Annotated in this window: 53 protein-coding genes; 11 read left to right on the top strand and 42 right to left on the bottom strand. The window is 30.4% G+C overall.

All coding sequences use genetic code 11. From position 1 onward, the window contains the following. Positions 1–343, bottom strand: a 343-nt coding sequence (locus tag HMPREF1984_RS09250; RefSeq protein ID WP_021767720.1) for an adhesion protein FadA, incomplete at its 3' end; no start/stop codon positions are given. 332 nt (positions 344–675) lie between these two features. Between HMPREF1984_RS09250 and HMPREF1984_RS09255 the strand changes: the two genes are divergently transcribed. Next, on the top strand, positions 676–2,103 hold the full coding sequence (locus tag HMPREF1984_RS09255) for a phospholipase D-like domain-containing protein (RefSeq protein ID WP_021767721.1): 1,428 nt from the start codon (positions 676–678) through the stop codon (positions 2,101–2,103). Between the two features lie 155 nt (positions 2,104–2,258). Here HMPREF1984_RS09255 and HMPREF1984_RS09260 read toward each other — a convergent pair whose 3' ends face one another. Further along, entirely contained in the window at positions 2,259–3,779 is a 1,521-nt protein-coding gene (locus HMPREF1984_RS09260) for a tetratricopeptide repeat protein (protein ID WP_021767722.1), read from the bottom strand. Positions 3,780–3,969: 190 nt separating this feature from the next. On the opposite strand from HMPREF1984_RS09260, the gene thrC reads away from it, so the two are divergent. The 4 genes from thrC (at position 3,970) to HMPREF1984_RS09280 (ending at position 6,372) form a co-directional block, all read left to right on the top strand. Next, positions 3,970–5,460 (top strand): threonine synthase, encoded by a 1,491-nt coding sequence (thrC, locus tag HMPREF1984_RS09265; RefSeq protein WP_036100483.1) that lies wholly within the window; start codon positions 3,970–3,972, stop codon positions 5,458–5,460. A gap of 61 nt (positions 5,461–5,521) precedes the next feature. After that, positions 5,522–5,767 (top strand): hypothetical protein, encoded by a 246-nt coding sequence (locus HMPREF1984_RS09270; protein ID WP_021767724.1) that lies wholly within the window; start codon positions 5,522–5,524, stop codon positions 5,765–5,767. A gap of 132 nt (positions 5,768–5,899) precedes the next feature. After that, positions 5,900–6,115, top strand: a complete 216-nt coding sequence (relB, locus tag HMPREF1984_RS09275) for a type II toxin-antitoxin system RelB family antitoxin (RefSeq protein ID WP_021767725.1) — start codon at positions 5,900–5,902, stop codon at positions 6,113–6,115. Continuing rightward, positions 6,115–6,372 carry a type II toxin-antitoxin system RelE/ParE family toxin gene (locus tag HMPREF1984_RS09280; RefSeq protein ID WP_021767726.1) on the top strand — a complete coding sequence of 86 codons (258 nt, stop codon included), beginning with the start codon at positions 6,115–6,117 and terminating at the stop codon, positions 6,370–6,372. The genes relB and HMPREF1984_RS09280 overlap by 1 nt, the downstream gene beginning before the upstream one ends. Positions 6,373–6,458: 86 nt before the next feature. Here the strand turns inward: HMPREF1984_RS09280 and HMPREF1984_RS09285 are convergent, their stop codons facing one another. The 10 genes from HMPREF1984_RS09285 to ligA all read right to left on the bottom strand — a co-directional run bounded on the left by HMPREF1984_RS09285 (position 6,459) and on the right by ligA (position 19,441). Then, the gene (locus HMPREF1984_RS09285; protein ID WP_021767727.1) at positions 6,459–8,162 is read right to left on the bottom strand and encodes an ABC-ATPase domain-containing protein; all 1,704 of its coding nucleotides are present in this window, start codon (positions 8,160–8,162) and stop codon (positions 6,459–6,461) included. A 41-nt stretch (positions 8,163–8,203) separates the two neighbouring features. Beyond that, positions 8,204–9,598, bottom strand: a complete 1,395-nt coding sequence (locus HMPREF1984_RS11015) for a prolipoprotein diacylglyceryl transferase family protein (protein WP_021767728.1) — start codon at positions 9,596–9,598, stop codon at positions 8,204–8,206. Next, a complete protein-coding gene (locus HMPREF1984_RS09295; RefSeq protein WP_021767729.1) occupies positions 9,589–10,359 on the bottom strand; it encodes a hypothetical protein in 771 nt (256 codons plus the stop codon). The genes HMPREF1984_RS11015 and HMPREF1984_RS09295 overlap by 10 nt, the downstream gene beginning before the upstream one ends. A 156-nt stretch (positions 10,360–10,515) precedes the next feature. Next, entirely contained in the window at positions 10,516–12,018 is a 1,503-nt protein-coding gene (gltX, locus tag HMPREF1984_RS09300) for a glutamate--tRNA ligase (RefSeq protein WP_036100486.1), read from the bottom strand. Positions 12,019–12,175: 157 nt separating this feature from the next. After that, positions 12,176–13,271, bottom strand: a protein-coding gene (gene prfB, locus HMPREF1984_RS09305) for a peptide chain release factor 2 (protein ID WP_198011778.1) whose coding sequence is annotated in 2 segments (ribosomal slippage) — positions 12,176–13,207 and positions 13,209–13,271 — 1,095 coding nt in all. Because the reading frame shifts where the segments join, the coding sequence is not laid out codon by codon here. A 74-nt stretch (positions 13,272–13,345) separates the two neighbouring features. Further along, complete coding sequence (locus HMPREF1984_RS09310) at positions 13,346–14,386, bottom strand: 2-hydroxyacid dehydrogenase (protein WP_021767732.1); 1,041 nt, start codon at positions 14,384–14,386, stop codon at positions 13,346–13,348. A 252-nt stretch (positions 14,387–14,638) separates the two neighbouring features. Continuing rightward, complete coding sequence (locus tag HMPREF1984_RS09315) at positions 14,639–15,274, bottom strand: superoxide dismutase (protein WP_021767733.1); 636 nt, start codon at positions 15,272–15,274, stop codon at positions 14,639–14,641. Positions 15,275–15,377: 103 nt separating this feature from the next. Continuing rightward, entirely contained in the window at positions 15,378–16,055 is a 678-nt protein-coding gene (locus HMPREF1984_RS09320; RefSeq protein WP_036100488.1) for a response regulator transcription factor, read from the bottom strand. 75 nt (positions 16,056–16,130) lie between these two features. Continuing rightward, complete coding sequence (locus HMPREF1984_RS09325) at positions 16,131–16,925, bottom strand: Mrp/NBP35 family ATP-binding protein (RefSeq protein ID WP_021767735.1); 795 nt, start codon at positions 16,923–16,925, stop codon at positions 16,131–16,133. A 461-nt stretch (positions 16,926–17,386) separates the two neighbouring features. Continuing rightward, on the bottom strand, positions 17,387–19,441 hold the full coding sequence (gene ligA, locus HMPREF1984_RS09330) for an NAD-dependent DNA ligase LigA (protein ID WP_232219705.1): 2,055 nt from the start codon (positions 19,439–19,441) through the stop codon (positions 17,387–17,389). 259 nt (positions 19,442–19,700) lie between these two features. On the opposite strand from ligA, the gene rlmN reads away from it, so the two are divergent. After that, positions 19,701–20,780 (top strand): 23S rRNA (adenine(2503)-C(2))-methyltransferase RlmN, encoded by a 1,080-nt coding sequence (rlmN, locus tag HMPREF1984_RS09335; protein ID WP_021767737.1) that lies wholly within the window; start codon positions 19,701–19,703, stop codon positions 20,778–20,780. Further along, complete coding sequence (locus HMPREF1984_RS09340) at positions 20,767–22,830, top strand: transglycosylase domain-containing protein (RefSeq protein ID WP_021767738.1); 2,064 nt, start codon at positions 20,767–20,769, stop codon at positions 22,828–22,830. The genes rlmN and HMPREF1984_RS09340 overlap by 14 nt, the downstream gene beginning before the upstream one ends. A gap of 174 nt (positions 22,831–23,004) precedes the next feature. Here HMPREF1984_RS09340 and dnaN read toward each other — a convergent pair whose 3' ends face one another. From dnaN to HMPREF1984_RS09395, 11 genes are all read right to left on the bottom strand, one after another. Next, positions 23,005–24,129: a DNA polymerase III subunit beta gene (gene dnaN / locus HMPREF1984_RS09345; protein WP_021767739.1), complete on the bottom strand. Its 1,125-nt coding sequence runs from the start codon at positions 24,127–24,129 to the stop codon at positions 23,005–23,007. Between the two features lie 31 nt (positions 24,130–24,160). Continuing rightward, the gene (locus tag HMPREF1984_RS09350; protein ID WP_021767740.1) at positions 24,161–24,982 is read right to left on the bottom strand and encodes an RNA polymerase sigma factor RpoD/SigA; all 822 of its coding nucleotides are present in this window, start codon (positions 24,980–24,982) and stop codon (positions 24,161–24,163) included. A gap of 82 nt (positions 24,983–25,064) precedes the next feature. Further along, entirely contained in the window at positions 25,065–26,084 is a 1,020-nt protein-coding gene (locus HMPREF1984_RS09355; protein WP_021767741.1) for an NAD(P)H-dependent glycerol-3-phosphate dehydrogenase, read from the bottom strand. 15 nt (positions 26,085–26,099) lie between these two features. Then, positions 26,100–26,720, bottom strand: coding sequence for a glycerol-3-phosphate 1-O-acyltransferase PlsY (gene plsY, locus HMPREF1984_RS09360; RefSeq protein WP_021767742.1), 621 nt, complete (start codon positions 26,718–26,720; stop codon positions 26,100–26,102). Positions 26,721–26,741: 21 nt separating this feature from the next. Then, positions 26,742–28,160 carry an MATE family efflux transporter gene (locus HMPREF1984_RS09365; protein WP_036100534.1) on the bottom strand — a complete coding sequence of 473 codons (1,419 nt, stop codon included), beginning with the start codon at positions 28,158–28,160 and terminating at the stop codon, positions 26,742–26,744. 10 nt (positions 28,161–28,170) lie between these two features. Continuing rightward, positions 28,171–29,280, bottom strand: coding sequence for a lipid-A-disaccharide synthase (gene lpxB / locus HMPREF1984_RS09370; protein ID WP_021767744.1), 1,110 nt, complete (start codon positions 29,278–29,280; stop codon positions 28,171–28,173). Positions 29,281–29,309: 29 nt separating this feature from the next. Further along, positions 29,310–30,119 carry an LpxI family protein gene (locus tag HMPREF1984_RS09375; protein ID WP_021767745.1) on the bottom strand — a complete coding sequence of 270 codons (810 nt, stop codon included), beginning with the start codon at positions 30,117–30,119 and terminating at the stop codon, positions 29,310–29,312. Continuing rightward, entirely contained in the window at positions 30,120–30,899 is a 780-nt protein-coding gene (gene lpxA / locus HMPREF1984_RS09380) for an acyl-ACP--UDP-N-acetylglucosamine O-acyltransferase (RefSeq protein WP_036100491.1), read from the bottom strand. Positions 30,900–30,932: 33 nt separating this feature from the next. After that, positions 30,933–31,358, bottom strand: coding sequence for a 3-hydroxyacyl-ACP dehydratase FabZ (gene fabZ, locus HMPREF1984_RS09385; protein WP_021767747.1), 426 nt, complete (start codon positions 31,356–31,358; stop codon positions 30,933–30,935). A 202-nt stretch (positions 31,359–31,560) separates the two neighbouring features. Beyond that, a complete protein-coding gene (lpxC, locus tag HMPREF1984_RS09390; RefSeq protein WP_021767748.1) occupies positions 31,561–32,418 on the bottom strand; it encodes a UDP-3-O-acyl-N-acetylglucosamine deacetylase in 858 nt (285 codons plus the stop codon). 74 nt (positions 32,419–32,492) lie between these two features. Then, on the bottom strand, positions 32,493–34,691 hold the full coding sequence (locus tag HMPREF1984_RS09395) for an ATP-dependent helicase (RefSeq protein WP_021767749.1): 2,199 nt from the start codon (positions 34,689–34,691) through the stop codon (positions 32,493–32,495). 248 nt (positions 34,692–34,939) lie between these two features. On the opposite strand from HMPREF1984_RS09395, the gene HMPREF1984_RS09400 reads away from it, so the two are divergent. After that, the gene (locus HMPREF1984_RS09400) at positions 34,940–36,082 is read left to right on the top strand and encodes a CapA family protein (RefSeq protein WP_021767750.1); all 1,143 of its coding nucleotides are present in this window, start codon (positions 34,940–34,942) and stop codon (positions 36,080–36,082) included. Positions 36,083–36,159: 77 nt separating this feature from the next. Here HMPREF1984_RS09400 and HMPREF1984_RS09405 read toward each other — a convergent pair whose 3' ends face one another. The 12 genes from HMPREF1984_RS09405 to HMPREF1984_RS09455 form a co-directional block, all read right to left on the bottom strand. Continuing rightward, a complete protein-coding gene (locus tag HMPREF1984_RS09405) occupies positions 36,160–36,876 on the bottom strand; it encodes a YaaA family protein (protein WP_021767751.1) in 717 nt (238 codons plus the stop codon). A 16-nt stretch (positions 36,877–36,892) separates the two neighbouring features. Next, positions 36,893–37,900, bottom strand: coding sequence for a DUF3829 domain-containing protein (locus tag HMPREF1984_RS09410; protein WP_021767752.1), 1,008 nt, complete (start codon positions 37,898–37,900; stop codon positions 36,893–36,895). 121 nt (positions 37,901–38,021) lie between these two features. Next, the gene (locus HMPREF1984_RS09415; RefSeq protein WP_021767753.1) at positions 38,022–38,990 is read right to left on the bottom strand and encodes a DUF3829 domain-containing protein; all 969 of its coding nucleotides are present in this window, start codon (positions 38,988–38,990) and stop codon (positions 38,022–38,024) included. Positions 38,991–39,095: 105 nt separating this feature from the next. Continuing rightward, on the bottom strand, positions 39,096–40,877 hold the full coding sequence (locus HMPREF1984_RS09420; RefSeq protein ID WP_051314505.1) for an AAA family ATPase: 1,782 nt from the start codon (positions 40,875–40,877) through the stop codon (positions 39,096–39,098). Between the two features lie 194 nt (positions 40,878–41,071). Beyond that, complete coding sequence (gene nrdF, locus HMPREF1984_RS09425) at positions 41,072–42,076, bottom strand: class 1b ribonucleoside-diphosphate reductase subunit beta (RefSeq protein ID WP_021767755.1); 1,005 nt, start codon at positions 42,074–42,076, stop codon at positions 41,072–41,074. A 15-nt stretch (positions 42,077–42,091) separates the two neighbouring features. Then, positions 42,092–42,304 carry a type II toxin-antitoxin system mRNA interferase toxin, RelE/StbE family gene (locus tag HMPREF1984_RS11230; protein WP_084408469.1) on the bottom strand — a complete coding sequence of 71 codons (213 nt, stop codon included), beginning with the start codon at positions 42,302–42,304 and terminating at the stop codon, positions 42,092–42,094. Continuing rightward, positions 42,222–42,491 (bottom strand): type II toxin-antitoxin system RelB/DinJ family antitoxin, encoded by a 270-nt coding sequence (locus tag HMPREF1984_RS09430; protein WP_021767756.1) that lies wholly within the window; start codon positions 42,489–42,491, stop codon positions 42,222–42,224. Before HMPREF1984_RS09430 ends, HMPREF1984_RS11230 begins: the two co-directional genes overlap by 83 nt. 75 nt (positions 42,492–42,566) lie before the next feature. After that, on the bottom strand, positions 42,567–43,409 hold the full coding sequence (locus HMPREF1984_RS09435; RefSeq protein WP_021767757.1) for a Fic family protein: 843 nt from the start codon (positions 43,407–43,409) through the stop codon (positions 42,567–42,569). A gap of 233 nt (positions 43,410–43,642) precedes the next feature. After that, positions 43,643–44,329 (bottom strand): hypothetical protein, encoded by a 687-nt coding sequence (locus HMPREF1984_RS09440; RefSeq protein ID WP_021767758.1) that lies wholly within the window; start codon positions 44,327–44,329, stop codon positions 43,643–43,645. A 390-nt stretch (positions 44,330–44,719) separates the two neighbouring features. Continuing rightward, a complete protein-coding gene (nrdE, locus tag HMPREF1984_RS09445) occupies positions 44,720–46,813 on the bottom strand; it encodes a class 1b ribonucleoside-diphosphate reductase subunit alpha (RefSeq protein ID WP_021767759.1) in 2,094 nt (697 codons plus the stop codon). Between the two features lie 34 nt (positions 46,814–46,847). Next, on the bottom strand, positions 46,848–47,219 hold the full coding sequence (gene nrdI, locus HMPREF1984_RS09450; RefSeq protein ID WP_021767760.1) for a class Ib ribonucleoside-diphosphate reductase assembly flavoprotein NrdI: 372 nt from the start codon (positions 47,217–47,219) through the stop codon (positions 46,848–46,850). Between the two features lie 463 nt (positions 47,220–47,682). Further along, complete coding sequence (locus tag HMPREF1984_RS09455; protein ID WP_036100494.1) at positions 47,683–47,922, bottom strand: co-chaperone YbbN; 240 nt, start codon at positions 47,920–47,922, stop codon at positions 47,683–47,685. Positions 47,923–48,363: 441 nt separating this feature from the next. On the opposite strand from HMPREF1984_RS09455, the gene metH reads away from it, so the two are divergent. The 3 genes from metH to HMPREF1984_RS09470 all read left to right on the top strand — a co-directional run bounded on the left by metH (position 48,364) and on the right by HMPREF1984_RS09470 (position 54,180). Beyond that, a complete protein-coding gene (metH, locus tag HMPREF1984_RS09460) occupies positions 48,364–51,879 on the top strand; it encodes a methionine synthase (protein ID WP_021767762.1) in 3,516 nt (1,171 codons plus the stop codon). A gap of 225 nt (positions 51,880–52,104) precedes the next feature. Continuing rightward, positions 52,105–53,592, top strand: a complete 1,488-nt coding sequence (locus HMPREF1984_RS09465; RefSeq protein WP_021767763.1) for an autotransporter outer membrane beta-barrel domain-containing protein — start codon at positions 52,105–52,107, stop codon at positions 53,590–53,592. Positions 53,593–53,736: 144 nt separating this feature from the next. Then, the gene (locus tag HMPREF1984_RS09470) at positions 53,737–54,180 is read left to right on the top strand and encodes an MliC family protein (RefSeq protein WP_021767764.1); all 444 of its coding nucleotides are present in this window, start codon (positions 53,737–53,739) and stop codon (positions 54,178–54,180) included. A 164-nt stretch (positions 54,181–54,344) separates the two neighbouring features. Here HMPREF1984_RS09470 and HMPREF1984_RS09475 read toward each other — a convergent pair whose 3' ends face one another. From HMPREF1984_RS09475 to HMPREF1984_RS11440, 7 genes are all read right to left on the bottom strand, one after another. Continuing rightward, positions 54,345–55,496 (bottom strand): RNA-splicing ligase RtcB, encoded by a 1,152-nt coding sequence (locus tag HMPREF1984_RS09475; RefSeq protein ID WP_021767765.1) that lies wholly within the window; start codon positions 55,494–55,496, stop codon positions 54,345–54,347. Positions 55,497–55,571: 75 nt separating this feature from the next. Next, positions 55,572–55,754, bottom strand: a complete 183-nt coding sequence (locus HMPREF1984_RS09480; RefSeq protein ID WP_021767766.1) for a hypothetical protein — start codon at positions 55,752–55,754, stop codon at positions 55,572–55,574. Beyond that, positions 55,747–56,313, bottom strand: a complete 567-nt coding sequence (locus tag HMPREF1984_RS09485; RefSeq protein ID WP_021767767.1) for a hypothetical protein — start codon at positions 56,311–56,313, stop codon at positions 55,747–55,749. The genes HMPREF1984_RS09480 and HMPREF1984_RS09485 overlap by 8 nt, the downstream gene beginning before the upstream one ends. Before the next feature lie 8 nt (positions 56,314–56,321). Further along, complete coding sequence (locus tag HMPREF1984_RS09490; protein ID WP_021767768.1) at positions 56,322–56,849, bottom strand: isoprenylcysteine carboxylmethyltransferase family protein; 528 nt, start codon at positions 56,847–56,849, stop codon at positions 56,322–56,324. A gap of 60 nt (positions 56,850–56,909) precedes the next feature. Further along, positions 56,910–57,107, bottom strand: coding sequence for a hypothetical protein (locus HMPREF1984_RS09495; protein ID WP_021767769.1), 198 nt, complete (start codon positions 57,105–57,107; stop codon positions 56,910–56,912). Positions 57,108–57,209: 102 nt separating this feature from the next. Then, positions 57,210–57,365 carry a hypothetical protein gene (locus tag HMPREF1984_RS11435; RefSeq protein ID WP_021767770.1) on the bottom strand — a complete coding sequence of 52 codons (156 nt, stop codon included), beginning with the start codon at positions 57,363–57,365 and terminating at the stop codon, positions 57,210–57,212. A 59-nt stretch (positions 57,366–57,424) separates the two neighbouring features. Further along, a complete protein-coding gene (locus tag HMPREF1984_RS11440) occupies positions 57,425–57,574 on the bottom strand; it encodes a hypothetical protein (RefSeq protein ID WP_021767771.1) in 150 nt (49 codons plus the stop codon). Between the last annotated feature and the right edge of the window lie 97 nt (positions 57,575–57,671).

Consider the following 57,671-nt stretch of genomic DNA (forward strand, 5'->3'; position numbering starts at 1 on the left):
GTTCTTTTTCCTTTATCAGCTTAGCTAAATTTTTGTAATAAGTATCATAGTTATTCAAAACTTGCTTATACTTGTCTCTGTACCATCTAACTTCAGAGTCTTTCTTTAATTTTTCAAAAAGTTTTTCCTTTCCTTCTTCTTTTGCTTTAAGGTCTGCAACTTCAGATTCCAGTTGAGCTTTTTGTGCTTCAAATTCTCTTTTCTTCTGTGCTTCCTTTTCAAGCAGGTCGTTAAACTTATTTTCTATAGAGTTTAAACTTGCTTCCAGACTTTGTTTTTCTGCAGAAAAACTTAATGCTGAAATTGTTAATATTCCTAACAGTAAAAATACTTTCTTTCTCATATTTTTATTCCTTTCTATTTCAATTATAAAATTTATTTCTAAAAATAAAGCATTAGCCAGATAATTTCTATTTGAGTTTTTGTCTGAAATTCCATTAAATTACCTTGATTTAACTTTTATTTTGCTTTATTCACTAAGATAATACCAAAAATTTTGAAAAATTACAACAAAAGTTTTTAAAAAAATAAAATTTTTTATTTTGAAATTTATTATACTATTACTTTTTTCTATGCTTCAAATATTCAAAAATATGATATAATATGCTAAAATATCATTAAAATTTATTTTTTAATTTCAATTATCTATATGACAAAAAAGGAGCAATAATTAAGATGAGATATAATAAACTTATTTTTTTTCTACTTTGTGCAATACTTTTAATTTCTTCATGCACTTCCCTTCCAGAAGGACTGGCTACAAAAACTGAAGTATATAATGCAGACAATGTGGATTTTTATTATGATTTAAACTATGAAACAGCTGACGGCGAAAGAAAATTCGATAGGCAGATATGGGATGAAGCTTATAAAATTTTAGATGAAGCCCAGGATTTTTTCCTTATGGATATTTTCGTATTTAATGATTATCTTGGTAAAGGAGTCAGGGAAAAGTTACAGCCAATAGATATTGCTACTGAATTTGCTGAAAAAATTCTGGAAAAGAAAAAGAAAAATCCTAATGTTGAAATTTATCTGATACTGGATGAAAGTAATACTTTCTATGGAGCATTTGATAATCCTACACACAAAAAACTTGAAGAAGCCGGAGTAAAAATAGGGTATGTAGATTTAGCCAAATTGAGAGATCCTTTACCTCTTTACTCAAAACCATGGCGTTTATTTGTACAACCTTTTGGAAATCCTAAAAATGTCGGAAAAAGAAAAAATCCAGTTTACGAAGGAACTGACAAAGTTACTATAAGAAGTATATTAAGAGCTTTAAATGCAAAAGCTGACCATCGTAAACTTATTATGAATGAATCTACTGCAATGCTTACTTCTGCCAATCCGCATGCAGAAGGTTCCAAGCATTCAAATGTGGCTTTCAAGTTTTCTTCACCTATTATTAAGGATATTTACAATGCGGAAAAGCCTGTTGCCAAAATAACAAAACCTGACGGAAGTTTGCAGCAGAAACTTCCTGATAAAGATTTTAGCAGTATTCCTTTTTCTCAAAACAATAGCCTAAAATTACAATATTTTACCGAAGGACAGACTGTCATTGATATTACAAGGGAAATTGAAAATACATCAAGTGAAGATAAAATAATAATTGCCCAATTTTTCCTTTCTGACAGGGGAATTATAAATAGTATAAGAAAAGCTGCTAAAAGGGGAGTGGAATTTCAAATTATTTTAAATAATTCCAATGCAGGACTTCCAAATAAAGCTTCTGCAGGAGAACTTATGAAATATGCAAGAAAACATAATTATAAAATAAATGTTAAATTCTACAATAAAGCTGAAGAAATGTACCATGTTAAAATGCTTTCCATACTAAAGAAAGATTATATGATTACTTATGCAGGATCAACAAATTTTACAAGAAGAAATATGAGAAACTACAATCTTGAAAATGAAATAAAAATTATTTCCACATATGACCAGAAAATTTCTGAAAGTCTTTTAAACTACTATGACACATTATGGAATAACAAAAACGGTATTTTTACTCTTCCATATGACGAACATAAAAATGAAAAGATATTAAATGATTTATTATTCAGATTTATAGAAATTAATGGTTTAGGTATATTCTAATAGTATAAGGGTATTTACTTTCTATAATTATATTATATAATTTAACTATAATCAAAAAAACGATATCTATCTGTCTTTTTAGATTCTGAAATCTAAATTAGACTTATAAATATCGTTTTATTTTATTTTTTTGAATATCGTTATTTAATTTCTATTTATTTCCCATATATTACATCATTTACTAGGGAAAGCATTTCACCACTCAGATTTAAGAGTCCCTTCTCTGTAAATATTTTTTTTGCCCATTCCATACCTTTTTCTTGATCTTCTTTATCATAAAAATAATAGTACATCAGCTTAAACATTGCCCTTGCCTCCTTCTGGGCAGCAGCTTTTTCAAACCACTTAGCAGCTTCATCCTTTTTATCATTTTTATTTAACATTTCACCGTAATCCAACTGACAACTTACTTTTCCTTTTTCTGCACACATTTTTAGTAATTTTTCTTCTTCGCTTTTATTTCCTCTTTGTCTTTCCATTATGACTAAGGAGTATGTTGCATCCAGAGATCCTTCAGCATGTCCTTTTTTGTAGAATTCCATTGCCTTATCTTTATTTTTATAACTGCGATAGTACATAGTTCCCAAATCATTGTATGCCCTCTTATTATATTTTATTGCTTCAGTGTACAGTTTTTCTGCTTGTTTATATTTGCCTTGTTTTTCTAAATTTTCTGCCTCCAGTGTAATTTTCAAATACTTTCTGTCATTTTCACTTCCGGTAGCATAAAGCACTATATCCCTTGCATCCTCTGATAAACCTTTTCTTTGAGGTTTATTAAAAAGTCTTTCCTTCCATTTCTGAATTTCAGCTTCCTTATCTGTTTCAAAATATAGAAGAATCAGCAGATATATCGAACTTGTATCCTCTTTCTGTGCTCCTTTAAGAAGTAAGTTTTCTGCATCAGACCACTTATTTTCTTTTTCATATAATATTGCCATTGAATTTTGTGAATATAAATCGCCCTTTTCAATTCCTTTCGTATACCATTCCTTCGCCTTATTAATATTTCCTTTTTCTTCCTCTGATTCTCCAAGCATTCCGGCTGCTGAATAAGCCCCCTTCTCATAAGCTTCCTTCAATTTTTCTATTCCCTTTTCCTTATCTATATTATCATAGTACATTTGGCCTATAACCATGTATATTTCTTTGTTATACTGGGCTGCTTTCAAGTAGTATTCCTCAGCTTTTTCATATTCCCCATTTTCTTCATATTTTTCAGCCGTATCTAGCCATTCTTTATACAAATCCTCTATACTCTGATTTTTTACCTGATTCTGAAAAGCCTCAGATGGTTGCAGTTTATTATCCGGACCGTCACAAAAACGGATAATAGCAATAATTATACCTATCACTATCCACCATGGTGATTTTCTCCATTTTATAATTGGGTTATCTGTTATAATTTTTTCAAATTTACCTGTTTTCTCCTTTTCAGTTTCATATTTTGGTTTTTCTTCAGTTAAATTAATATTTTCCTTATATTTTAAATCTTTTTCACTGTAGTCTTTTTCATTATTTTCTCTACCAAAAAGCTCTTTTTCCTTTTTTCTTTCACTTTCCAATGAAAAGTCATCAAAATCTTCCTTTTCCTTTTTATTTTTAAAAAATACCATCAATCCCCCTATTATAATCCCCAGTACAAAAATCCATACCAAAATAGATAATCCCGACATTTTCTTCCTCCTTCATACAATTGTAATAATACAATTTTACAATTTATTCCATATATTTTCAATAATTTTTTAGAAAATAACATTCGATTTTTGAAACTTTATTACTATATTTATATAATTTAAAAGTTGTAAAATCCCCTGATATATGGTATTATTTACAATATTAATTTCAACTGAAAGAGGTATTTATATGAATTATAAAAGTACAAGAAGTAACGATTTAAAGTCATCTACATTTGCCACTCTGCATGGACTTGCAAATGACGGAGGTCTTTACATTCCGGAAAATCTTCCAGATGTAAAGCTATCTTATGAAGAACTTAAAAACCTTTCATATCAGGAATTATCTGAAAAAATTATAAAATTATTTTTTAAAGAATTTTCTGATGAAGAAATAAAAACTGCCGTAAACAGTGCTTATAACAGTACTACATTTACAGATGAAAGTATCGTACCTTTACATAAATTAAATGATAAAGTGAGTTTTGGTGAACTTTTCCATGGGAGAACATTGGCATTCAAGGATCTTGCCCTTTCCCTGTTCCCATATTTACTGCTTTTAAGCAAGAAAAAACAGAATGAAAATAAAAAAGTTCTGATTCTTGCCGCAACTTCAGGTGACACAGGAAAAGCTGCATTAGAAGGATTTAAGGATATCGAAGGTATAAATATTGTAGTATTTTATCCTAAAAATGGTGTCAGCCCTATGCAGGAAGAACAAATGAGAAAACAGAAGGGAAATAACGTTGACATTGTTGCAATAAACGGAAACTTTGATGATGCTCAAAGTGCCATAAAAGTTATTTTTTCCAGCGAAGAGTTTAAACATTATGCAAGTGAACATGACATAATGTTTTCAAGTGCAAATTCAATAAATATCGGAAGACTCTTCCCACAAGTTATTTACTATGTTTCTACTTATGTGAATCTTGTAAATTCTGGAACTATAAAAGAAGGAGAAGAATTTAACATTGTTGTTCCTACAGGAAATTTTGGAAACATACTTGCAGGTTATATTGCCAAAAAGCTTGGAATACCTGTAAGAAAATTTATTTCAGCTTCAAATAAGAATAAAGTTCTTGCTGATTTCTTTAAATCAGGAACTTATGATAAAAATAGGGATTTCTACACTACAAATTCTCCATCTATGGATATTCTTCTTTCATCAAATTTTGAAAGATATCTTTATTATGCCACAGGAGAAAATTCTGTAAGAACAAAGGAATTAATCGATTCTCTGCTTACAACAGGTGTACTGTCAGTTTCTCCTGAAGAACTTGAAAAAATCCAGAAGGAATTCTATGGAGAGTTTGCTGACAGCGAAGAAACTGTAGAAGCTATTAAAAAAGTGTATGATGAATATAAATATTTAATGGATCCTCATACTGCAGTTGCATATTCTGTATATGAAAAGCTTTCAGATGACAAGCTTGATAAAAATATTCATACAGTAATTATGTCTACTGCTCACCCATTTAAGTTCCCTGAGCCAGTTGCAAAAGCTCTTGGTCTTGAATTAAATGAAAATCCATACGTTACTCTGGATAAAGTAAGTGAAATCACAGGAGTTAAATTTCCTGAAAAGCTTGCTGAAGTGAGAAATTCTGATATCAGATTCTCTAATGTAATTGAAAAAAGTGAAATTGCAGATTATGTAAAAAAATACATTGAAAAAATTTAACAGAATAAAACTTTGTACTTAAAAAAATACTATTAATATAAAAATTTTAGGAGGAAAATCTATGCACGATGGTTGTTCAGGAAGTTTTAATGATGGAATAGAAGTTGTAGAAAAATTAAGAATGATGGGATTCAGCAATCAGCCTATGCCTGTCCCTGCTGTTTTCACATGTAAGGAATGTAACACAGAAATAGTGATGGATACATTTGAATATGAATGTCCTCATTGTGGAATGGTTTATGCTGTTACACCTTGCCACGCATTTGATGTTGCAAACATATTAAGTGCCGGAAAATTGAATAAGTAAAAAATAAATGATTTAAACTGTTTCTTTTGATTATTATTCTTAGGAAACAGTTTTTTAATATCCTAAAATATATTGACTTTTTTTAATTAAGGTATTACAATAGTATTACCAAAATAAAAGAGGTGGTATTATATGGCAGTAATTACTTTGAAAATATCAGAAGAGGAAAAACTTTTTTTACAAAGTATGGCAAAATTTGAGGGAAAATCATTATCTGAATTAATAAGGGAAAGAACATTAGCATCATTGGAAGATGAATATGATGCTAAAATAGCTGACATGAAACTGGAAGAATATGAAAAATATCTGGCTTCTGGAGGGGAAGTTTTAAATTGGGATGAGTTGTAATGTATAATTTAATTCCTACCCCTCATTTTGCAAGACAATTTAAAAAACTGGATAAATTCACCCAGAAAAAAATCAAATCTTATCTTGAAAATATATTAGATAATCCTAGAAGCAGGGGAAAAATGCTGCAAGCCAATCGAAGTGGCCAATGGAGGTATAGGATAGGAGATTATAGAGTTATTGTCAATATCCAAGATGAAAGATTGATTATACTGGCTCTTGAAATAGGTCATAGAAGAGAAATTTATAAAGCATGAAAAATGAGTTTTTTAAACAGAAACTTAAAAAACTATATTTATTAGAATTTGAAACAATTATTCTTTAAATATAGTTTTTTTTATTTCTATTTTATCTTCAACTTTCTATATCTGTTCAAGGCTGCACAGAATTCCTGTTTTCGTGGTAAAGCCAAGTTTCCTGGATGCCCTGTATATGGTGAAATTGAATCTAATCCAGATTTTGCAATATGCTCATAAATCCTATCAGCAGCTTCTGAAATTGTTAATTTTTCATCGAGAACTTTCTTTCTGAAATAATCCATCATAACAGCTATACCATTGGTCTGACTGTCATCAACAAGCTGTTCCAGTCCAGAAATATCAATCATTTCCCTTCCATAAAAAATACTATATTTTCCTTTAGCCTTTATTCTATCTTCTTTCCCTGATAATGAAAAACTTCTTTTTAATGGAATACGCTGTGTAATTCCTTTAAAACTCTCATTTGAAGAAAATTCTCTTCTATTTTCGTCATTTTTTGCAATATTTTTAGCTTTTTCCGTTACATCTAAAGGAATATATTCATCCATCATTATAACTCTGTCGGCCACATCAAAGTAATCTCCTGAACCACCTACAATCAATATTGTAGAAATCCCAAAAATATCATAAAGTTCCTTTACCCTGTCTATAAACGGAGTTATAGGTTCTTTTTCCTTAGCAACCAGTTTCTGCATCCTTCCGTCACGTATCATAAAATTCGTAGCAGAAGTATCTTCATCTATTAATAATAACGAAGTTCCATATTCTATTGCTTCTGACACATTTGCAGCCTGTGAAGTACTTCCACTTGCGTTTTCCGTAGAAAATGCCAAAGTATCTTTTTTTCCCGGGAGATTATTTATAAATCCGCTTATATTTACCCTTTCTACGTTTCTTCCATCTTCAGAACGTATTTTCACTGCATCTGCTTCAGATATTATCATTTCCCTTCCGTCACCTGCTATATGATTGTACACTCCTCTTTCAAGTGCCTTCAGCAAGGTTGACTTTCCATGATAACCTCCTCCTACAATAAGAGTAATTCCTTTTGAAATACCCATTCCAGTCACCTTTTTTCCACTTGGCAGACTTAATGTTACTTCATATTCTTTAGGACTTTTAAATCTGACTCCGTTTTTCATTGGTTTATCAGATACTCCATTTTCACGAGGTAATATAGAATCATTGCCTACAAATGCAACAAGTCCTTTTTCTTTCAAAACCTTTCTTATATGCTGCTGATCAAGCATAAGAATTACCTGTTCTTTAAGGAGTATTTCATCAATATTCTTATAAACAATGGCTTTTTCTGCTATTTCAGGAAGTACTTCCATAAAAATATTTTTTGCGGCTTTTCCCATTATCCTTCTTCCGGCTGCAGGAAGTCCCAGCTCAAACCTTACTTCGATTTTATCTTTTTTTATTAATACCGATGTTCTTTCCAGTATTTCCTGACCACATCTGTCAATGGATATTCTTCCGCTTCCACCTGTTCCAGTGCTTCCTTTTTCTCTTTTTCTTACTTCCTTATAAAAATTTCTTGTAAGAAAATCAGAAACTGCAATTTCCTTATCCTTAGTATCAGTCAGTTCTTCAGGAATTCCTGAAACCTTCCTTGGCATTACTATTCTCATTTTTGAAGGTGGAGCATACGGGTCAGACTGAACATGATCTATGGAAAGAATATAATTATCATGTTTATACTCACCTTTTAAGGATTTATATGCCGAATAGCTTTTCTTTTCCAGCGAAATCAGCATTTTTTCAAGTTCTCTATAATTTTTCATTTTTTAATCTCCTATATTCCTATCATTATTTTAAAATCCTGTTATCCTGATAATCTGCTATATCTACGAGTTGAATCAGGAAAATCCATGCTCATTGCAAACGAGGAAATCAGGAAAAATATTACTCCTGTCATAAAAGCAGTTCCATAATCTAAAGTTTCAGGAATTGAAGTAATTCCAGATGGAAAAAGCATCACAATAAGCCCAAAAAAGTACATTCCTACACTGAACCACTGATATATTCTTAAATTCCTTATTATTTTTGTCAGAGGTTCACCCCTATATGCTTCCTCAATAAATCTTGTTATTCCAGCCCCAATTAAATATAAACCTATTACTATCGTATATTTTACTCCTCTAATCCAGTAAAATAAAAGTATAATTTCCAGTATCACATTCCCAATGATTGAATATAAAGGGGTCGGATATATTGGAACACCACATTTATGTGACAGTGCGCAAACTCTTGAATGAGGATTATTTACAACTATTCCGTGTCCTTCCTCTGTATTATCTCCATGACAGCACCCCTGTATCAGGCATCTTATCCTTCCTATAGCCTGCGCAACTGGTGATGCAATTGCAAAAGCTCCAAGAACTTTGAATATTTCAGGATAAAAAATGAAAATTATAAGTCCGGCTGCTGATACTCCAAATAATGAACCAAAATATCCGAAAGGTCTGCTGAGTTTATTTGTTGAGCCAACCGGTATCTGTCCTATAATTGCCGCTCCAATTAAGCCAATGAACATTAAAATTACAATATATAGAGAGTATTTTCTTCCTAAAACAAGTGTAATAATGCCAGAACCTATTCCACCTGCAAGTCCTGAATACAGAAAGTGATTTATTATCCTAAGTTTTCCAAGCCTCCATGATTTCCAGCTGTTCGCCCTGTTTTCAGCCCATTTTAATAAAATATTCCATAATTTATTTAATCTGAAAATCTTGGTAAATGGCTTTGAAATATTGGAAATCCCTAAAAGAGGATGCGGAACTTTTCCAAATTTTTTTTTGAGATATAAATTTTCATATCCTAACACGAGTGCCATGCATCCCCCTATTATAACAGGAGTAACTAGATAAAGTCCTGCCACTGATTTATAAAATATAGAAATTCCAATACACATAATACAGAAACCAAAATATATTGGATGAGGAAAAACACCATATATTCCGTCCTCTACAAGCTCTTCAGGGGGAAAAGCATTCATTGGAAGCCCCTTTCCTTTTACCTTCAGTTCGTACATTCCTCTTATCATTATCACTAACCCTATTATAGCTATAACTGAACCGCCATAACCTAATTTTGGAACTTCAAAAGGCAAAGAAAGACTATTTGCCAGAAAAATGAAGTATAATGGCAATACGAATATGAAAAAAGTTCCATATAGCATCTTCTGTAACCTTATTTTCTGCGATTTTATCATTTCCATATAACCTCCTCATAAAGTATTTTTCCTTTTTTACCATCCATTATTCCTTCTGAAAAATACTTCTTTTCATCAATATTTCTTAGTTTCTTAGGCAATAAAAATGAAAAAATATCTTTCCTTCCCAAGATACTTCTGCTTACTATTTCATCCCTTATACTTTTTTTATTCCTGATTTCAATTTTTCTATTACCAAGTCTAATTTCATCATCAGTATAAATGATCTCACTATTCTCAGTATAATTTTCTCCCCAGATTCTGCTTATATTTTCATTTTTTATACCGGACCAGCTAATCCATGTAACAGCTTCATTATCTGTATCACTTATCCATCTTCCCCATTTTAGCTCAGTAAAAGGCAGTTTCCACAAAGGCAGTGTAACATCAACATATTCGGCATATCCTTTTCCTGAATACTCTTTTCCATTCCAGTTTATCTTCACATCTGCACCATTATTAGTGCAGTGCCATTTTATATATCCGTTCTTTGAGAAAAACAGTTCCTGAGCTCCTGTATCTGTACCACCTTCCCAGGTTCCTTCAAACGACAGTTTACTGTTTTCCCATAAGATACTCCTCTTCCCTTCTGTCATATTTCCTCTAAATAGAGACTGTTTCTGAAACAGAGGTTCTGACTTCTTCTTATATATGATACATGAATATGGAATAGTAATAATTCCTAATTTTAAACTCGCTGAATAGCCAATAATTACCGCTTCTCCATCTTCAACATGACAATCAAAATAATATTTTAAAAGTCTCAAAATTTCACCTTCCTGTAAACAGTATACTTAATAATACAAAAAACAATATTTACAAAATTTTCAAAATTCCCAATTTAATAATTATAATTTTTCTTAATAAATAACTATTTTAGAAGTAATTCTTAAATTTATAAATATTGTTTCCTGCTTATCCTATTATTTTATTATATTATGTATTCTCTTTAATGTTCTCTCTTTTCCAATAACTGCTATTACAGTATACAGATCAGCACCTCTCGCTTTTCCTGTAATTACTGCTCTTAAAGGCATAATTACAGCTGCAGGTCCTTCTCCAAGTTCATCCTGTAATTCATGTAAAAGAGTTTTCGCTTCTTCTTCTGTAATTTCTTCTCCAAATTTATTTAATTTTTCAATAAATAATTCTATTGATTTTTTACCAATCTCTGTTTCAAGTGAAGAACGGAGTTTTTCTACTGATTTTCTCTCTTTTTTATTCATTCCTTCTTCAACAACAGGCAATTCAAACTCATCTTCAAAATATATAGAAGCAATTTCAGGAATCTCTTTTAATGTGTGAGCTCCTTCTCTTGAAATTTCAACTATTCTTTTTAATTTTGCATATTCTTTTTCTGATAAATTTTCATCTTTGTAATATCCTGCCTTCACAAAATAAGGAAGTGCAAGTTTTGTAAGCTCATCAAGGTCTTTCAGTCTCATATGCTGATTATTTACCCATCCTAATTTAACTAGGTCAAATACCGGACCTCCAAGCGAAATCTTATCAAACGAGAAATTTTCTACCATTTCTTCAATTGTAAATATTTCCTTATCTCCACCAAAGCTCCATCCCATTAAGGCAAGGAAATTAAGCAGTCCTTCCTTCAGATATCCTTCTTCAACATAATAATTCATTGATACAGGATTTTTTCTCTTTGATATCTTTGTCTTATCAGCATTTCTAAGCAATGGCATATGATACCATTTTGGCTCATCCCATCCAAATGCTCTATATAACTGAACATGTTTAGGTGTAGAAGCTATCCATTCTTCTGCCCTTATTACATGAGTTATTCCCATTAAATGGTCATCCACTATATTTGCCAGATGATATGTAGGGAATCCATCTGATTTTAACAGAACCTGATCATCAATCTTACTGTTTTCAAATACTATATCCCCTCTAAGTTCATCGTGAACTATAGTTTCCCCTTCATATGGCATTTTAAGTCTTATTACATAAGGTTCTCCTGCAGCCAGTTTAGCTTCAACTTCTTCTTTTGAAAGATTTCTGCAATGACCGTCATATCCAGGTGCCTGTTTCATTGCAACCTGTCTTTCCCTTAATTTCTGTAATCTTTCAGGAGTACAGAAACAATAATATGCTTCTCCTTTTTCTACTAATTTTTCAGCATATTCCTTATATATTGAAAATCTTTCAGACTGTCTATATGGACCTTTGTCTCCTCCTATATCCGGACCTTCGTCATAATTAATTCCCAGCCATCTCATCATATCAAATATCTGCTGTTCCGAAGTTTCGGAAAATCTTGTCCTGTCAGTATCTTCTATTCTTAACAGGAAATCTCCATTATTGTGTTTTGCAAATACATAGTTAAATAGCCCTATATAAGCTGTTCCTACGTGAGGATCTCCTGTAGGTGAAGGTGCTATTCTAACTCTAACTCTTTTTTCAGACATAATTTCTTTCTTCTCCATTCATTTATTACTTTTATTTATATATTATATAACACTTTTTACAATCTCGCAACTGTCTTTAATATTTTTCATAATTTTTCATATATATTTTATATATTCTAAACTAGAAATATAGTTCTATGTGACAAAAATATGCCTATTATCCCTTATAAAATTTCAAATATTCATTTATAAAGTTATTTATATCTCCGTCCATTACTTTATCTACATTTCCTTCTTCAGCCTTAGTTCTATGATCCTTTACCATTTTATACGGATGAAATACATAAGATCTTATCTGGCTTCCCCATTCAATCTTACTGTCAGTTCCTTTTAAATCTTCCATTTCCTTTTCCCTTTTTTCAAGTTCCATTTCAAATAATTTTGATTTCAGGATTTTCATGGCAGTTTCCCTATTTTTTATCTGGGATCTTTCCTTTTGACACGTAACTACTGTATTTGTAGGAATATGAGTAATCCTAACTGCAGAATCTGTAGTATTTATATGCTGTCCTCCTGCTCCACTTGCCCTGTATGTATCAATTTTTAAATCTTCTGTTTTAATCTCGATTGAAACATCATCATCAATTTCAGGAACAACGTTTACAGCGGCAAAAGATGTATGCCTTTTTCCATTTGAATCAAAAGGCGATATACGTACAAGTCTGTGGACTCCCTTTTCTCCCTTTAAATATCCGTAGGCATAATTTCCTTTTATATTTAAAGTTATACTCTTAATTCCTGTCTCTTCTCCCGATGTACTATCTAAAATTTCAACTTTAAATCCATTATGATAAGACCATCTGTCATACATTCTGTAAAGCATTTCTGCCCAGTCACATGCTTCAGTCCCACCTGCTCCTGAATTTATAGTCAAAATCACATCATTCATATCATATTTTTCATCAAGTAACAGTTTAATTTTAAAACCTTGTATTTCATTTTCAGTTTCTACTATTTTTTCTTCTAATTCATTAGTGTAAGAAGTATCTCCCATTTCAACAAACTCAATAAGCATAATAACATCTTCATTCATGGAATTTATTTTCTCATATTCTTCCAGTATTTTTTTTCTGCTATTCAGTTCCTTTAAAATATCCTTACTCCTGTCATTATTCCAAAAATTCTGATCAAAAGTTTTTCTCTCTAAATCTGAAATTTTCTTCTTTAGAAAATCCAGGTCAAAGGTGCCTCCTGATTTCCTCAATTTCAGCATTGTTCTGTTCATTTTTCTTCTTGATTTCAAATATATCCATATTCATCTCTTTTCCTATAAAAAAATTATACCCGAAGATATAATTTTTTCATTATAAATTTATTTCCTAAATTATTATTTTTTTGGTCTTAATCCCTCCACTATTTTCTTAGTTTCAGTATCATACCATACTTCGTTTACTAAATCTTCTTTTTTTGCAAATGTCAATATATTGTTTAATGTAGTTTCAACTATGTTATTTAATGCTTCTTCTGTAAGGAAAGCCTGATGCGAAGTAACAATTACATTGTTAAATGTAAGAAGTCTTGCCAGAACATCGTCTTCCATAACCTTTCCAGATTCATCTTCAAAGAAGTAATGTCTTTCATTTTCATAAACATCAAGACCTGCTCCACCAATTTTTCTACTTTTCAGTCCTTCAATTAGTGCTTCCGTATCTATCAGTCCACCTCTTCCGGTATTTATAATTATAACTCCATCCTTCATTTTAGCTATAGTTTCTGAATTTATCATATGCTTTGTATCCGGGAATAAAGGACAGTGTAATGAAATAACATCAGACTGTTCATACAGTTCTTCCAGTGAAACATATTTAAAATTCTCTTCTTTTGCAGCCTGTTCATTTGGGAATTTATCATAAGCTATAACATTCATTCCTAAACCGTTTAAAGCTTTTATAAATATTCTTGCTATCTTTCCTGTTCCAACTATTCCTGCAGTCTTTCCATTTAATACTATTCCTGTAAGTCCTACTAAGCTGAAATTCCCTTCCCTAGTTCTGTTGTATGCCTTATGAATTTTTCTGTTTACCCCCATCAGTAACGCAAGCGAATGTTCAGCAACTGAATATGGAGAATATGCAGGTACTCTAAATACCCTAACTCTGTTATGGTATGCCGCCCTAATGTCCACATTGTTATATCCTGCCGCTCTTATTGCTATTGCTCTTACCCCATTTTTTGAAAGAATGTTTATAACCTTCTCATTCAAATCATCATTTACGAATGTGCAAACTACATCCTGATATTTTGTTAACATGACGTTATTTAACGTAAGTTTTTCTTTGAAATATGTTATTTTCGCCCCGTATTTTTTGTTCCATTTTTCAAAAAACTCGATATCATAAGGTTTTGCATCAAAAACCACTATTCTCATCTAGACTTCCTCCTACACTTTATTATTATTAATTATAGCAAAAAAACTGAGAATAAGCAATTTTTTTTCACGAAATTTACTTTTTTCTTTATCATGAAATAATTTTTAAAATAACAAAAAACTACATCAAAAAAATAAGATTAATAAAAAACTATATCTATAAATTTTAACAAATTAGCTAGATATAGTTTTCATATATTTTAATTTTTTTATTTTGAGGTAGCTTTTTCTCAGATTATTTTAAAAATTAAACTATTTTGCTTTTGAATATCTTTCAGCAACAGCATCCCAGTTAATTACATTAAAGAAAGCAGTTATGTAATCAGGTCTTCTGTTCTGGTAATTTAAATAATATGCATGTTCCCATACATCTATTCCTAAAATAGGTGTACCTTCTGAACATGAGCAGCAAGTAGCTCCTGGCATTAAAGGATTATCCTGGTTAGCAGTTGAAGTAACTCTTAATTCTCCTTTTTTATTAACAACAAGCCAAGCCCATCCTGATCCAAATCTTGTTGCCGCCGCTTTTGAAAATTCTACTTTAAATTCTTCAAAGCTTCCAAATTTTTCATTAATTTTTTCAGCTAATTCTCCTGTTGGTTCTCCACCTGCATTTGGTCCCATTACTGTGAAGTAAAGGTTATGATTGTAGAATCCTCCACCATTATTTCTTACTGCACCTCTTATTGCTTCAGGCAATGCATCTAAATTTGAAAGAATTTCTTCAATTGGTTTTTCTAAAAATTCAGGTGCATTATTTTTTAATGCGTCATTTAAGTTGTTTGTGTATGCTGCATGGTGCTTTCCATAATGGATTTCCATTGTTTTTGTGTCAATATTTGGTTCTAATGCATCAAATGCGTAAGGTAATTTTACTTGTTCAAACATTGTTATCACTCCTCATTTTTTTATTTATATAATTTATTTTAACATACAAATTATATAAAATCAAGAGCAAAATTATTTTGCTCCTGATTTTTCAATTTAAAATTTATTCTTTTACAATGTATCCCACGCTTCTCACTGTTTTTATAATTTTTTGATCATATCCCTTATCTATTTTTGCTCTAAGGAAGTTTATGTAAACATCTACTATATTACTTTCAGTTATAAAGTCGATGTCCCATATTTTTTCAGAAATCATCGTTCTTGTAAGTACTCTATTTTTATTTCTTAGGAAATATTCCAGTAATAAAAATTCCTTATTTGTCAGTTCAATTTCCTTTCCTGCTCTTTTTACTTCCCTGTTAATAGGATTTAATGTTAAATCATACGCTGATAACAGTTCTGAATTATCATTGTTTAATTTTTTAGTTAATACTCTTACAATAGCTTTTATTTTTGCTGAAAGCTCTTCAAGTCTGAAGTCATTGTAAATATAATCATCTATTCCTTTTAACAGTGCTTCTGTCTTAGAATATCTGTCATCATTCTGAATAGACAGTAACACATAGCTATCTTTTTTATACTTTAGCACATCACTGATCACATCAGCAAAATTATCAAAAGAATTTACATCAAGTATAACTAAATCAATAGATTCTGTCTTTAGTTCTTCAAATAATTTTTCTTCTGAGTCAGCCAATATTACGCTAAAACTTAATTCTTTTAATAATTGTCCCACCACTAATCTTGACTTTTCATTCTCATTATAAACTAATATTTTCATTTCTTTTCCTTTCTCCAAAATTTTGAAATATATTTTCAGCCGAAATATCCTCTATGCATAAGATATTTCCATACTCTATAGCTGTTCTAATAAATTTGTTATAATTGAATTCATTTTTCTTGCAGCCATAGAATCTGTTCCGACATAAGGTATTCCTGTATCTCCAGCTTCAACGATACTTACATCCATCGGAATGGAACCTAGGAAATTGGATTTTGTTTCTTCAGCCATTTTTTCGGCACCACCCTTTTTGAATATATTCACTTCCTTTCCACAATCAGGACATACAAATCCACTCATATTTTCCACTATACCTAATAATTTTAGATTTAGCAGTCTTGCAAACTTCACTGTACGTCTTGAATCAAGAAGTGAAACATCCTGAGGTGTAGTAACAACTACAGCCTTTGCATCAGGTCCTATATTTTGTGCAATACTTAAAGTTTCGTCTCCTGTTCCCGGTGGCAAATCTACAACTAAAAAGTCTATTTCTCCCCATTCAATTCCTTCCAGCATTTCAGAGATTGCTCCCATTTTCTGAGGTCCTCTCCAAATTATCGGATCATTATCCGGAATAAAAAAGCTTAATGAAGATATTGCCAGATTGTCTGTAACTGGTAAAGGCATTGATATTGAAGGAAGTTTTATTCCTTCTTTCCCCAGCATCAGCGGCACATTCGGTCCATGAAGATCTGCATCAAGTATTCCTACTTTATACCCTCTTAATGATAATCCGTATGCAAGATTAACTGAAACTGTAGATTTTCCAACTCCACCTTTTCCGCTCATTACTGCAATTCTATGTTTAATTTTAGACATTTTTTCCGTTATTCTTTTTTTTCTTTCATCTAAATTTGGATTTCCGTGCATTAAATTCCTCCTGATTAATTTACTATACATATAATTAAAACATATACTGAAACAAAAAACAAGTTATTTTTAATCATATTTTTTCTATTTTATGGTATAATGCAATTCCTACCTCAAAGAAAGTGAAATAGATTTTCTTTTGAGTAACTCATTACATAACCAAAAACTTCAAACACAGTATTTTACGTAGACAGCCAGGGGGGAATAGATTAATACTTTTTAAATAAAATTTTCCAAACATATAAGTTTTTCACAAAACGAAAATTATTCTATGTCACATTCAAATTATTCAAATTAACAATTTTATAATTTATTAATTTTCACTACTTTTAATTATACCCCCAGTAATGTCATTTGTCAACTGGATTATTTTAATTTGGCCTTGTATCTACAAGTCTTTCAGCTCATTCTTATTTTTATTTATCATATTTTTTTTATTACATTTTATAAGTCGTTTATTTTTATAAAAATTCTTTTTCAAACTCTACTTCACTTAAAATTCTCACTCCTAATTTTTCAGCCTTTTCCAATTTACTTCCTGCCTTTTCACCTGCAATAAGAAAATCAAGATTTTTTGATACACCGGAAAGATAATTTCCACCTTTTGCCAGTATAATATCCTTTATTTCTTCCCTTTTATATTTCTCCAGTTTACCAGTTGCAAGGAAATTTTTACCTTTTATAGGATTGTCTTCAATTTCTTTTTCTTCAACTGAGTCATATTCAAATTTTAAACCTATTTCCTTTAATTTCAATATTTTTTTCCAGTTATTTTCATTTTTTAGATATTCATGTACTGCAACAGAAGCTTTTTCTCCTATTCCTTTAATTTGTGTTAATTCCTCAACAGATTTTTCCTTCAGAATATCAATACTTCTAAAGTTTTTTGTTAGAAGATTTGCATTAAATTTTCCAACAAAAGGTATTCCCAAAGCATATAAAACTTTATTATACTCTCTATTTTTACTTTCTTCGATGCTGTTCAATAAATTTTCTACACTCTTTTTACCCATTTTTTCAAGACCTTCAAGCTCTTCTTTATAATTTTTTAGTGAATAAATATCTACAACTGTTTCTATTTTTTTCAGTTCAATGAACTTTTCAACTATCTTTTCACCAAGTCCTGTTATGTTCATGGCATCCCTTGAGACAAAATATTCTATTTCCCTTTTTACTTTTTCAGGACAAAGGGGATTTGGACATTTTAGTGCAACCTGGCCTTCCTCTTTTATAAGTTTTGTATCACATACAGGGCATTCTACCGGAATTTCTATATTCTTCTCACTTCCATTCCTGTCATCAAATACCACATTTACAACCTGCGGAATTATTTCTGCAGCTTTTTCTATTATTACATTATCTCCTATTTTTATATCTTTTCTTCTTATTTCATCAAAATTGTGAAGACTTGCACGTTTCACTACTGATCCTGAAAGATTTACCGCTTCAAGCTCTGCAACTGGTGTTATCACCCCTGTTCTTCCCACCTGCAAAGTTATGTCATAAAGTTTTGTTTTTACCTGTTCAGCAGGAAATTTATATGCAATAGCCCATCTAGGACTTTTTGTTGTGTATCCCAGTTCATTATAATAGGAAAAATCATTTACCTTTATTACAAGACCGTCTGTTTCATAATCAAGTTTTTCCCTTTCTGTATGCCATTTATCTATTGCCAGTTCCAGCTTTTTAAAATCACTGTATTTTTCAAATACTTTAGTTGTTTTAAATCCAAGACTTTCTATATAATCTATACTTTCCTCATGAGTTTTCACTCCAAAGTCTTCAGGACTTACCAAATAATATAAATAACAGTCTAGTCCCCTTTCTTTCACAATACTGCTGTCAAGCTGTCTTATTGTTCCAGCTGCGGCATTTCTCGGATTGGCAAATACATCTTCCCCGGCTTCTTCCCTTTCCTGATTAACTTTATTGAAATTCGAAATAGGAAGCACAACTTCTCCCCTTACTTCTATATTTACAGGTTGTTTCAACCTTTTTGGGATTGACTTTATTTCCCTTATATTTTCAGTAACATCTTCTCCTACTTGGCCGTCTCCCCTTGTAATTCCCTGCTTCAATACACCCTTTTCATATATCAGGCTTATACTCAGTCCATCCAGTTTTAATTCAAGTATATATTCCAGCTTTTTATCCAGTCCTATTATCTTTCTTGCCCTCTGATCAAAATCTTCTATTTCTGAAATATTGTATGTGTTTGATAAACTCAGCATTGGAACCTTATGAGTTACTTTTGAAAACTTTTCACTTACAGTTCCACCTATTTTTTCTGTAGGAGTTACAGCATCTTCTGAAGCACTTTCCCTACTGTATATTTCCTTAAGTTCAGGATTCCCCTCTTCAAGATCTTTCAGCTCCCTGATTAATTTATCATATTCTGCATCAGAAATAAGTGGAGCATCTTCATCATAATAGGCTTTATTGTGTTTTTCTATTTCATTTCTCAATTTACGGTATTTTTCATATGCATCTTCATTGTTTTCTGATTTATTTTCTATATTTTTATTTTCAGCATCAAATAATTTTTTATCTTCTAAAATTTCTTCATCTTCATTTTTCTTTAATGTATCAAATAAATTCACACTTCCACCTCTATCTCAATTCAATTATATTTAGTATTATACTACATCTTTTCTAATCTGTATATTTGAAATTTTATATCTGTATTATTTTTCCAAAATATGCTATTATATAAGGGTAACAAATCTAATAAGGAGGTTTTTAATTATACCTGATATTTAGGTATAATCATGAAAAATGTCAAATAATATTACAAATGATAAAATTGATATATTAAGCTTAAATCTTGAAAAATTGCAGGAAGTTTTTGTCATTACAGGCTTGAAAAAATTTAATGCAACACAGGTTTTTGACTGGCTTCACAACAAACTTGTTTTTGATTTTGACGGATTTACTAATATTTCAAAAAATGACAGGGAAATATTGAAAAAACGATTTTATCTGCCTAAACTTGAATATCGGACTCATCAGATTTCTGATGATAAAAATACAGAAAAATTTCTTTTTGAATTAAGGGATAAAAGGCTTATAGAAAGTGTTCTTATTTCCCATAAAAATAGGCATACACTTTGTGTTTCTTCACAGATAGGATGTCTTCTTGGATGTGATTTCTGTGCCACTGCAACTATGAACTACGAAAGAAATCTCGATATTTCAGAAATTCTTTTACAGTTCTACTATGTGCAAAGTTATTTGTCTAAAAGAGGAGAAAAACTTGGAAATGTTGTATTTATGGGGATGGGAGAACCTTTTCTAAATTATGACAATGTTATTGGAGCAATTAACATACTAAATTCTGAAAAAGGCCAAAATTTTTCCAAGAGAAACTTTACTATTTCCACAAGTGGAATAGTACCAGGAATTAAAAGATTTACAAATGATGAACCTCAAATTAATCTGGCGATTTCCCTCCATTCTGTAAGAGATGATGTCAGAACGGAAATTATGCCTATAAATAAAAAATGGAATATAAAAGAACTCAAGGATACTCTTCTGGAATATCAGAAAAAATCAAAAAATAGGATTACATTTGAGTATATTCTTATTGATGATATGAACTGTGAAACAAAAGATGCCTTTGAACTAATAAATTTCTTACGTTCTTTTTCCTGCCTTGTAAATCTTATTCCTTACAATCCCGTAGCAGGAAAAATTTATAAGACTCCACCAAAAAAGAAACAGAAGGAATTTTATAATTTGCTTAAGGAAAAAAATATTAATGTTACACTGCGTGAAACAAAAGGTCAGGATATTGCAGCGGCTTGCGGGCAGTTAAAAGCAAAAAAGGAGATGAGCAGTATAAATGAAAAACAATAAAGACACTAATATACAGGAGAAAAAAGTTCTTGTAAAAAAAAGAAGAAAGAGAAGAAGTATTCTTTCCTTTTTCATTAAACTTTTTGTATTTTTCATAATAGTCGGTGCAGGAGTTGTTTCATATATGATTTATAGTATCAAGAAGGAAACTCCTACGGAACTGATTGAAAGTTACAGTCCTATTTCACCTTCGGTTATATACGATATAAATGGAAATCAGCTGGATACAATAATTGTTGAAAATCGTTCTCCTATTAGTATAAACGATATTCCAAGACATGTTCAGGATGCTTTTCTGGCAATAGAAGACAGAAAATTTAGAACACACCATGGATTTGACTTTGTACGTACAGGAAGAGCAATGTTCCTTACACTTACAGGACGTCGTCGTGAAGGTGGAAGTACTCTTACCCAGCAGCTTGCTAAAAATGCCTTTCTGACTCCTGAACGTACATGGATAAGAAAAGCAAAGGAAGCTATTCTGGCGATTGAAATTGAAAGAAAATATACAAAAGATGAGATATTGGAAAATTATTTAAATACAATCTATTTTGGACAGGGAGCATATGGAATTAAAAATGCTTCCATAAGATACTTTAACAGGGAGCCTAAAGACCTTACAATAGCACAGGCCGCTGTACTGGCAAGTTTACCAAAGTCTCCTACAAAGTATTCAAAAATAGAAAATGCTGTTGAAAGGGAGCAACTTGTCCTTCTACAAATGAGAAATTTTGGATTTATTACAGAACAGCAGTATGAAGAAGCTAAAGCTGAAAAAATTCAGTTTGTAAATGGGAATATTAAAAATAAAAATGAAGAGGAACAAATTTCAACTTCAAATATTGCTCCTGAATTTACTACAATTGTATTAAGTGAAGTAAAAAAGATTCTTAAGGTTGCAGATGATGATCAGAAGTTTATATTTGACGGATATAAAATATATGCCACAGTTGATTTAAACATGCAGAATGCCGCTTATAAAGCCTTCAACAGTAATTACAACATGAGAAGACGTGAAAAATTAAATGGTGCTTTATTTTCAATTGATCCAAGTAACGGTTTCGTAAAAGCCATGGTTGGAGGAAAAAATTATAAAAAAGGTGAATTTAACAGGGCTTTAAGTGCAATGAGACAGCCCGGTTCATCATTTAAACCATTAATTTATCTTGCCGCCCTTCAGAAAAATATGAATATGAGCAATGTAATGGAAGATTCACCACTTACTACTCCAGGATGGTCTCCAAAAAACTATGACGGAAAATTTAGGGATAGTATGACTCTTGCTAAAGCATTAGAAATTTCAAACAACGTAATTCCTGTAAAACTTCTTCAATTTGTAGGTATTGATGCAGTTGAAAAAATATGGCGTGATTCAGGAGTTGTAGGTGGAAATTTCCCTAAAGATTTAACACTTGCACTAGGTTCCATAACAACAAAACCAATTGACATGGCTTTATTTTATGCAGCCCTTGCAAATGGTGGTTTCCAGGTAACTCCTCAATATATATACAAAATTGAAAATAAATTTGGTGAAATTATTTATGAGGCAAAACCTCAGAAGAAGAAAATATTTGAACCTGAAGATGTAGCAATACTTACATATATGCTTCAAAATGCAGTTAATTACGGTACAGGACAAAGTGCAAAAGTATTTAAAAATGGAAAACTTATTCCAATGGCTGGAAAAACAGGAACTACCAGTGATTATGTTTCTGCATGGTTTACAGGTTATACTCCTACCCTTGCTACAGTAGTTTATGTAGGAAATGATGATAATAAATCCATGGGTGGAGGAATGACTGGGGGAGCCGCAGCAGGTCCTATATGGAAAAACTACATGCAGTCAGTAGTAAATATTGAAAACTACAATGTCGGTTTCTTTGAGTTTATTGATGATTATATTAAAAGAAAAGACTTAACTTTAAGAGAAATTGATTTAAAAATAGGTCTTCTGGATACAGACGGTGTAGATAGGAGAACTGCTTTATTTAAAGCTGGAACTGAACCTATTGAATATGAAGGTAAATTTAAAGGCGGAATAACATATTAATTGATTGAGGGAGCTATCTCAAAAAAATAGCTCCTTCTTTTTTTATATCTAAGTAATAAAAAAATTATATTTATATTATTTACAATTTCACAATATAAATATGTTATCTATAAGCGAAATTATAATAAATAAATATAATTTTTATTTTCTATTTACATTTTTTGGATTAATTTCTTACTCTCTCAATGCTAATGGCATAGTGAAATACACAGACTTATCATCAGCTTCATCTTTTACCACTACTGAACTCTTTGAATTCAGTAATTTCAGTTCTGTCACTTTACCACCAATAATTGAAATATAATCTACCAGGAATTTAACATTTAATGAAATTTTTAAATTTTCACCTTCCTGTATTGTTGAAAGTTCTTCTTTTATCTTGGCATTTTCACTTATACCTGTAAGTATAAGTTTATTATTTTCAAAACTGAAAATACCACCATTTTTTGAATCCTTATTATCTCTAACGAATATTAATGTTCTTTTCAATACTGACAGAAAATCTTTTGTATTTAAAAGAATTTTCTTATCATGCTGGGCACTTTTCAATATTGATTTGTAATCTGGAAACTGTAATTCTATTACTCTTGTTAAAATTTCTACATTTGAAAATTTAAAAAATACTCTTGTTCCGTCAGATTTAAAGCTTATAGTTTCTTCATCTATAAGTTTCATTATTTTTATTAATCCGTCGATTGTTTTTAAAGGAATACTTACACTTAATCCTTCCTTATTCTTCTGATTTTCTTCCAGTTCCTCTTCAATGTAAGTAAGTCTGTAAGTATCAGAAGAAACAAGCTTAAGCTTATTATCTTCTATTTCAAGTCTTATACAGTTTACCGCAAGATTTTCTGCATCTGTTGAAGCTGAAATTTTTACATTTTCTATATTTGCGAGAAGTTTACTTTTTTCAAAAGTATATTCTACTCCCATTTCAAATCTTGAAGGTGTAGGATAATTTTCCGCATCATAAAGGGAAAATTCAGTATTTGTACTGTCTGTTCTTATTATAAGCTTTCCTTGTTCTTCAATTAATTCTATTTTCTCATCAGTTATCTGTTTTAAAAATTCTTCAATCAGCTTATGTTTTATTACTATTTTCCCCTCGGAATTTATCTCACCTGAGATTTCAGTATTAATTGATAATTCAAGATCTGTTCCCTTCAATATTATACAATTTTCTTTGGCCTCTATATAAATACCTGAAAGTACTTCCCTTATTTTATTTTCTGTTACTGAATTTTCAACTATCTGAATAGCTTTTAAAATTTCTTTTCTATCAACTTTAACATTAAGCATGCATAATCTCCTCCCTTTTAGTTTTATTTCGTTACAGTATTTCTTTATACTCTTTAAAATGATTTTTCAATTTTATAATTGCCTTTTTCTCTATTTGTCTTACTCTTTCCCTTGTAATGTTTAAAATAGAACCTATTTCTTTTAGAGTGTGTATTTTATTATTATAAAGACCATATCTCAGTTCGAGTATCTCCTTTTCCCTTTCTGTAAGGGTATTGTCAAGCAGATCTCTCATTTCTGATAACTGATCTTCCTTAATAATTTTTTCTTCAACATCATCATTTTTCCCAATGATATCTTCCAGATAAATATTATCTCCTATTGTTTCATTTAGGGATATTACATCCTGAAATTCATTTAAAAGAAGGATTACCTTACTTTCCTTCAATTCCACTTCCTTTGCAATGTATGAAGTTGACGGGGATTCCCCATGTAGTGCTACATAATCTGTAATTACTTTATTTACTTTGGCAAGCTGTTCGTATTTATAGGAAGGTATTCTTATATCTCTTCCTGTATTAATTATCGCTTTCTTTATAGACTGTTTAATCCACCATACTGCGTATGTGCTAAATCTATGTCCCTTAGTGTAGTCAAATTTATTTATTGCCTTTATTAATCCTATATTTCCCTCACTAATCAGGTCAATTAGCGGAAGACCGTTACCAAGTGACTTTTTTGCAGTACTTATAACCAGCCTTAAATTTGATAAAATTAATAACTGTCTCGCCTGCTCATCATTTTCTTCTCTAATTTTCTTTAAAAGTTCATATTCCTCTTCTTTTGACAGCAAATGAAATTTCTGAATATCACTCAAATAGAGAGAAATCAAATTTAAATTATTCTCTTCCATATATCAGCTCCGTTGTTATTATCTTGTTAGTTTAATATACTTATTCTTATGCTAATCATCACAATATTTCATCGCAGTAATTTTAAACAAATTCTGATTTGAGGTTTCTACTCATGAATAATGAAACTAATTCATTTACAGGTTTTCCTTTATAAATCACTTCATATAAAGCAGAAAAAATAGGTGCATTTATATTCTGTTCCTTTATAATTGCATATAGAGCCTTTATAGTTTCTGCACCTTCAGAAACCATATTCATATTTGCAGTTATATCTTCTATTTTTTCACCTTTTCCAAGTTTTTCTCCTACATATCTGTTTCTACTGTGGTTACTTGTACATGTTACGATTATATCACCAAGACCCGAAAGTCCCATAAAAGTTTTTGGATTTACATCATAATACTTACTTATTTCAAATATTTCGTTTATTCCTCTAGTAATCAAAGCAGCCTTAGAGTTATCTCCAAAACCTAATCCGTCAGATATTCCTGCAGCAATTGCCAGACAGTTTTTTAACGCTCCGCCCAGTTCTGCTCCAGTAAGATCTGTTCCGGTATAAACTCTGAAATATTGGTTACTGAATATTTTCTGAACCTGTATTGCCGAATTTTCATCCCTAGACACTGCCAAAATTGCTGACGGAAGTTTCATCGCCACTTCTTCAGCATGAGTCGGTCCGGCAAGCAGGACATAACTGTATTCTTTATCTCCGAGTTCTTCTGCCACTACTTCAGAAATTCTTTTCTTACTTGAAATTTCAATTCCTTTCGCGACATTAACTAATATTATATTATATATCAGACAATTTTTCAACCTTTTTAAAACTGCCCGTAAAAATTGTGTAGGTGTAGCTAATAAAATAACATCAATTCTGCCATATTTTTCTTCATCAGAAAGAACTTCACAATAATTATCTACTATTTTCAGCTCATCTGGTAGTTTAAATTCAAATGAAAAAATAGGATTTTTTCTTTCTGTTTTCATTATTTCCCTATTTTTTTCGTTATGTTCCCACAGATAGACATTACTGCCATTTTCCACCAGCAATTTAGCCAGACAACTTCCCCAGCTTCCTCCACCTATTACTAACACATTTTTCATTAAATACACCTGCCCTTATTTTTTATTTATTGTAAATTTTGATTCTGTACCGTTTAATAAACGTTGAATATTACTTTTATGTTTAACAATTATCAGTACTGCAATTATTCCTCCAAAAATAGTGTAAGGAATATCTCCATACAGGAAGAAAATAAATATTGGCAATGATGTTGCGGCTATTATCGAAGAAATCGAAACATATCTTGTCAGTGCAAATATTACAAAAAATACCACCGCTGCAAGTAACAGAGCTTTCGGTACCAGAACAGTAAATACTCCAACCGTTGTTGCAACTGCTTTTCCTCCCTTAAATTTCATGAAAACTGAAAAACTGTGGCCTATAATTGCAAATATTCCAATCATTATAGAATCTAAATTTGATATTCCTGTCATATTTCCGAGTAAATCTGCCTTCATAAAAAACGACAATGCAACCAGAATTGCTCCTTTGGAAATATCAAGTATCAATGTAAGTATTCCCAGTTTTGCTCCAAGAACTCTTGCGGCATTCGTAGAACCTGTATTTTTACTACCGTGTTCCCTTACATCTATTCCCTTGAAAACTTTTCCTATCCAAAGAGCATTAGGAATACTCCCTAGAATATAAGCAAATGCCATCAATACAATTGTATTCATAAACTTATACCATCCATTCTTTTATTTATCTAATTTTTTTAATTTTTCTTCTTCTTTTCTTTTTAATTTTCTTAGTTCTCTATACAGAAAAAGTAGTAATACTATTGCAAACAGCAAATCTGTAAATGGCTGTGCATACCATACTCCATCCAATTTCCATATTCTTGAAAAGATTACCATAACAAGAAGAAATATTACAACTTGACGTAATAAGTTCAATATTACTGCATATCTTGGTCTTCCTGTAGACTGATAGTAGTTTGGTATTATTATTCCCAATGATGCAGGAATTACCAATGAAAAATAAATTCTCAAGGCTTTTATACCTTCGTAAAGACCTTCCACCGTACTTTTTTCATTGAAAAATAGTATAAGTTCCCTAGGTATTAGCATCACTACAATCCAAAATATGGCAGCTGAAAAAAGTCCCATAGCAACTGCTATAAGAAGAGCTTTTCTTACCCTCCTGTAATTTTCCGCTCCATAATTAAATCCAATTATAGGCTGTATTGCCTGTGCCACCGAATAGACAGTCATTGTCATTATCGGCAGGTAGGAATTTATAATTGTCATTACAGCTACTCCATAAGTTCCTCCATTTGTTTCAACTATTTTATTTGTTACAAGTCCCACAAGTGAACTTGCCATCTGTAAAAGAAACGGAGACATACCGATTGACAATATATCCTTTACCACTGGACACGACAATTTCATATTTCTTAATTTAAGCTTCAAAGAACTTGTCTCCTCCAGCTTATATCCAAAAAGATTAATTTTAATTGGAAATTTTCCTGCTATTATAAAATACATTACAAAAATTGCAGAAAGGATATTTCCTATTAAAGTGGCATAAGCTGTACCTTCTATACCCGTATGCAGAATCACTACTGCAACATAATCAAGTATAATGTTAGTTATTGCACCGACCATCATTGAAAACATTGCAACTCTTGGAGTTCCTGCAGCATTTAAAACATTTGTAAGACCATAAGAGAAAAATAATGGGAGTATTGCATACATTATTATCTCAAGGTAGGTTTTTGCATAAGGCAATGTTTCTGCATTTGCTCCTGAATAAAGAAGAATAGTGTCAAGATTTATCATCATCAGTATATAAAGAACTATACCAAGTATTGCAAATATTGTTATTGTGTTTCCCAATATTTTTTCAGCTTCTTCACCCTTTTTCTGACCAAGCCTTATAGATACCACTGCTCCTGATCCTACTCCTACAAGCATTGCAAATGCTATAAAAATCATGACTATATAAAAGGCTACTCCTGCTCCTGCAAGAGCTTTTTCACTTATTTTTCCAACAAAAAATCTGTCTACAATATTATAGAGCACTACTACAACCGAACCAATAAATGTCGGTATAAAATATTTTATGCAAAGCTTAAAAATCGAATCATCATTTAATTCATTATGCTTTTTATCCATATCTATTCCTCTAATTTTCATTTATTATCTTTATTAAATATTCTGCTACTTTTGGAAGCACTCCGCTATTTCCAAGTTTTTCCCTTTCCTTTTCCAGTATTGCAACTGTTTTTTCCTTATTTTCTTCCATTTTTTTACATTCTGAAAGCAACCTGGCCACAGTAAAATCCTCCTGCAGCAGTTCTGAAAACACTTCTTCCTTTGCATTTAAATTAGTCAATGAAATATATTTTATTTTCAATATTTTTCTTGCAATAAAGGCATTTATAAAAGATGTTTTATAAACTACTATTACAGGCAATCCTGTCAGCGAAACTTCAAATGTCACTGTACCTGAAGTTGCTATTGCATATTTACATCTATCGCGTAATTCAGAAATTGAATCAAAACTTATTTCTAAATTTTCAATTTTAGACAGATCAGTATCCTCAATATATTTCAAATGTGACTTATCAGCAAATTTTACTATAAACTTTTCATTTTTCATTTCTTCTGATTTTACCAGTTTTATAATTTCAGGAAAAAACTTTGTAATTTCCTGTTTTCTGCTTCCTGGTAACAGAAGTATATCATTTCCTAGCTTATTTGAAAATACATATTTATCAACTAGAGGATTTCCAAAATACTTTACATCCATTCCAGTTTCTTTCTGTTTGCTGTCAAAATATTCCTTTTCAAAAGGAAAAATAACAATCACATCATCAAATTTCATAAGCTTCTTTATACGCTTTTTCCCCCATGCCCATACTTTTGGCGGTATATAGTATATTGTCCTTACATCTGGAAGATTTTTCTTTATAAGTTCAAAAAATCTCAGGTTAAATCCTCCAAAGTCCACAAAAATAACAGTTTTAATATCATTTTCCCTAATATAATCCAGATATTCTTCTGCTTTCTGTTTAAAATATTTATATTTTTTCAGAGCTTCCACAAATCCCATAATGTCATTATCCTTTATGTGATTTATTTTTATTGCACCTGCATTTATTGAATTATCTCCAACTACTCCACAAAATTCAAGATTTGGATCCTGTTTTCTCATTTCTTCAATAATATATGATAAATGAAGGTCTCCAGACATTTCTCCGCATGAAACAAATATTTTCTTTTTATTTTTCATTTATATTCCTTTATTTTCTCACAATTTTATTAATCGTTTATTTTTATTCCCTTTATGAATATTTTGTTTTTGTTTGCAAATTCTATAACTTCCTTCTGATCTATGAAAAGCATTTTTTCAGCTTCGGCAATTATACCTCTTCCATTAATTTCCACTACTTTTTTTACAGTTTCTAGTCCAATAGTCGGAATATCTATCCTGTAGTCCTGCTTTCTTCTGGCTGTTTTTACAACGATACAGTTTTTCCCTGCAAGTTCCCCTCCACGTAAAATAGCCTTGTCAGTTCCTTCTATTCCTTCAAGTGCAACAACTGATTCATCTTTTACGACAACAGTCTGTCCTGCATCAATATCTGTAAGCATTCTTGCAGCCTCTATTCCTATTTCAATCGTTTTTTCCTCATTTTTTGACGGACTGTTTTTTGTGTAGTTTTCATTTTTCACCATATATTCATCAAACAGATAGTTCTGAGGTAAAACTGTTATTCCTTCACCTTCAATATAATCAATTATTGCTTTTAATATATTCTTATCTTTTTTATTTCTGGCTGAGAACAGTATTTTTGTAGCAGTAAAATCAAATTTTAAGTTGGAAAAAATAAGATCCTTTTCAACTTTTCCAAGCATAACAAGACGGGAAATGTTATTTTTCTTAAAATAAGAAATTATCTTTCCCGGTTGTGCTATACTATATTTTGCCGAATTAACATGTTTTTTGACAGATTCTTCAACACTGTCAAATAAATAGACGGAAACAGGTTCTATACCCTGCCGAATACATTGTTCTATAAACATTTCAGGTAATTTACCGTTTCCTGCTATAAGTCCAATTCTATCCATTTATCTCGTTATACCTCTTTTACTTTTTCTTATAAATTCTACAACCTTCATTGCTTCATCAAAATGGCTATAATCTCTTTCAAGTATTTGTAATGCTTCTTCCAGCTTCAATTTTTTCTTAAAAATTATTTTATATACTTCCCTTAAAGTTTTTATCTGTTCTTCAGAAAAACCTCTTCTTTGAAGACCAACAATATTTATATATACTGCCCTTGCCTTATTTCCTTCAGAAAGCATGTACGGAACAACATCCTGAGTTACTGCGGAACATCCTCCTATCATTGCGTGTCTTCCCACTCTTGTAAACTGGTGAACTGCAGTAAGTCCTCCAACAACAGCATAATCTTCAACTTCAACATGGCCTGCAAAAGTCGCCGCATTTGCAAGAACGCAGTTGTCACCAATAATACAGTCATGTGCTATATGGACATATGCCATTATTAGACAGTTGTTACCAATTCTAGTTTCGTATTTGTCATCAGTTCCCCTATGAATTGTAACAAATTCTCTTATTTTATTGTTATTTCCTATTACTGTCCTTGTTTTTTCACCTTTAAATTTTAAATCCTGAGGGACTTTTCCTATAGATGCAAAAGAAAATATATAGTTATTTTCTCCTATTATTGTTTCCCCTTCTATTACTACGTGAGATTCCACAGTAGTTCCATTTCCTATTACAACTTCCGGTCCTATTATTGAATAAGGTCCTACTGTTATATTTTCCCCGAGTTTAGCTTCTTCAGCTATTATTGCAGTTGGGTGAATGTTATTCCTACTCATTGTCATACCTCTTTATATTTTTTATTGTATTAATTATAATTCCTGTATCGCAAATTTCAAATCTGCTTCACATGCAACCGCACCATCAACGGTACATTTCCCTTTTGCAACTATAACATTTCTCTTTACTTTTATTTTTTCAACTTCTATTCTAAGCTGATCCCCTGGAACAACACCTCTTCTAAATTTACAATTATCTATCGACATAAATAAAGGTATTTTTCCTGGTTCTAACATCAATAATCCTACCGCCTGGGCCATAGCTTCTACTTGTAAAACTCCTGGCATAACAGGTTTTCCTGGAAAATGTCCGTTAAAAAATTCTTCATTCATAGTTACATTTTTTATTGCGACTAAAGAGTCTGTTCCATTTTTTTCTATTACTCTATCCACTAATAAAAAAGGGTATCTGTGTGGTAATATTTTCATTATATCTTCTATTGTCATAACTGGTTCCATACTTATTTTTCCTCCTAAAATTTTATATATAAATCGTTATTATCGTATTATAAACTTTATCCCCTATAAAAGTCAATAACCTATTTGTTATCTTTTATTACAACTTTTTTACTTAATAACGTTTTATTTCCCAACTTTCCATAGTTTTTATCATTATTCATAAACAACTAGTGTTATTATAAAAAACAAATTTGAAATAAAATTATTTTAAATATTTTTCAGCAATAAGTGCTGTAAGTTTTGCATTTACAAAATGACCTGCCTTTATGGCTATTACATGTGCCTTTAACGGTCTTCCCAAAACATAAAGATCTCCTATTATATCAAGTATTTTATGTCTTACAAATTCATCCGGATATCTAAGCCCTTCAGGATTTAAAGGACCGTCTTTTCCAACAACTATTGCATTTTCAAGGCTTCCACCAAGAGCCAGATTGTTTTTTTTCAGAAAATCTATTTCATAATCAAATGCAAATGTTCTGCATCTTGAAATTTTTTCAATATATTCTTCAGGAGTTACATTTATTTCAAAATACTGTGATTTTAAGAAACTGTGATTAAAATCTATTGTATATGATATTTTAAATCCGTCATAAGGCAGAGCCAAAACATGCTTCCCATCTTTTTCCTGAGTAAATATTATTGGTTCTGTTATTACCACAGGTTCTATTTCACTTTCCAATTCTTTTATTCCGGCTTCTTTAAGCTTTTCCATAAATTGTATCGAGCTTCCGTCAAGTATTGGAAGTTCATTTCCATTTATTTCTACTAAAATATCAGTAATTCCTGAAACTGAAAGCGAAGACATAAAATGCTCTATTGTGTGTACTTTCACATCTGCTTCATTTTTTATATTTGTTCCTCTTTCCAGATCAAATAAATTTCTATAATCAACTTTTATAATATTGTCTTTATCTGTAATGTCTACTCTTTTAAAAATTATCCCTCTTCCTGCTTCACTGTCATCTCCATTAGGCTTTAAAGTAAGCTTTATATTTTCTCCTTTATGAAGACCTATTCCGGATAGGGAAACTTCTTTTTCTATTGTTCTTCGCTTCATAGACTTTCCTCCATTTCTTTTTGCTTCCTGAAATCAATCCAATTTCAATATTTATCTTTCATAAACATTGAAAATTATCCCTTCAGAAGTTTTTCTGCAAGTATTAATGCTATTTTCTTTTCTCCTGTCATAAAATCAATCAGCAGACTTTTTTCATCTACTTTTTTTATTTTTCCTTTTCCAAACTTAATATGATTTACAACATCTCCAACTTTATATTTGGATTTTTCCTTATTTTTCAGTTCTGAAGTTCTCACTGATTTCAATGAAAAAGGATTAAAATTCTCTATTTTTCTTTTTCCTTCCTGATTAAAGAGAATTGTTGTTCCATTTTTTTTGCTTAACTTATTATTTTTTTCTGATAAATAATCAAGATTTCCCTGTTTCATTTCACTAATAAATCTTGAAGGTCTTATCATATAGTTCATTTGTCCCCATACCATTCTTTCTGAAACGTGGGAAAGATAAAGTTCTTTTTTTGCCCTTGTTATAGCAACATAACAAAGTCTTCTTTCTTCTTCAATTTCATCTTCAGAAGTATCAAAGTTACATGAAGGGAAAAGTCCGTCCTCCATTCCGGCAATAAACACATAATCAAATTCAAGTCCTTTTGAACTGTGAATTGTCATCAGTTTTATAAAATTCTCATCCTCTTCAATGGAATCAGAGGAAGAAGTAAGTGAAACCATATCCAGATATTCACTTAAAGACATTCCAGGATTCTGTTTTTCAGATTCTGTTATACTGTTTAACAGTTCTTCAATATTTTTTACCCTGTCTTCCTTGTTATCTTCTATTGAATCTATATACTTTGTCTGTATAAGCACTTCATCAAACACTTCTTTTACTGAAAGTTCATCAAGTCTTTCATATATTCCGTGCATCATTTTATAAAAACTTTTTATAGCTTCCTTGACAGCTGCCCTTAATCCTGGAATTTCATCAATATATTTTGTTGATTCCAGCATTGAAATTCCCTTTTCATTTGCAAGTTGAGCTATTTTTTCAAGGGTTTTGTCTCCTATTGCCCTTTTTGGAACATTTATTATCCTATAAAAATTATGATTATCATTAGGATTATTCAGCAAATTCATGTATGCAAGGATATCCTTTATTTCTTTTCTCTGGAAGAACTGCATTCCACCATAAATTTTATAAGGAACCTTCGCCGCTAAAAGCTTTTCCTCAAGCACACGTGACTGGGAGTTTGTTCTATACAGTATTGTCATATCCTTATACTGCTTTCCATCTTTAGCCTTAGCCTTTATTTCATTTACAATAAATTCTGCTTCATCATAGACAGTTGGAGCATTGAAAACTTTTATTTTTTCACCTTTTTCTCCATTAGTCCAAAGTTTCTTTCCTTTTGAACTTTTATTATTTTTTATAAGTTCATTTGCTGTGTCAAGGATTGTTTTGGTAGATCTGTAATTTTGTTCCAGTTTTGCCACAAAGGCATTTTTATAATCCCTTTCAAAATTCAGTATATTATTTATATTTGCACCTCTGAAGGCATATATACTCTGATCTTCATCTCCTACAACACATATATTTTTATATTTTTCTGCAATTTTACTTATTATTTCATACTGAATATCATTTGTATCCTGATACTCATCTACAACTATATATTTGTATCTATTCTGAACTCTTTCAAGTACATACGGGTCTTCCAGAAGCCTTTTTGCATTAAGAAGAAGATCTGAAAAATCCATGGCATTATTTGCCTTCAATGTTTCATCATATTTCCTGTAAATATCCCTGAAAATTCTATTTGAATAGATTCTCGTATCAACTTGTTCTTCAAGTTCTTCTATTCCTATTCCCTGTTCCTTTAATTTACTGATTCTGTTTGCAATTTTTGCAGGGGATACTTCATCATTTTTTATATTCAGTTCCTTTTTTATCTTGGTAATAATTGACTTCTGATCATCCACATCATAAATATTAAAGTTTCTTCCGTACCCTATTCTATCAGAATATGTTTTTAAAAGTCTCACTGAAAATGAATGGAATGTTGATACTACAAGGTCATTTGCATCTGGTCCTATTAAAGCCTCTGCCCTTTCCTTCATTTCCTTAGCCGCCTTATTCGTAAATGTAAGGGCCATTATATTTAGCGGAGAAATTCCTTTTTCCTTTATCATATGAGCTATTCTATATGTAACCGTTCTTGTCTTTCCGCTTCCAGCTCCAGCCAGTATTAATACAGGTCCGTCGATTTTTTCAGCTGCTTTTCTCTGTTCTTCATTTAGTTCATCTAAAATACTCATTTTTCCCTTCCTTTACTATTAATAATTTAGTTTATCATATGTTCGCATACTCATTTTTTGTGCATTTTCTTATATTTAAATTATACCACAATTTATAGATTTTGTCTTTAAATATTTAGAATTAAAACTTAATTGCATAATTTCCCTTCACTTCAAAATTTTTCTGCTTAAAACTTCTATTTTATATTGCATTTTCATTTAAAAAGATGTAAAATTGCTTAATTATATTTATATTATAAAGGAGCTTTATGAAAAAGTTTAAGTTTATTATTTTAATAGTTCTGATATTAGCATTCTTTTCCTGCGATAACACCTATTTTGGAAAAAAAGAAGCTGAATCAGACATAAATTCTAAAAAGGAAAATACAGAAACTACTGTTATAAATTCTAATGAAACTGAAAAATTAGAAGATAAAAAAATTACTGTTATAGCTGTTGGGGATATAATGCTGGGAAGTAACTATCCTTCCAGAACTCTTCTCCCAAAAAATGATTACAATGTATTGACAGATACAGAAAAAATATTACAGGATGCTGACCTTACTGTTGGAAATCTTGAAGGAACTCTTTTTGATGAGGGAGGAACTCCAAAAAGCTGTTCAGACGTTTCTGTATGTTATGTTTTCAGAACTCCTTCAAAATATGGTAAATACCTTAAGGACGCAGGATTTGACTATTTAAGCATTGCAAATAACCATTCCAATGACTTTGGAGATGAAGGAATTAACAAAACAATGAAAAACCTTGATGAATTGGGTATAAAATATACCGGGATTAAAAAATTAGCTGAAACTGCCATAATCGAAAAAGATAATTTAAAATATGGTTTTGTTTCTTTTGCTCCCCTTTCTAAAACAGTTGATTTAAATAATTATGAATATGCTGCAGAACTTATAAAATCCCTTAAAAGTTCAACTGATATTGTTATTGTAATGTTTCATGGAGGGGCTGAAGGAAATGGAAAAGAACACATTACCAGAAAAACTGAAATGTTCTTTGGAGAAAATAGAGGAAATGTATTTAAATTTGCTAGAATGGCTGTAGATGCCGGAGCTGATATAATTTTGGGTCAAGGTCCACACGTAACTCGTGGAATAGAACTATACAAAAACAGATTTATTTCCTACAGTGCCGGAAATTTTGCCACATATGGAAAATTTAATTTGAAAGGTAAAAGTGGTATCGCCCCAATTTTTAAAATAACCATTGATTCTAAAGGAAATTTCATTGAAGGCGAAATCATCCCTGTTAAACAGACTAAAGGAACATTTGGTCCTTTTGTTGATGAAAACAGAACTGCCATTAAGGAAATTATTTCCCTTAATAAAAGTGATTTCCCGGAAGGAAATGGTCTTTCTGTAAGTGAAGATGGAAAAATTAAAAAGAAATAGAATTCTAAATTGTGTAAAAACTATATTTCGAGTTATTTAAAATTTTACAATTTTAATAAACGTAGAAATATAGTTTTTTACTTTATGTATACGTATTTTCTTTCATCAGATATTTCTTCATTATATTTATATCCATTTAAAGATATATTCTTTAACAGAGTAACATCAGTTATTCTGTTTTTTATAATATAATTTACAGTAAATCCACGCATTTTCTTTGAATTAGTGCTTATCTGTTTTAATTTACCGTCCTTTTCATCATAAAATTCAAAATTATAAATATTATCAGTTGAAAGTATTTTAGAATACTCCTTTGATGCCAAGTTTATTATGAAATCCTCATTTTTAAAATAATCGTTTATTTCCTTCCTCCATATTTCGTAAAGTGATTTATCCGGAAATATTGAATTTACCATATCAAGCCTATATTCCTTTAATTCAGTAAATGGAGTAAGAACACCATATAATGCTGAGAATATTCTTAAATTTTCTTCCATAAACTCCTGATCTTTTCTATCCAGTTCATCTACATGTATTTCTTTATATACAACTCCTGTATATGTAGAAATAGCATGACCAAATTTTTCTTTTTTAAAATTTTTATAGAAGTCCGATAATTTTTTGGCTTGTTCCCTTTTTAGTTTGAATTTAACTTCAATATCTTCCACTGGCCAACTCGCCACTTCTTTTACTATTTTATCAGTTATTTTAGAAAAAATAGGAGTTTCAAAGCTGTCAACTCCATCCAAAACTCCTATCTTTTTTGTTTTACTTGGTGATATTATTATTTTCATATTTTATCCTTATCAATTATTTTTTAGCTGAAATTATATTATAACCGTCTACTGTTTTGCTATGTGCATTTAAAAACTTGCTTGCATATATTGCGACATCTTTCTGTGCGTTATTTTCTGCAGCCTTTATCATTTTATCTGCATTTTCAAGCAATTCTTCTGAATTTTTCTTAATTTCCTTAAATTCCTCTGCATTTATGCCTTCCTTAGCTGCAGCTTCATCAGTAGTTTCTTTTAATTTCAAATATGATTCCTGCATTTTAAGATGTAATTCCTTTAATTTTTTTACTTCTTCCTTATCAAATTTAAGATTTTCTTTTGCAAATGCAGTATTTACAAAATTATTCGCTTCATTTACATACTTAACAAGACTTGCCATTGCTGTTTTACCGTCTGTTTCTGCTTTTTTTACTATTTTATCTCCTATTTTTTCAGATAGTTTATCCAATGCTGCTGAATATGCATTATAGCTGTTTTTTCTTTCTTCAGTGACATTTTTATATTTTTCGGCCAGTTTTTTTCCTTCTTCAAAATTATCCTTTTCATATTTTTTATTTTTATAATAATCCACTATTTCTGTTATTACATTTTTTTCATTATTCAATGACTGAACAAGACCTTCAGCAGATTTATCCACTTCATCAAATTTTGGTTCCTTTTTTATATTTTCTTCCAAATCCTTCACATACTCAGAAAATATATTAACAGTATCTTCTGTTTTAATAATACTTTCAATTCCTTTAGCTGACGGCTTTTTAAATTCCCCTTTTTCATCAGAAAATTCCCTTGTGAATACTTCTTTAAAAGAATCCTGCCATTCTTCCTCATTTGGAACATTTTTTAGACTGATGTATTCTGTATATTTTTTAATTTCATTCTCACTTATATTTCCAGAATCTTTAGATGCCTCAGTCACTGTTTTCTCAGGATTATTTTTATCTGCATTCTTCTCTTCCTTTTTACCACAGCTTATGGCTATTAAAAGAACTGCAAGCCCTATTATTATTTTCTTTTTCATTTCCATCTTTTAAATCATTCCTTTCAATTTTCCTGTATTAAAGAAAATTTAGATAAATTGATTATTTTAATTTTTTTCTAAATTGTAGATTCATATTAATATATAATACATATTTAAATATTATTTTTTACTTTTTATTTCCTATCATTTTGTTATATTCAGATACAATTTTTCTATAATTTTCACTAAAATCATATAATAATGGATATATGTCATCTCCATTTCTTTTACTTTCCATTATTCTTTCACTTAAATTTACAACTTCCTTTGAATAACTTCTAATTTTATTATAGCTTTCCAATGAATATTTTTCCTTTTTTATCTGTTTGTCAGAAACCGCCTCTAAATTCTGATATCCTCTCTTCATTTCCTCTATCAAACCTCTTAACTTCAGTACTTCCATTTTTGAAAAATCAAACTGTTTTCTGGAAAACAAAATCTGTGAAAACTCTTCTGTATTATCAATAAATGTAACAAGGCTTATAGCCGCTTTTTTTCCTTTTTTCTCAAGTCTTTCCATTTCCTTTTCTTTTTGATTTTTTATAAGAACCTTCATTACTTCAACATATACACCATATTTTTCATTACTTTTTCTTAAAGCATTTAAATATGCAGATTGTAAAAATACCGCCCCTTCATAGTTATCTTCCTTGTAGACTCCCTTTTCATAATAGTCGAGTATTTCCAAATCCAACTTTTTTTCTTCCTTAAGTGCTTCAATATATTCTTTAATATAGTTATCAATATTTTGAAATTCAGGTTTTGAACTGATTACAGTCTCTATTTTGGAAAGAGGGGCATCTAATGAATTCAGTTTCTGCCTCATTGAATTTAATTTTAGCAGATCCACCCTATTCAATTTTTTTAATTTTTTTCTGTTTTCAGTAAAAGTATCAAAATAATACTCACCAAAATCCCCTAAAATTGCAGGATTTGATTGATTATAAAAAGCTGCATATTTATTATACTTTTCTATTTCTGCTTTTATTTCCTTTTCTTTAGCTAGGTCTTTTTTCATATAATAGCCAATAACAGCTAAAACTATTATAAGTATACTGAATACAAAAGCCATGTATTTCGTTATCTTTTTCTTCATATATATTCACCCTTCAGTTATATTTCTCCTTTTTACCTGTTATAATATTATACACTATTTTTACAATATTTTCCATTTTAAAAATTCTTTTTATTACAGTCACTTCTATTCTTCAATTATAAATTCCGCTTCAATTGCAACTTCCACATCTTTTTTTCTAAATCCCATTCCAATTTTTGTAATATTTTCATACCCTTCGTATTTCAGTCCATCAGCATAATTCCTGTCATTAATTTGTTTCAAGGCACTTTTAGCCGTTCTTTTAAGGTTTTTGCTGTCCTTCGCCCTGGAATACTTAAATTCAAATATAAATGCTGTATCCTTCTTATTCTTAGGCTTTAAAACTAAATCAGGAATTCCATCTCCACTTTCATAATTGGATTTAATATAATAATTTTCATACATTATGGCAACCATTCCCATTACAAAAAGATGATATGAATTTTCTTCCTTTAAATCACGGAAACTTACAGAATTTTTAAGCAGGGTCTTGACTTCTTTTCTAAATTTTTCATACTCTCCATTTCTGAGATATTCTTCAAGTGTGGAAAATCTATAATGCCCTCCATAAGTTCTATATAAAAATCTTATCTTAAAAAAATCAAACAGCTCTTCATTAGGAATTTTCAAATCATAAATATTTTTAGCAACTTTTTTATCAATTGTCAGATACCCGCAATGAAGAAAAAACTGCCATATATTTGCCTGACCAAAATCATTTATATAATAGTTCCGTTCCTTTTCATAATTTATAATGTTTTCCTTAATTTCCATATTTCTTTTATTATTTACATTTAATGCATAATCTATATCCTGAAAGGTTACAAAGTTGTATATTTCCTTTCTTACACTTTCATGCGACAATAATTTTTCTAAATCAAATATGATATTTTCATCAGAATTTTCCAGATAATTCATAATTTCATCATTATTTGAAGTATTTACCCAGTGTTCTTCAAGTATTTTATCATCCAGAAAATTTACAATTGACCATGGGTTGTAAACTTCATTTTTTCCAAACCGATAGCCATTATACCATTTTTTTACTTCTTCAACTTCAAAATCTAAATTATAATACTTCAGTGCTTCCTCAACTTCGCTTTCTAAAATTCCAAAATACTCAGTATAATTCTCACTGAGAACTGTATTTACCTTCAGATTATTCAAACCTGAAAATATTCCTTCTTTAGCGATTCTCAATATTCCTGTCATAACAGTCAGTTCAACATAATTGTTACCTTTTACTGCCTTTTCAAAAAATCCTTTAAAGAACTGTATCACTTCATCATAATAACCGTTTGCATGAGCTTTTATTATTGGCTTGTCATATTCATCTATTAACAGAACTATTTTCTTTCCATAGTAATTATATAAATATTTTGACAAATTTAAAAGAGCTCTAGTGTAGTCGTGTTCCTCTTCAAACCAGATTTTATCAAAATCTTTTAATTCATTTTCACTTAAGTATTCCCTCAAAAATTCAAATTTACTGTATACATTGCTAATAGTCCATTTTATACTTCTATACCCATTTTTCCAATTTGAATCTTCAAAATCCTTGAAACTTATAAATATGACAGGATTCGATCCCTGCTTTTCAAAATATTTACTTTTTGAAATTTCAAGACCTTCAAATAACTTTCTATTTTCTTTATTATTTTTAACATCAAAAAAATATTTTAGCATTGACATATTCAATGACTTTCCAAATCTACGAGGTCTTGTAAATAAAATACTCGATGTTCCACTTTCGAGGATTTCCTTAATTAGACCTGTTTTATCAAAATAATAATAATCTTTCTGTATCATTACCTCAAAATTATCAATACCTACAGGTAAATTTTTCTTTTTGTCTGTATCTTCCTCTTTAATTTTTTCCTTTTTCATATCCCTCAATTCCTCTCTTTTACTCATTTAACTATATTATATTTATTTATCCATATAATGTCAATTTATATTTTTAATTTTTCATTAAAAAATATTGGGTAAAATGAAAAAACGGCTCTTTATAAATCCCTTTCAAAAACTGTTCTTTTACCATTATTTTCAAGGTATCTAATCCAAGCCGCTTAAATTATTTTCTAAATATCTAAATCAATTTCATTATCTTTAAATTCAAAGTCTTCATCATTTAAATGCACAACTTCCAGTGCTTTTTCATAATTTGTAGATTTTTTAGAGAAAAAGTCATGTTGAGTAGTTTCTACATTCAGTCCATTTAATACAATAGGATTTACATCCTTCACTTCAAATTCCTCTTCAAATCCAAGGTTCATAAGAGCCTTATTTGCATTGTATCTTATGTATTCCTTAACATCAGCAGTAAGTCCTATGTCTCCATAAACTTCATCAGTATATCTTGCTTCATTTTCATAAAGATCATACAGAAGCTCTTTCAGTTCCTTTCTTACACTTTCCTTTTCCTCATCAGTAAATGTTGCGTAAATTTCCTGTGAAAGAAGTCCTACAAATACTCCATGAATAGACTCGTCTGCTATTATTTTCTTTATTATATCACAGCTTGCCACCATCTGACCTTGCCCTGCAAGCCATAAAGGTAGGAAAAATCCACTATAAAATAAATATGTTTCCAGATAAACCGAAGCACATAAGGCCATATAAATCTCCCTCTTAGATGCTTCAGGATTATTCATCTTCTGGTAGTAATAATCTATCTTGTTTGCCTTATACTGCAAATGCTCATTTTCCTGTACCCAGTTAAATGTCTCATTGATTTCAGCTGTAGAAGCAACCGTTGTAAATATTGTCGAATATGACTTTGCATGAATTGTTTCCATCATACACATATATGACAGTACTGAACGGCATTGCAACGAATCAATGTGATCTATAATTTTTGGCATTCCTGTATGACTCTGTAAAGTATCCAGCAATGTCAGTCCTCCCAGTACCTGCAAATAAGCAAGCTTCATTTGTGGCTCAAGAGAATGCCAGCTGTCTATGTCCTTTGACGGAATATATTCCGTATCTATCCAGAACTGCTTTAAATTCTGCTCCCAGAACATCTCTACATAATCATTTTCCGGAGTGTTCCAGTTTACTGCTTCATAAGTTTTACTACTCATTTTTTATTTTCCTTTCTAAAAAATCAATAACCAGTCAGGAGTAATATGACATTCTCGTACTCCTTCATAATTATTAACTAATTTATGATCTTTATTTTTAGACGGAAGTTTTTCTCCCTTTGCTAATGTTGAAATAATCTTCTCCCTATATATCTTTAAACATCTCTCCTGGATTGCTATAAGATTTATAATTTGAAGGATTTTCCTTAATTTGTTTAGCTTCTTCAAATGCTTGAGCCAATTCTGAATTTTCAGGTAAAGAATTTACATAAAATGGTATACCTTTTTCTCTTATAGCCTGTTTCAAAAATATATTAATGGCTGCACTTAAGCTCAGTCCTAAATCTTTAAATAATTTCTGTGCTTCTTTTTTAGTTTCTTCATCTATCTTTATACTTGTACTAACTGTTGCCATAAAACATCACTCTCTTTTATGTTCATTATACATATAACGTATATATTTTGTCAATTAATTAGTTTGATATAATTTCTATTTATTCCAATCTCTTGAAAAATCCCTTTCTGTTTCAGGGTAATTCTCAATTCTTTTCTGATAGATTTCCTTTGGATTAATTCCTTTATTTTTTAAGTATTCTTCAAATTTTATTTTTGTATTTTCATCAAAATATCTATAGTAAATCCAAAAATTATTTTCGATGCTTTTTTCTATAAACTCAGTGAGCAATCTATAATCTGCCTTTGTCTGTGAAGTTTCCAATGCAGTATAATACTCTTCCCTTTCTTCATTTCGTATAACTGTAATAGGATAGCCATTTTTCATCAGTTCTAAATTCAGTAATAATCTTCCTGTCCTTCCATTACCGTCAATAAATGGATGAATCTTTTCAAAATCAGCATGAAAATACGAAACTTTTGTCACTAGATTATCAACTTTATTACTATTGTATTTTTCAATCAGATCAGTTAATTTTTCCTCAACCGAGTAATAAGGAGTTGTCTCAAATCCGGCTCCAAGAATTTCATTGTTACTCTGTTTGAATTTACCTCTATTTTCAATATCATCATTTAGTACAAGAGAATGGAATTTCCTTATAAGCCTTAATGAAAGAGTTTCATTCCTTTTTATAATTTCTTTTAAAAAATTAATAGCATATTCCTGTCCTTTTACTTCTTCATGCTCCTTCAAACTTTTACCTTTCACAGTAACTCCATACTGAAGTATAATGTCAGTTTCCTTCAGAGTAAGAGTATTTCCTTCGATAGCATTTGAATTATAAATAAAATTTGTCTTAAGATTATTCTCCAGCTTTTTCAAGATTCCTTCATTCAAAGGTCTTTCCAGCTCTAAAAATTCTTTAAAAATTTCAATCATAATAATTCTCCTGTCTGAAAGATTAGACATTTATAATGATTAATGCAAAAAAGCCCTATCAAAATTGAAAGAGCTTTTTCCACAGTCTACAACAACGCACAATTAAGTGGGTTTTTCTTGTAGTACGATCACTAAAGTTAGTATACTCTGTATTTTGATTTTTGTCAAATGTAAAAAACTTTCATTTTGCCAAGTAAATTTGGCAACTCTTTTAATAACTAAATTTCAAATCATTATTTTTCGAGTTCTTCTTTTTGTTCTTTTTTCATAGCTTCTGATAAAGAATCCCAATGTGTTTTTCTTATACGATCTATCATTTCTTTTGCAGTAGGTTTAGGAAAAACTCTCATTCCATATCTTTGTTTATCTAGTCTTTCTAACTCTTCTGTTACATTAAAATTCATTTTTATATTTTGTTTTAATTTTTCGTAAGCATCCTCTATTTTTTTATCATCCCAATAAGAATAATTTTCTTTAAATTCTTCTAATTCCCCTATTATTTTTTCTTGCTTTTCATATATTTTTTCTTTTATTAAATCTTTATTATCTTTGGTATCATTTTTTATATTTTTTTGATTAATTTGTGTATTTTTATTTTCAATATTTTTTACATTATTATCTGTAATCTTATTTTGTATATTAGTATAATTCAAATTTCTATTATTGTTATAATTGTTATTAACATTACTTACAGTTTGTTGACTTTGTATATTGCTAATGTTTCCTATAACTCCCTGATTAATAATTCCATTGCTCTCTACTTTTATGTCATTACTCTGTAATTTGTTTTTGAATTCTGATTCTGTTTTTACTGTTTCCGTATTTTGAACTTTGAAAAAATCTACACTTTGAAGAGCAACTCCAATAATTGTAGCTATTGCACTTAAACTCCCAATCCATGTAATTAGCTTTTTTTTCATTTAATCCTCCTGTTTATTTTCTATTTTTATTTATTTAGAGTGTATTTGAAAACTATCAAAATGAAAAATTTATAGCAATGTAGATTTAAAGTTTCTAAACATAAACAATAAATTATACAATTAAATCCTAAATTATACCTCAATCTTCATTTATAACATATAAAGTATTATTGGAGATAACAAAAAAGCAATATTTTATTTTAAGATTTCAAAAATACTTATTATTTCTGCTAATTTTTCTAAAAAATTTCCTCTTTCTTCTAATCTTTTCATATAAGTTGCTCATTGTTGCCAGCATATTGCAACAAAAATAAAACAAATATAGTATAAAATTTCTGCACTATCTTTGGTAATCACACTTGTGCTCCATTTCTTATATTTTCTAAAATTTTAAACCGAACAACTTATACACTCCTCAATCGTAGCCTTTCTTGTTCTTGTATAATAAAGAGATTTCAATCCTAATCTATGTGCATAAACATACAGTTTCGCCAGATCTCTTGTTGTATCTGTACTTTTATTAAATAATATTGTAGAAATTCCCTGATCTACGTGTCTCTGTATTACAGACACAAGTTTCAGTATATTTTTCTGATCCATATCATATGCAGACTTATAGAAGAAATAATTATCATTTGTCAGGTAAGGCATTGGATAGAATGTAGTACTATCTCCATATTCCCTTACTTCTATTGTATCCACAACAGGCATTATGGAAGCTGTAGAGTTCATTATGTAAGATGTAGACTGATTTGGTGCAATAGCCATTCTATAAGCATTGTAAACACCATATTTCATTACATCTTCCTTCAATCTTGCCCAGTCATCCTGAGTTGGGATATGTATCCATTCAAACAGTTCCTTTACTTTGTCAGTCTGTGGCAAGTATTCATTTTCAAGGTATTTATTAAAATAATTTCCATTTGCATATTCCGACTTATCAAAATCCTTAAATGTTTCTCCTTTTTCTCTTGCTATTTCCATAGATCTTTCAAGCGAGTAGAAATTCACCATCATGAAGAATACATTACAGAAATCAAGTGCTTCCCTGCTTTCATACATTATGAAGTTCTTTGCAAAATATCCATGCAGGTTCATTGCTCCAAGTCCTACACTGTGAAGCTCCTCATTTGCCTTTTTGATTGAAGGCACTACATCAATGTTTGTTAAATCCGACACTGTTGTCAGTGAATCTATCGCAGCCCTTGTAGCTTCCCTTATTCTTTTATTTTCCATTACTGTGGCAATATTAAGTGATCCCAGATTACATGAAATTCCTCTTCTTATAACATCTTCCTCAAAATATGAATTTATATCTGAAACTTCTGAAAGCTGCATTATTTCTGTACATAAATTTGAAAATTTCACAGAACCTATTTCCTTCAGGGCATGTTCCTTATTTGCATTGTCCTTAAAGAATAAATACGGATATCCGCTTTCCTTCTGTGTCTGGGAAATTTTAATTAATAGTTCCCTTGCGTTAATTTTTTTCTTTTTAACATTTGGATTATCAACCAGTTTTTCATACATTTCGTTCATATCCATTTCATCCAGATATTGACCATATTCTAAAAATACAGTATGAGGATGGAATGTATAGCAGATTTCATCTTCCCTTGCCAGTTCCATAAATTTATCCGGTACAATTACCCCTATTGAAAGAGATTTTATTCTTATTTTTTCATCTACATTTATCTTTTTACAGTCTAAAAACTCATTAATATCAGAATGGAATACATTCAAATAGACAGCTCCTGCTCCTGCCCTCTGACCCAACTGGTTTGCATATGAAAAAATATCCTCCATTATTTTCATAATAGGCAGTACTCCTGAAGCTCTTCCTTCAACACCTTTTATAGATTCTCCCCTTGCCCTTACTTTAGAAAGATTTATTGATACTCCCCCACCAATTGAAGAAAGTTTCATTGCAGAATCAAACACATATCCTATTCCACTCAGATTATCTCCCATTTCATCTAGGAAACATGATACAAGCTCTCCAGATCTCTTTTTCCCTGAATTAAGAAATGTAGGTGTGGCAGGCTGATATTCCTGATTTATCAGCATTTCTGCATATTCCATTGCCTTATTCTTATTTCCCTGTGCCAGATACAATGAAACAATGGATATTCTATCTTCATATCTTTCAAGAAACTTTTCCCCTGTGTCATCCCTTAAAGCATAACTTTGATAAAATTTCGATGCACTCATAAAAGAAGCAAATCTGAATTTCTTATTATACACTGACTTAAATACTTCTTTTATTTCTTCAAATGTATACATGTCATAAAAATTTATATAATAATCATTTTCAATAAGATAGTCCATTTTTTCCTTTAAATTATGAAAAAACACTGTATTTTTGTTTACATAATCTATAAAATAGGAGTAAACAGCTTCCTTGTCCTTTTCAAGCTGAAATTCTCCATCCTTTTTTACCATTATCTCATTATTTAAATATATCCATTTTTTTGCTTTTGCCAACTTCTTTCCCTCATTTCTAAATTTTTTTCATATATTATTTATTTTCAATACTATTTATAAAATATTCCACCTGAACGTGTGTTCCTGACAGTTCAAACTTCATCAATACTGGAATTCCATATTTCTCTTCTATGTTATCTGCTGCTTTTCCAAATAGCGTTCCCCAGTTCATATTTCCACTTGAACATACTGATTCTATGTATTTTCTGTTATTTTCATTTTCCAGAAATTTTTCTGTCGTACCGGGAGTTTCTCCAAAATTAGTAGTAAATGTTACTAAATGCCCTTTCTCTGATATTTCCATATTATCAGTTATCTTAATAAAATTCCATTCCGGCTTTTCTTTTTTTAGTTTATCTATAAATCTTTGTACATTTCCTGTTTTTGAATCATAATATACAAACATAATTTATATCCTTTCATTATGGCTTTTATGCCTTTATAAATTTATGAAACTAAGTCTGAAGTATAAATAAAAAAGAGGCTGCTTTAAAAACAGAAATTTTTTGATAATTAATCTATCATTTACAGGTTGAATGAGTTATCTCAAAATATAGAAATCAACTATATAAAAATTATATTTATGAATTATGTTTAAATTTCACAATGTAAAACAGGAAATGAATCTAGAAAAAATCATTGTCCGAGCCTTTAGGTAAGTTTTTGATTTTTTCTTAATGAATGACTGTTTTACATAAGTGAAATTACAGTAAATGAGTAAATATATTTTTTATATATAGTAAATGAATAAATATATTTTTTATATTTAACTTTTACTTTCTATATTTTGAGATAACTGCAAATTTCTATTTTTAAGACCGCCCCTTTTTATAAATATATACGTTTCTCCAGATAATTTTTATATATAATTATATCATTGCTATTAATTCTTTCAATTCTTCAGGATTGAAACCAATCGTTCTTTTTATTTCTTCATCCTGATCCAGAAGTATTGTTGTAGGCACTGTTCTTACTTTATATTTCATTGCAAGTTCAGGGTTATTAAATGGATTTACCTTTTCATATTCAACTCCGCTTTTATCCAGTAAATCTGACACCATTACACATGGATTGCAATCTGCCTTTTCAAATTTAATCAGTTTTTTCATTTCAGTTTCTCCTCTTCCTAAATTGCCGCATATTGATTTAAATAGCAATTTAATGTTTTTCATTATTTTTTCTGTTGTCTTTTCAAAACAAAAACACAAGATGTTGTGTTTGTATTTTTTCTATTAGGTTATATCTAGTATAACTATTATTTTGATTTTTTGCAACATATTTATTCTGTGAAAAAAATTAAAGGATTTTAATCTTTATTCTTTACACAAGACATTCCAATTACTATAAAATTGTCAATACGTTTTATATATATAATTTTTATAAAAAAACAATTGTTATTCATATTTTCTTTTAATCTTTTGTATATACATTTATATCTTTTTGTGATATAATCATTTATATGTTGAATTTTACATAATAATGTATATAATGATATAATATTACATTAAAAAATATATCAATTTAATTGTAAATCGGGAAAGGAATGATTGATGACTAGTAACAATAACTATGACAATAATGACATAAATAAGCACTACAAGGAATCCTACAGTCTTCTTAAAAATGATCTGGATAGTAAAATCGTTATGATTGACGGGGCTATGGGAACAATGATACAGCAGCAAAAACTTACTGCCGAAGACTTTGGTGGAGAAAAATACGAAGGATGCAACGACTACCTTGTACTTACAAAGCCTGAAGTTATAAAAAATATACATAAAACTTACCTTAAGGCCGGAAGTGACATTATAGAAACAAATACCTTCGGTGCACTTGATATAGTCCTTAAGGATTATGATCTGGAAAATAAGTCATTTGAAATGAATAAAGCCGCCGCTGAAATTGTAAATAAAGCAATTAAGGAATACAGGGAAGAAAATCCTGAAGAAAAGAGAAATCTTTATGTGGCAGGGGCACTGGGACCTTCAAATAAGTCAATAAGTGTCACTGGAGGAGTAACATTCAATGAACTTATACATTCTTACTATACTGCTATTTCCGGATTGCTCGAAGGTGGAGTAGATATAATCCTTTTTGAAACAATTCAGGATACAAGAAATTTAAAGGCGGCATATTTAGGATTTCAGAAGGCTACGTCTGAAAAGTATCCTGTTCCGCTTATGCTTTCATTTACTATTGAAAGTACAGGAACTACTCTTGCTGGACAGACTGCCGATGCATTTTATTATGCAGTAAATCACATGAATCCACTGTCTATTGGGTTAAACTGTGCTACAGGACCTGAGTTTATGACACAGTTCCTGAAAACTCTGAATAACGTTTCTGATACATATATTTCAGTATATCCAAATGCCGGTCTTCCAAATGAGGAAGGTGTGTATGAAGAAACTCCGGATACACTTGCTGCAAAGATAGAGCCTTTTTTCCAGGAAAAACTTTTAAATATAGTTGGTGGATGCTGTGGTACTACTCCACAGTACATAGAAAAAATAAAGGCAAAAAGTATAAACTACGAACCAAGATCAATTAAGGAACATCAGGATACAAAGAACGCAGTCAGTGGGCTTATTACACTGAATCCTCCTGCTGACAGGCCTATTTATGTAGGTGAAAGAACAAATGTAATTGGTTCACGTATATTTAAAAATCTGATTGCAAATGAAAAATTTGATGAAGCAACTGAAGTGGCAAGGCTACAGATAAAGGGAGATGCTGATGTAATCGATATATGTCTTGCAAATCCTGACAGGGATGAAATCAGTGATATGAAATCATTCCTTGAAAAGGTTGCTAAATTTGCAAAAGTACCTATAATGCTTGATTCCACTGACATAAATGTAATAAAGGAAGGACTTACATATCTTCAGGGAAAAGGTATTATAAACTCCATAAACCTTGAAGATGGAGAGAAAAAATTTGCTGATATGTCAGAACTGATTAAAAAATTTGGAGCTTCTGTCGTTGTTGGGCTTATAGATGAAAGTGGAATGGCAGTTTCACTTGAAAGAAAACTTGAAGTTGCAAGAAGAAGCTATAAACTGCTGACAGAAAAATACGGTATTGATGAGAGGGATATAATTTTTGATACACTTGTATTCCCAGTTGCTACCGGAGATCAGAAATATATCGGTTCAGCCACTTCCACTATTGAAGCAATAAGGGAAATTAAAAAGGAAATGCCAAATGTAAAGACGATACTTGGAGTAAGTAATATTTCCTTTGGACTGCCTATTGCAGGAAGGGAAGTTCTGAACAGCTACTATATGCAGAAAGCTTATGAAGCAGGACTTGACTATGCCATTGTAAATACTGAAAAACTGATTAATATGTCAGATATTTCTGATAGGGAAAAAGAACTTTCTGAAGCGCTGCTGTTTAATACAAATGATGACACTGTTGCAGAATTTGTTGCATTTTACCGTGAAAAGAAAGGTGTGGAAAAAAAGGCGGATACAAGTAATATGACTCCTGAGGAGCAAATTGCAAACCTTGTTGTTGAAGGAAGTAAAAAGGATTTAGTTCCTCTGCTTGATAAGCTGCTTGAAAAGTATACTCCGCTTGAAATTATAAATGGACCTTTAATGACAGGAATGGATGAAGTTGGAAGGCTTTTCAATAAAAATGACCTTATTGTTGCTGAAGTTCTTCAAAGTGCTGAAGTAATGAAGGCTTCTGTTTCACATTTGGAACAGTTTATGGAAAAATCTGATTCTGCAACAAAGGGAACTGTTATTATGGCAACTGTTAAGGGAGACGTTCATGATATTGGAAAAAACCTTGTAGGAATAATAATAGGAAATAATGGATACAATGTTATTGACCTTGGAATTAATACCCCTGCAGAAAAAATAAGGGAAGCTATTATAACAGAAAAAGCTGATTTTGTCGGACTTTCAGGACTTCTTGTCAAGTCTGCCGCTGAAATGGTTAATACCGTGGCTGTACTTCGTGATGCAGGAATTAATATTCCTATATTTGTAGGTGGTGCCGCCCTTACAGAAAAATTTACAATAAATAAAATTGAACCTTCATATGAAAATAATATTGTAATTTACTCTAAAGATGCCATGACTGCACTTGCTGACCTTAATAAAATGATTGTACCTGAAAAATTTGAAGAATTTAAGGGATATCTTCAATCAAGAAGGGAACTTATGCTTGTAAAGGATGAAAAAGCTCTTGAAAGACTTAATGTCCGTCAGACTTTTGGAGAATCTGCTGAAACATTTGATTATTCAAAAATAAAAAAACCTGAATATGACTTTGAAAAGATTTACAAGCCTGAAACCCTTAATAAACAAATAATTACAAACATTAATGCTAAAGATGTATTTAAATATATGAATCTTCAAATGCTTATTGGAAAACACCTTGGAATGAAATGGGTTATAAGTGACCTTCTTTCAAAAAAGGATCCTAAAGCCATGAAAATATATAATGAAATTCTTGACATTATAAATCATGGAGATGAATATTTTGATATTAAGGCTGTTTACAAATATTATCCATGTAGAAAAAATGGTGAAAAAATAGAAATTCTTTCTGATGATTTATCAGAAGTTCTGGAAACATTTGAATTTCCAAGACAGACATGGGGGCAGTATTTATCACTTAATGACTACATTCATCCAACAGAAATAGATTATATAGGTATGTTTGTTGCAAGTGCAGGGGAAAAATCCAGAATTGTTTCAAATGAACTGATAAGCAAAGGTGAATTTTACAGAGGCCACCTTGTAAATTCATTGGGACTTGAACTTGCTGAATCTGTAGCTGAATACGTTCATACTATAATGAGAAAAGATGTGGGAATTATAGATAAAGATATAAGTATTGATGATGTTCTGAAGGCTAAATATCAAGGAAACAGATACTCTTTCGGATACCCTGCCTGTCCTGACCTATCCGATCAGGAAAAGCTGTTTGGATTATTAAAGCCTGAAAGATTTGGTATTAAACTTACTGAAGGATATATGATGTATCCTGAAGCTTCTGTAAGTGCTATTGTATTTTCACAGCCTTTCTGTAAATACTTCAATATATAATATTACTTATTGCAATATATATTTTTAACAATTATTAAATTGTCTGATTTTTATGAACACCTATTAAAATCAGACTTTTTTTATTAATCAGAACATATATTTAACCAATGTTGGTAAAAATTCTTATGGAATTTATGGTAAAAATGTAATGACAGGAATAAACTCTAAAATAAATGTAGGAGTGGATTATTCTCTAACGGTAACTCTGTAACTGTAAATGGAGAATTGAATATAAGTCCTAATGAAGCTGTTAGAGTATTTACATCAGGAAACGGTCCTATGAATGTAACAAATAATGCTAACGTAATTACAATCGGTGACAATTCTTATGGATTTGTCTTAAGAAGTGGAGCTACGCCTGAAAGAATACAAGCAAATGGAGGAACTACAGGACTTGGAGCTACTACATTTGTAAGTAATACACCTAGTGTAACGCTGGGAAATGATGCAGTATATGCTTACTCAGCTGATTCTTTGGGAACTGTTACAAATAATACAGCAATAACTACTACAGGTTCAAATAACTACGGATTATACTCAGCAGGAAATGTTGTAAATAATGCTTCAGGAAATATGAATTTAACTTCCGGAGTAGGAAATGTGGGAATTTACAGTATTGAAAATGGAAATGCAAAAAACTATGCAACAATAGATATAGGTTCATCTGACAGAGATAACAAATATTACAGTATTGGTATGGCTGCAGGATACTACAATGAAAACACAAGACATATTGAACAGACAGGAACAGTTGAAAACCATGGTACAATAAATGTAAATAATGATTATGGAATTGGAATGTATGCTGTTGGAAATGGTTCAAAAGCAGTAAACTATGGTACTATTAATCTTGATGGAAAAGGTACAACAGGAATGTATCTTGATCAGAATGCAACAGGAATAAACTACGGTACTATCCAGACTTCTGCCACTCCATCAAACAATGAAATAATTAGAGTCGCTTACCTTCATGAAGATGAAACAGTAAAATTGGGTAATACAAGTGGATGGTATGCAGGAGCTGTATATAATCAGTTTAAATTTAAAGATATCGGTGGATCAAAAGAAAATCAGATAATGCTGAAATCAGGAATATTTAAATCTGTACCATTTGATCATAATAACAGTTTAAACTGGACTATTTCTGCTGAAGGATTTATCTCAAGAAATGAAATGAATAGAAAATTTTTAGTTCTTGATGAAATTTTTAATGCAAATTCTCATTACTATGCATACGGAGCCGCTGTTAAAAATGAAATATCCAAAGCCTTCAGAACAAGTGAAAGAACAAGTATCACTCCATACGGAAGCTTAAAACTTGAATATGGAAGACTGTCTAAAATTAGTGAAAAGAGCGGACAGGCTAGATTGGAAGTTAAAGAAAATGACTACTATTCAGTTAGACCGGAAGTCGGTATTCAGTTCAAATATAAGCAGCCAATGGCTGTAAGAACGACTTTTACTACTTCCTTAAACTTAGCTTATGAAAATGAGCTTGGAAAAATAAATGATATCAGCAATAGAGCAAGAGTAAACTATACTACTGCTGACTGGTATAATCTAAGAAATGAAAAAGAAGATAGAAAAGGTAATTTTAAAGCTGATTTGAATTTTGGAATAGAAAATCAGAGATTTGGTGTAACACTAAATACAGGATATGATACAAAAGTTGAAAATATAAGAGGTGGAATTGGATTTAGAGCAATCTACTAATAAAATTTTTGTGTCATTATATGGCAAAGTGTAAACTAATAATAAGTTATATCATTTATATGTAGAAATATAAAAATAAAAAAGTATACAATACTATAATCTTCTTACAGTAACAAACAAATATTATGAAGAGGTGACTTAATTATGAAAGCAAGTAAAAAAGTATTAACAGTTGTACTAGGAGCAGCTTTAATTGGAGGTTTATTACCAGTAAACGGTTATTCAAAACCTAAGAAAGGACAAAAATCTGCTATTCAGCAATTACAGGAATTTTTTGCAAAGGAAGAAGCTGTAGAGAAAAAAGAAACTCCTGCTGTAACTTCTGAACAGGAAGAAAAACCTGCTGCTGAAGTTATCAAAAAAACTTTTACATGTGGTAAGGAAACAATTACTGTTGAATATGGTGATGGTGAAAAAGCAATACTTACTGACGGAAAAGGTAAAACACATGAACTGGCTATTACAAAAGCTGCCAGTGGAGAACTTTACAGTAACAAAGAAGGTGTTTCCATTCATATGAAAGGAAACGATGGAGTATACACATCATCTTCTACTGCTGAAGATGTTAGCTGCGAAATAAGCAAATAATACTTTATTCTTTCATTTATCATTAAAAATAGATATCTATATGTAATAAAAATTTAGAATAATATTACCTGAGAAGGCTGATTACAGCTCTATCAGGTAATATTTTTTATTATCTCTATACTAAAAATGACCAGATTTCTCCAGTCATTTCACATTCATTAAATTTATTGTAAACCTTTAAAGTTAAATATTGGCTTTATTACTTCTATTATGTCCATTGTTTCTTTTGTAGCTTCCACTATTTCATCAATGTTTCTATATGCCTGTGGTGCTTCATCAAGAGTATTTTCCGTAACAGTAAAGCTTTTTACACTTTCCATGCTCTCTTTGTAATCCTGAAGGGATATACTCTCTTTTGCCTGACTTCTGCTCATTACACGTCCTGCTCCATGAGGTGCTGACTGCAGCCACTCCTGGTTACCTTTTCCCATTGCTATAATGGAACCGTCCCTCATATTTATTGGAACTATTATTTTCTGCCCTTTTCTTGCAGGGGTTGCACCTTTTCTGACTGTCATGTCTTCAAAATCTATATAATTATGTACAGATTCCCAAAAATTATCTGCATTAAATCTGTATCCAAAAAATTCAAGTATTTTTTCTATCATTTTTCTACGATTTTCACTAGCAAATTTTTGAGCTATTTTCATGTCGTTTATATAACTTTGAGCCTTTTCTCCTATCAAAATATGTGCTGTCTTATTATATTTTGCTTTAATACTGTCCTTCAGATTTTCCCTTTCTTCAGGCGGTGTATTATTTAAGTCATTTTTATAGGCTTCCAAGTCAAATTCAAGCATTTTGTTATAATATTTACAAATATCCAGTCCAAATTTTCTGGATCCTGAATGAACTACAATATAGTCATTATCCTTACCGGAATTTATTTCAATAAAATGATTTCCACCACCTAAAGTTCCAAGTGCCCTTGAATAAGATTCTATTTTCTCTTTAGGCTTTTGCATTATTAAATTACTGAAATCAAATTTTTGGGTCTTATCCTGTAATTTAGGTCCTGATGGAATATTTTCATTTATATGATTGTAAAATGCCTTCCAATCAATATTTTCTACGTCCAGCTTTGGAATTTCATACACACTCATTCCGCAACCAATATCAACTCCAACAATATTTGGAATTACTCCTTTTTCTACATCCACTTTGGCAACAAATCCTACCGGAACATCTTTTCCCCTGTGAGTGTCAGGCATTAAATGAACTTCATCATACAATCCATGTGTATTTTCATGAACATCATTTATTATTCCGTAATCAAAATTTATTGCATGATTTACAATGTTAATTTTACTTTTCATTTCCTTTCTCCTCCATATTCATTATAATTTTTTAGAGGGTTAGGGGGTTTGAGATACTTTGTCCAGTATTATACCTCATTTTTTGTAAAAAGAAAAGGAAAATTTAGATTTTGATATGAAGGAAAAATTGTAATCAAAATTATGCAATTCTTCAATATAAGTATTTAATTTATCACTTATTTTCTGTTTTTCTTCAAGAGGCATATTTTCAATTTTTTTTAAAATAGAATCTAAGATTTCAGCAGATCTTTTACTCATCTTCTATCACTCTCCCTATATTTTTTATACAATTTATCTCTTTAGCATTATAGATAACTTTAGAACTAGTTCCAGGCTTAGTACTATTGATTTTTTCATTATTAAAAAAATGATTATTATATTTATAATTTTCACCTATTGTTTTTATGATATTATATTCTTTTGAAAATTCAGATATAAAATCAAACAAAAAATTTAATTTATCTCCTATTTTTGTTATTTTCTTTTTCTTTATATTTAATTTTGGTTCTAAATCTACAGACTTCCAAATTCTGTCTATAATTTCTATTTCTTCGTTATCTGTTAAATCTAACATTTTCTCTAAACTTACAAAGCAGCTTACTATTTTGAAATTTTTAGTTTTATCTTTTTTTAACTTCTCATTTTTCCAATACTTTGCATTTCCAAAATTATCCCAAAAATACATACCTTTTCCTAACCATAAAGAATCATAAGGATGATTTGACTCTAACAACTTATTTTCAGAAATAAATTCGTTACACTTCTCACTTAAATTACAATGATAAACTTTTATTATAGGTGCTAATTTAGCATTCACAACTTCTATTATTTCTTTTTTATCATCACAGATATTGTAGAGGTATTCTTCCTAAACCAAGGTATAACACGATTTACCTTTTTACAATATGTTGCATATTCTTCTCCAAATTTTTCCTTCATCCATTTTTCTTCTGTAAATTTCATTAATATTGTTAAATAAGCCCAAAAGATAAAGGGTAATATCAATAAATACAAATTTGAAGCAAAAAGTAAGATTCCTGTAAAAATAAAGGTGAAGGCAGAATATATTGGATTTCTTACAATAGAATACACACCATCTGTAACTAAATGACCAGCTTTTATTTCATCCCTTATTCTTTGAAATAAAACAGCTTTTATCCATAAAGTAATACCACAGATAATAAAGATTATGCCTATAATAGACAGCAATATTTTTGCTTTTGGAACCTCACCTGATTCCAGTAAGCCATAATAGTCCAACGATAATCCACATATTGTAAGAATAAGACAACTTATTACGTATACTGGACCAACTCCAAATATTGGCAATTTTCTTTCTCTATCTTTCTTCACTTACTTTCACCTCTTCAATTACAATCAGAGTTTTTTAACTCAGAATAGTCAGCAAAAAATCTAATCTTCTTCATTATTGGAAGGTTCTATCTCTTTTTGTCCCTTCTCTTCCATTTCTTTTTCTTTTTTAGTTTCTTCCTCTGACAATACTTCTACTATAAATCCATCTTTTTTCCATTCTTCTATTTTTTCTTTTGATGTATCAAATGGAAAAACAATTATCGGAGGCATATCTATAAATTCGCATACTGCTCCCATTTTTCTTCTTTTCTCCTTTTTTTATTTTTTCTTTTTTATTTAAAAATTAAATCTAAATATTAAAAGATAAAGTATTATTAAATATATTTTTCAGGTAATCTATTACTTTTTATCTCTGACTGTCACATTTATATTAAAATTTAATTTTAATTCTTTATCCAAATTTTCTTCTTTTGATTCAGGAATTAATTCTCCTATAGGTATACCATTCATTGTTACACATTTTCTTATAATCTCACGTACTTTTTTCTTATCCATTCTTCTCCTTTTTTGACCTAAAAAAATTTTCTAGAATAATATCCAAGATATTTGTCTCCTTATTTTTTTAACCAATACACAATTACAGCTATTATAACCATAGCTAGTAAAAATTCTAATTTTTCCTTTAAAGTTGTCTTTCTCATTTCAAAAGTGATTTTTCTCTTTTTTAATTTGAATTCTTTCTCCATAATTTTTTTTCCTGTCATATCTTGTCATCACCTTTCTAATTCCTCATTTCCCTTAACATACTCACTACTTCCATATGTGCGTCACAGGGAACATTTTTTTATTTTCAAAGCCTTT

Source organism: Leptotrichia sp. oral taxon 215 str. W9775 (assembly GCF_000469505.1).
Classification (GTDB): domain Bacteria; phylum Fusobacteriota; class Fusobacteriia; order Fusobacteriales; family Leptotrichiaceae; genus Leptotrichia_A.

What these genes read in the sequence shown, in the direction of transcription:
- HMPREF1984_RS09255 (WP_021767721.1), top strand. Translation starts at nt 676, where the DNA reads ATGAGATATAATAAACTTATTTTTTTTCTACTTTGTGCAATACTTTTA.
- HMPREF1984_RS09260 (WP_021767722.1), bottom strand. Translation starts at nt 3,779, where the DNA reads ATGTCGGGATTATCTATTTTGGTATGGATTTTTGTACTGGGGATTATA.
- thrC (WP_036100483.1), top strand. Translation starts at nt 3,970, where the DNA reads ATGAATTATAAAAGTACAAGAAGTAACGATTTAAAGTCATCTACATTT.
- HMPREF1984_RS09270 (WP_021767724.1), top strand. Translation starts at nt 5,522, where the DNA reads ATGCACGATGGTTGTTCAGGAAGTTTTAATGATGGAATAGAAGTTGTA.
- relB (WP_021767725.1), top strand. Translation starts at nt 5,900, where the DNA reads ATGGCAGTAATTACTTTGAAAATATCAGAAGAGGAAAAACTTTTTTTA.
- HMPREF1984_RS09280 (WP_021767726.1), top strand. Translation starts at nt 6,115, where the DNA reads ATGTATAATTTAATTCCTACCCCTCATTTTGCAAGACAATTTAAAAAA.
- HMPREF1984_RS09285 (WP_021767727.1), bottom strand. Translation starts at nt 8,162, where the DNA reads ATGAAAAATTATAGAGAACTTGAAAAAATGCTGATTTCGCTGGAAAAG.
- HMPREF1984_RS11015 (WP_021767728.1), bottom strand. Translation starts at nt 9,598, where the DNA reads ATGGAAATGATAAAATCGCAGAAAATAAGGTTACAGAAGATGCTATAT.
- gltX (WP_036100486.1), bottom strand. Translation starts at nt 12,018, where the DNA reads ATGTCTGAAAAAAGAGTTAGAGTTAGAATAGCACCTTCACCTACAGGA.
- HMPREF1984_RS09310 (WP_021767732.1), bottom strand. Translation starts at nt 14,386, where the DNA reads ATGAGAATAGTGGTTTTTGATGCAAAACCTTATGATATCGAGTTTTTT.
- HMPREF1984_RS09315 (WP_021767733.1), bottom strand. Translation starts at nt 15,274, where the DNA reads ATGTTTGAACAAGTAAAATTACCTTACGCATTTGATGCATTAGAACCA.
- HMPREF1984_RS09320 (WP_036100488.1), bottom strand. Translation starts at nt 16,055, where the DNA reads ATGAAAATATTAGTTTATAATGAGAATGAAAAGTCAAGATTAGTGGTG.
- HMPREF1984_RS09325 (WP_021767735.1), bottom strand. Translation starts at nt 16,925, where the DNA reads ATGCACGGAAATCCAAATTTAGATGAAAGAAAAAAAAGAATAACGGAA.
- rlmN (WP_021767737.1), top strand. Translation starts at nt 19,701, where the DNA reads ATGTCAAATAATATTACAAATGATAAAATTGATATATTAAGCTTAAAT.
- HMPREF1984_RS09340 (WP_021767738.1), top strand. Translation starts at nt 20,767, where the DNA reads ATGAAAAACAATAAAGACACTAATATACAGGAGAAAAAAGTTCTTGTA.
- dnaN (WP_021767739.1), bottom strand. Translation starts at nt 24,129, where the DNA reads ATGCTTAATGTTAAAGTTGATAGAAAAGAAATTTTAAAAGCTATTCAG.
- HMPREF1984_RS09350 (WP_021767740.1), bottom strand. Translation starts at nt 24,982, where the DNA reads ATGGAAGAGAATAATTTAAATTTGATTTCTCTCTATTTGAGTGATATT.
- HMPREF1984_RS09355 (WP_021767741.1), bottom strand. Translation starts at nt 26,084, where the DNA reads ATGAAAAATGTGTTAGTAATAGGTGGAGGAAGCTGGGGAAGTTGTCTG.
- plsY (WP_021767742.1), bottom strand. Translation starts at nt 26,720, where the DNA reads ATGAATACAATTGTATTGATGGCATTTGCTTATATTCTAGGGAGTATT.
- HMPREF1984_RS09365 (WP_036100534.1), bottom strand. Translation starts at nt 28,160, where the DNA reads ATGGATAAAAAGCATAATGAATTAAATGATGATTCGATTTTTAAGCTT.
- lpxB (WP_021767744.1), bottom strand. Translation starts at nt 29,280, where the DNA reads ATGAAAAATAAAAAGAAAATATTTGTTTCATGCGGAGAAATGTCTGGA.
- HMPREF1984_RS09375 (WP_021767745.1), bottom strand. Translation starts at nt 30,119, where the DNA reads ATGGATAGAATTGGACTTATAGCAGGAAACGGTAAATTACCTGAAATG.
- lpxA (WP_036100491.1), bottom strand. Translation starts at nt 30,899, where the DNA reads ATGAGTAGGAATAACATTCACCCAACTGCAATAATAGCTGAAGAAGCT.
- fabZ (WP_021767747.1), bottom strand. Translation starts at nt 31,358, where the DNA reads ATGGAACCAGTTATGACAATAGAAGATATAATGAAAATATTACCACAC.
- lpxC (WP_021767748.1), bottom strand. Translation starts at nt 32,418, where the DNA reads ATGAAGCGAAGAACAATAGAAAAAGAAGTTTCCCTATCCGGAATAGGT.
- HMPREF1984_RS09395 (WP_021767749.1), bottom strand. Translation starts at nt 34,691, where the DNA reads ATGAGTATTTTAGATGAACTAAATGAAGAACAGAGAAAAGCAGCTGAA.
- HMPREF1984_RS09400 (WP_021767750.1), top strand. Translation starts at nt 34,940, where the DNA reads ATGAAAAAGTTTAAGTTTATTATTTTAATAGTTCTGATATTAGCATTC.
- HMPREF1984_RS09405 (WP_021767751.1), bottom strand. Translation starts at nt 36,876, where the DNA reads ATGAAAATAATAATATCACCAAGTAAAACAAAAAAGATAGGAGTTTTG.
- HMPREF1984_RS09410 (WP_021767752.1), bottom strand. Translation starts at nt 37,900, where the DNA reads ATGGAAATGAAAAAGAAAATAATAATAGGGCTTGCAGTTCTTTTAATA.
- HMPREF1984_RS09415 (WP_021767753.1), bottom strand. Translation starts at nt 38,990, where the DNA reads ATGAAGAAAAAGATAACGAAATACATGGCTTTTGTATTCAGTATACTT.
- HMPREF1984_RS09420 (WP_051314505.1), bottom strand. Translation starts at nt 40,877, where the DNA reads ATGAAAAAGGAAAAAATTAAAGAGGAAGATACAGACAAAAAGAAAAAT.
- nrdF (WP_021767755.1), bottom strand. Translation starts at nt 42,076, where the DNA reads ATGAGTAGTAAAACTTATGAAGCAGTAAACTGGAACACTCCGGAAAAT.
- HMPREF1984_RS09430 (WP_021767756.1), bottom strand. Translation starts at nt 42,491, where the DNA reads ATGGCAACAGTTAGTACAAGTATAAAGATAGATGAAGAAACTAAAAAA.
- HMPREF1984_RS09435 (WP_021767757.1), bottom strand. Translation starts at nt 43,409, where the DNA reads ATGATTGAAATTTTTAAAGAATTTTTAGAGCTGGAAAGACCTTTGAAT.
- HMPREF1984_RS09440 (WP_021767758.1), bottom strand. Translation starts at nt 44,329, where the DNA reads ATGAAAAAAAAGCTAATTACATGGATTGGGAGTTTAAGTGCAATAGCT.
- nrdI (WP_021767760.1), bottom strand. Translation starts at nt 47,219, where the DNA reads ATGTTTGTATATTATGATTCAAAAACAGGAAATGTACAAAGATTTATA.
- HMPREF1984_RS09455 (WP_036100494.1), bottom strand. Translation starts at nt 47,922, where the DNA reads ATGAAAAAACTGATTAAATTTGAAAAGGCAGATTGCAATCCATGTGTA.
- metH (WP_021767762.1), top strand. Translation starts at nt 48,364, where the DNA reads ATGACTAGTAACAATAACTATGACAATAATGACATAAATAAGCACTAC.
- HMPREF1984_RS09470 (WP_021767764.1), top strand. Translation starts at nt 53,737, where the DNA reads ATGAAAGCAAGTAAAAAAGTATTAACAGTTGTACTAGGAGCAGCTTTA.
- HMPREF1984_RS09475 (WP_021767765.1), bottom strand. Translation starts at nt 55,496, where the DNA reads ATGAAAAGTAAAATTAACATTGTAAATCATGCAATAAATTTTGATTAC.
- HMPREF1984_RS09480 (WP_021767766.1), bottom strand. Translation starts at nt 55,754, where the DNA reads ATGAGTAAAAGATCTGCTGAAATCTTAGATTCTATTTTAAAAAAAATT.
- HMPREF1984_RS09495 (WP_021767769.1), bottom strand. Translation starts at nt 57,107, where the DNA reads ATGGGAGCAGTATGCGAATTTATAGATATGCCTCCGATAATTGTTTTT.
- HMPREF1984_RS11435 (WP_021767770.1), bottom strand. Translation starts at nt 57,365, where the DNA reads ATGGATAAGAAAAAAGTACGTGAGATTATAAGAAAATGTGTAACAATG.
- HMPREF1984_RS11440 (WP_021767771.1), bottom strand. Translation starts at nt 57,574, where the DNA reads ATGACAGGAAAAAAAATTATGGAGAAAGAATTCAAATTAAAAAAGAGA.